Genomic DNA, 57,671 nt, shown 5'->3' with positions numbered 1-57,671 from the left:
GCTAGCTTGAGTCAATAATTTATCGAGCTTTTGAGATTCAACACGGATGGTGTCAATCTGGTAATCGCTCAAGACAGTAAGAGCCTCTGCTGTGGGTTCCCCTAGTTCACTATCCTGGACTGCCTCATCAAACACCAAAGGTTGCTCCGCAATCGACTGAGTAGAAGCATCAACATTGGATTGGGCAACCGTTTCCTGAACTTCCGGCAATGCCTCGTCTGAGTCAGCCCCCATGAGTTGAGCTAAGACATGAAAGACGCTTACTCCTGCCGCTTGTCCCGTGACAGCTTCCTGAGCAATTTTACGAACAGCATCCAGTCCCTGATAGAGACAGTTCATCACTTGGGCGGTTAGAACTCGCTCACTCCGCTTAACCGCCCCTAGAATGTCTTCCATTTGGTGGGTAAGGGTTTCCGCATCTTTGACACCCAACATCCGGGAATCACCTTTGAGCGAGTGCATTTCTCGCAGTAATTGCTCCAGTTTGGCTTGATCTAGAGGATTTTTTTCTAGATAAAGTAATCCAGCTTCAATTTTCTGGATATGGTCGGCACTGGCTTCTTTATAAAGATTGCGTAGTTCTTCGTCTTCTATCATCATGACTTTCAGGAAGTAGTTGTTAGTTGTTGGTTGTTGGTTGTTAGGAGCGGCTTTTTTAACAACTAACGACACTAAGTTTCAGGCTCCGATAATTGAGTATGAAAAAAAGAAAACATCAAAGTGGAGAGAGACGCGAACGTTCCTAATAAGTAGAGCATTCTTATTTCAAACCCGTAGTAACCTAGAGCAATACATCATTAGCATCTGTAGGGTTTCTAACAACAAACAACTTTGCTTACAACTTCGATTGTTTAAACCACAGCCTCAAGATTCTCAGCCGCTTGGTTGAGGTCGTTGGTCGCGTCTTTCACTTGGATGATGCCAACGGCTGTTTCTTTTGCTCCTAAGTTAGTGACATTCATGGCGGCTACAACTTGCTGCACAGCAACAGCCTGATGTTTAGCCGTCTGAGCAATCTGTTGAGTGTTGAGGAACACCTGGTTAACGGCATCGGCGATACTTGCGAACATATCACCTGTTTCTTCAGCCAGCTCAATACCCGCCGTTGCTTTCTTCGTGCCTTCATCAGTTACCATAACCGTTGAGTTAATCGCCGCTTGCACTTTATTAACCAGAGAGTTGATCTGATCGGCTGATTTCTTACTTTGGTCTGCCAGTTTGCGAATTTCGCCAGCTACCACCGCAAAGCCTTTTCCTTGTTCGCCCGCACGGGCAGCTTCTACCCCAGCGTTGAGAGCTAGCATATTGGTTTGGTTCGCTAAATCTGCCACTAGGTCGGAAACTGTGGAGATTTTATCGGTTTGTTCGCTAAGGCGGATAATTTGGTTAGCGATCGCTGTTACTTGGTCTTTCAGATTAACGATTCCCTCTATCGTGTAACCAACTGTTCTAGTTCCTTCCTCAGCAAAGGTTAAGGCTTTCTGCGCTCCCTCAGCCGCCGCTTCAGCTTGGTTTGCTGATTGCAATGAGGAAGCTCCTAATTCTTCTATTGTTATCGTGGTTTCATGGACTGAAGTCGCCTGTTCGCTAACTGCGCTTGCCTGCTGTGCAACTGATACGGCGATTTGATTTGATGTGGTACCAATAGTGCCAACAAAGCTTTGCAAGGTTGATGTAATATTGCGAACGAGCAGCCAGACGGCGACCAGAATCAGCACGTTTATAACAAAAATAGCGATTTGTGTTGTTCTTAAGCTTTGCGTTTTTTCCTTCGTAATTCCTTCAGCTATTGCTACTGCATCATCAGTAGTTTTGAAAAAATCTTCACTTTGTGTAAAAAGTTCATTCTGCGATTTTGGTTCTTGTCTAACTTCCTCAATTGTGCCTTTAAGAGCTACCCATTTAGTTTCAACCTGCTTCATTTGCTCAAGAAACTCTTTATTAGTTGCTTTGGGTAAGTCTAAGTCTTTGTCGCCATTAATCAATCCCTTGATTACTTTATCGATCCTTTGGATTAATTCATCACTTTCTTTACCTCTAAGTTCTAACTTCACCAGCCTTTGAGAAGCACCTCTAACAATACCTGTCTGGTTAACTACGGTGCCTTCTTTACCTGTAGTCGTGAAAAAAGCAGTGGCAACACTGCCAACACCTAGAATTAAGATTCCAACAACAGTAGCCTGTAATTGTGTAGTAATTTTCATTGCAACTTCTCCTATGTTCTTTGTCTGTTTGAATAATGATTCTCTTTGGCATCTACTTTCAGAAGCCTGCTCTTAGACTTCTTCATCCACTATTAACTCCCCCTTTGTAAAAATTTTGGGTAAGTCTAAAACCCTTAGCAGTTTTTCCTGAAAAAAAGCAGTACCTTGGAGATACTGCTCACCAACATCGGAGATAGCTGTGGGTAATGGTGTGATGTCAGCAGAGTTCAGCTCAACCATCTCCAAAACTCGATCTACAGGCAATCCGGTAACAATATCGTCAACCTGAACTACCACTGCCGGAGAACCAATACCGACTGGAGGGGTAGGAAGATTCAAAATATTGCGAATATCCACTAAAGTGACAATTTCTCCTCGCAAATTCATGTTGCCGACTATATAGTTCGGACAACAGGGAATAGGTATCAAGTTGTCAATATCAATAAACTCCCGGACTAATTCTAAATTCAGTCCAAAGTATTCGTTATCAAAGCCAATTACTGCTAAATGTATTAGCTCATTTATTACCTGTAAGCTTTCAACAGACTGCTTGAGTTTATCAGACCGTTGCCGGAAAATCGCTTTTTCTTCAGGAGTTACTTCAAAGCAGTATAGGTCATAGAAGCTAGTAAAATTCTCATGAGTTTGGAGTTCTTCATTCTGCTGTAATACATCCTGTTCTAGCTGCTGTTTAACATCACTATTTGAAGATGATGTGGTTGCATCTAGTTGCATTTGTGCATCCCAAATTAAAGGAAGTATATCATCGAGTTGATTGGTTAATGTTTTAGGGTCAAGCAGTACAATGTTGCCCACATCCAACTTAGCAACCTCAGCAATGAATTCAGCGTCACTATCACGAATTAATTCATAAAAAGGCTCAGTTTCTATTGCCTCTATGTTCACGTCTAGCACTTCATTGACCTGGTGAACTACCATGCCAAACTGTAAGCCTTCCCACTCCATAACGATAATATAATCACTAAGATGACAACTTTTGGCTGAATACTGCCGGAGTAAATCTAGATGCAGGATTGGGACAATTTGCCCTCGCAAATTCAGAATTCCGATAATATTAGTGACAGCTTTGTCAATGAGTGTCAGTTCCGGAAGTGGGAAGATTTCCTGAACTAGCGCCGCCTCAATTCCATATTGCAGATTGTGCAAGCGAAATGTTAGGTATTGCTTATTTTTCATGGTGCGTTTTTGAAGTGTTCAGGAAGTGAGTAAATGTTAAAAATAAATTGCAGTTTGAAATGAATAGCTTATAAATAGTATATTTATTGGTTGAACTAGAAGACATAAAGATAGGGCTTTGACAAATGAAGATATGCTCAAGATATTCTAAATTTAAGTGCAAACAGTAATGTTTTTGTTCCCAACACATTCATCTACAATTTTGATTAATTGATTAGGTTCAACTGGCTTGGTTAAATAGTGAGTTGCACCAGCAATTTGACCTCGGAGTTTATCAGAGAATTTATCTCGTGCCGTGAGCATAATAATGGGCAGATTCTGGAATTTTGGAATGCTGCGTACCGTGCGACAGAATTCCAAGCCATCAATATCTGGCATCGTGACATCCAACAATAGCAACGCGATCGCATTAGTATTAATTACCTTCAGGGCATCTACAGCTTTACTTGCCAACAACACCTGATAGCGATCGCTTAAAGTCCGCTTGATCATGGTTTGCACGATAAGAGAGTCATCAACACTCAGAACAATCGGACGTTGCTTTTGGGTTATAGCAATTTCTTGGGTTACAGGTGCATCTTCCCCAAAGGCGACCCAGCCTGATACTGCCCACGCCATATAAGACCGCGCCAACTCCAGAGGGTCTTCGCCTAATTTCTCGGCAATATCAATTAGCGATCGCACCCCGTTCACCCACTGCTGTAAATGCTGCTGTACCTTGTTGTCTGTAACTACAAAAAGACCGCGTGGTGAAAGTCGAGGAACAGCATCCATTGAGGGGACAACAGGAGCAAGTGCAGCCCATTCCTGTTGACGAGACGTGACATCTTGCATGACTCTAGACCAGTCCAAACCATGACCGTCTTTGCCATAGCTAAGGTCAAACTCTACCGTAAAATCTAACCGTAACTGTCCAGGATGAGGCAATAATTGCTCTAGCACTTGCACAACTTGAGCATGGACAACGGTTTCAATGTCCTCCCATTTGAATACTCGTATCCGCACAATTCGGTCTAAAAGTTCTCGAAAGGATGAGGGATTTACTAACTTTTGCGCGGTATATTTAATAGCAGTGTCAGCCCAGCTATAACTGGACTTTACCCCAATCATTCGGACAAATTCTTGATTACTATCAGGAATCCTTAAGCCTCCATAAACAATCTCACCATTTTTCAAAACTAGAACACGAGACCTTGGTTTTTGATCGGGATTGGCGGTTGTATCTATATAAATGAGGCTACTAGCACGCTCATGTTGTAAATCCCGGAGCAAATTCTCTAATTGCCCAGCTTGATACTGTGATGCTGTTAGCATTCTTAGAACTCTCTACGTGGTGTGCGTGGGAAGACTTTTGCTGACAGGACTACTACCTAGATAAAAAAGAGCGAATTTACTTCCAAGTTAGATTTGGATATAACTTTATAGCTGTGCTTCCCTAATAGACACAAGAATGTGTCTATCAGTTTTTGTTAGCTTCTGCAAAAGGGGGTAGTAGATCTGCTTTGGCATAAAAAGCTTATCAGTTAAGCAAAACACCGCTTTAGACTTCTTTTCTCATTAATGAAAATTTAGAGAAGAATTAAGCGAATAGATAACTGATGAAATTGAAGCTAAAAAAAGAGATAACCCTGGTGTATGCAACCCGTAGGACGGCTGAATCAAGAAGACTGTGGTTGTCAGCCTACTCCTTTCATCCTGCGATACCTTTCAATTTGCCATACACTGTATGACACGTATTACACCTGATATAGATGTTATTTCAATCGGCGGAAATCAGCAACAAGTTTAAGCAACTTTCATCAAGTATTTATAGTTTGAACGTAGAAAAATAGGCTGTTTAGGTGATTGTTCAGAAGCGATTGTGAATAGTAAGAGTTGACCGCCACCTTCTCCACTGCTCTGTATCAGGAGGCAATTAAGCCAAAGCCGATGCGTTTTTCCACGAGAGCGGTTTGATACCCCAATAGCATCTACACTATATTTTTATTCCAGAAACTCAACTGTTCTCATATAAGCCATGGGTGCAGAGCAAGGTTAATCGACCTTGAGGGTACGATGAAACTTATCATTTGCCGTCGTCTTTTTTTCTCCTGTTGTATAAAATAACGAGTTCAAGAGTATCGTCAGTAGTACACAAACATCTTTGGGATGTTTGATCGGCTCGACGAAGTGCGGCAAACTAACCTAGTCAGAATCTTCTTGAGAAGCACTGTCACGATTAAAAATCATGGAGTAGTTCGCGATGAGCGATCAGTATAACGGTCGTAGATTGCAAGAGCCAGCGATTTGCCGTATTTTAGATGCCAATTTAGACCGAGCCAGAGAAGGGTTACGAATTGTCGAAGAATGGTGTCGTTTTGGTCTAAACAGCGCCTCAATGGCGGCTGAGTGTAAGCAAATGCGCCAGGAACTAGCTAGCTGGCATAGTCAAGAACTTCGAGCCTCGCGGGATACCCCAGGCGACCCAGGCACTGAGTTGACTCATCCTAGGGAAGAACAACGTTCTAGTATTCAGGACCTATTACAGGCAAATCTTTGCCGTGTTGAAGAGGCACTACGGGTTTTGGAAGAATATGGCAAGCTTTATGACCCGAATATGGGTACGGCTTTTAAGCAAATGCGCTATCAGGTTTATATCCTGGAGAGCAATTTACTTGCCTACCGCCGTCATCAGTTATTAGAGCGATCGCGTCTTTATCTAGTCACTTCGGCTTCAGACCAATTGTTTTTCACTGTAGAAGCGGCTCTCCAAGGGGGACTAACGCTGGTACAGTACCGCGAAAAAGTGGCAGATGACTCGATAAAACTCTCTCATGCCCAAAAACTGCGCCAAATGTGCCACCACTACGGGGCGTTGTTTATCATGAACGATCGCGTCGATTTAGCCATAGCAGTTGATGCAGATGGCGTTCATTTAGGACAACAGGATGTCCCTGTTGCATTAGCACGGCAGCTACTCGGACCCCAGCGTATTATCGGTCGCTCTACGACTAACCCAGATGAAATGCAACGCGCGATCGCAGAAGGGGCAGATTACATTGGTGTTGGTCCCGTGTACGAGACACCCACAAAAGCTGGTAAAGCGGCAGCGGGTTTGGAGTACATACAGTATGCCGCGAAGCACGCTTCCGTTCCCTGGTTTGCGATTGGGGGAATTGACCCCAGTAATATTAATGATGTCTTAGGGGCGGGTGCTCAGCGCGTGGCAATTGTCCGGGCAATTATGCAGGCAGAACAGCCTACTCTCGTAACCCAGTACTTTCTCTCCCAACTCACTCGCGTACAAACTCTCCGTAGTCTTGAAGCCCGCGTTTCTCAATCTCATGTCGAATAACACTACTCAAATTACCCTTCAAGTCAACGGGGAATCCCGTACCTGCCCACAACAAACTCACTTACCCCAACTGCTAGAACAGCTTGGCTTGAATCCACGCTTGATTGCTGTAGAATACAACGGTGAGATTCTGCATCGGCAGTTTTGGTCGCAAACTCAGATGCAGGAAGGCGACAATCTTGAAATTGTCACGATTGTTGGGGGCGGCTAGTGCATCAAGGCGAGAAAGTCCAATTCCCAAGTCCCAATTCCCACGCCTAAGTACGGCAATCTTCGGAAATCTCTCCAGTCTGTGACGTTGAGCGGATAAGGGGTAGCGCTAAATTAAAGAAGGAGAGGTTAAGACTCTTACTACCCTCCCTTGAATCGGCTTCCTTCCTTAAGACTTGTCGGTCGAAAGATGTTTTAAGGGATCAGAGCCGCTAAAGTATAACTCAGCTTGGACAGGAACAATTTTCTTATGAGTAAAAAACTTTTTTCAGCCTTTAAACCACTTTTGAAATCCCTGTTGGTCTTTGGGCTTATATTTACCCTAGTACTAGGCAACGCTAGTAATGCCCTCGCGGCTCGTACTGGGGGTCGGATGGGTGGCGGTTCCTTCCGGGCACCTAGCAGTCGTACCTACTCGCCTCCTGGTGGTGGCTACCGCGCACCCGGTGGCGGATATGGTGGTGGATATGGTGGTGGATATGGTGGTGGATATGGTGGTGGAATTGGATTTCCCTTTCTGTTGCCCTTGTTTGGCATTGGAGGCGGATTCGGTGGTTTGTTTGGTATCCTAATTTTCTTTGCGCTTGCCAATTTCCTGGTGCAGACTTTCCGTCGCGTGGGTCAGGGTGGTGACAATGACGTTCCCGGTTACAGCAACCCTAAGATTTCGGTAGCGCGTCTGCAAGTGGGTTTACTCGCCAATGCTCGTGGTCTTCAAAAAGAACTCAATGAGATAGGTCTTGGTGCCGATACAGGTTCTGCGGTAGGTAGAGCGCAACTTCTCCAAGAATCTACTCTAGCTTTACTACGTCACCCTGAATACTGGGTCTACGGTGCGGCTCAATCCCAACAAACAGCACTGGAAGCCGCTGAAGCAAAGTTTAATCAACTAGCACTGGCTGAGCGTAGCAAGTTCACTGAAGAAACCCTCTCGAACGTGAACAATCAGCTTAGAGAAGGCACTTCCAAAGCCGCTTTACCAGGTAGTGGTGGGCAGCTAGTGGCAACAGACGCACCTGGTGAGTACATCATCGTTACGATTTTGGTGGGTACTGAAGGCAAGCTAGAACTCCCAACCATCAACAGTTCCGATGAGCTACGTCAAGCGATTCGTCAGATGGGTAGCATTTCTAGCGATCGCTTATTGGCTGTAGAAATTCTCTGGACTCCACAAGCTGAAGGTGACACTCTAACTACTGATGACATCTTGGCTGCGTATCCAGACCTGAAACTGGTCTAACGGTTTGACAACATCACAATACTCGTAAGGGTAGGTCTTGTACCTGCCCTTTTTTGTCGTCTAGTCTATGTTTCCTGATTTTCTCCCATCATCTGTTACCCAACTCAAAGACTCTACCTGTATTACAGTTGCCCAAAGTCTCCTTCGTCAGAGTATTGCAACACCTATTCTTGGGCAACCCGTTGCTACAAGCTATATCCAGCAAGGTAGCGGGGGAACACCAATTCTTTTACTCCACGGCTTTGATAGCTCTCTTTTGGAGTTCTTTCGCCTGATACCACTGCTTGCCGCTCATAACGAGATGTGGGCAGTTGATTTATTAGGCTTCGGCTTTACAGAACGGGTGACGGGAACCCCATTTAGTCCTCTGGCAATCAAGAAGCACCTCAACAGCTTCTGGAAAACGTTGATTAATCAGCCAGTAATTCTGGTAGGGGCATCAATGGGAGGAGCAACCGCAATCGACTTTACCCTGACTTACCCAAACTGTGTCAAGCAACTGGTTCTGATTAATAGCGTTGGCTTCAGTGGGAGCTTTCCAATTGGTCAATTTTTGTTTCCTCCCTTTGACACTTTGGCAATGGAATGGTGGCGCTTCCTAAAACTTCAGACGTTGGCAAATGCGAAAGTAGAGCGTAACCGAGATGCTGCCTATGTGGATGGCGTACTGTGTACCACGTTGCCTCTAGAAATGCCAGGTTGGTATGAATCGATTCTCACATTTACAAAAACGGGAGGTTATAGCTTAACTGAGTCACAGATTGCCCAAATTGACAAGCCAACGCTGATTTTGTGGGGAGAGTTGGATAACTTCTTGGGTAAAGGTGATGGGGAGAGATTTAATAAAGCGATCGCTAACTCCATTCTGCATAAACTCAAAGGTTGCGGACACGCTCCTCAATTTGAGCAACCAGAGATAATTGCCAAGTATATTCTCGCCTTTGGGTGTTCTACTGAGTCATCCCACTCACCATAGGGAGATAAGCCAGACAACTCACTCATTATCCTGTATCTTGAAAGCCCTTGAACCTGGAGACTATACCGTGACTAGCTTTCAGAGTCTACCCCCTCAATCCGATCCACCTCTTTCACCTCGGCTGACCTTACCAACCATGTACGATCTCAAGAGCGAAGATCCAGAGGAGCCTGGTTTGCCTGACGAGTATCACGGATACCAACCACTGCTATTGCGGCACACGTTCAAGCCTACTAATTGTGACCCAGATGAGGTGTTCATCGGAGCTGATCTCAATCTTTACTATGATCTTCGCCATCTCAATTGGTACAAACGCCCAGATTGGTTTGCCGTGGTGGGAGTTTCCCGGCTTTATGAAGGTAGCGAGCTGCGTAATAGTTATGTAATGTGGCAAGAGTTGGTTAGTCCGTTTGTGGTGGTTGAGTTATTATCACCAGGTACAGAAGATGAGGATTTGGGACGGACTGTTCGTCAACTGGGGAAACCTCCAACTAAATGGCAAGTTTACGAGCAGATTTTGCGGGTTCCTTACTATTTTGTTTTCAGTCGCTATACCAATGAACTCCAAGCATTTCGCTTAGTTGGGGGTGCATACGAGTCTTTAGATGTGGGAGATGAGGGATTGCTAATTACCCAGTTAGGATTACGCTTAGGCTTGTGGCAAGGTCGTTATGAAAATATTGAGCGTTTGTGGTTAAGGTGGTTTACGGCTTCAGGAGAGTTGATTCTAACTCCTAGCGAGGAAGCGGCCACTGCTCAAGCTAGAGTCGCACAAGCTGAGCAACGAGCTGAACGGCTTGCGGCAAAACTGCGTGAGTTAAATATTGACCCGGATGAGCTAGAGTAGGGTGCGATTCAAGAGTAGGGTGCGATCGCTCTTATCGCTGCTGAAGAAGGAAGTGCGATCGCATTCAGGCAAATCCCACTGTTGAGATTCCCGGCAAAGTTGGGAAAACGCCTCACCAGCCAGTTGTTGTAGTTTTAATCTGATGATGGGGATATGCGATCAACTATAGTGCTATTCTTCCCAATCCTCTTCATTTAGGCGCTTATCCTTTGCCAAAACCTTTGGGCTTCTTTTTGGAACCACCTTTCTCTGCTTTCTGTTTAAAATTGGGCAAGTCTCTTGCTGTGGAGTTGAGGACACCACGAACCATTGCAAGACCTTTTTGACACTCAATAGTGTAAGGATGACCTGACCCTAAACGTCTTTCAAAAATTTCTAAAGCCTGTATCCACAAGAATTCAGCTTCACTATAGAACTCTTGTAAGTAGTAGAGACCAGCCAAATTATTCAGAGTAGTTGCTACCTTGGAATGGTCTTCTCCCAATAAACGTTTCCTCATTGCTAAAGCTTGCCAATACAAGGGTTCAGCTTTACTAAACAGCCCTTGAGATTCGTACAATAATCCTAGATTATTCAGGGTAATTGCAACACTGGGATGCTCTTCTCCCCACAAACTTTTGCTCAATTTCAAAGCTTGCACTAATAGAGGTTCGGCTTTACCGTGGTGGTCTTGGCAACGATAAAGTTCTGCTAGATTATTCAAGCTGGCTATTACACGGGGATGAACTTCTCCTAGCAAACGCTGATTCAGTTCCAAGACTTGCACCAACAGAGGTTCAGCTTGACTGTAGAGTTCCTGAGAATAGTACAGAGAACCTAAATTACCTAGAGTGAGTACCGTATCCGGATGATCATCTCCCAGCAAACGCTGGTTCAGTTCCAAGGCTTGCAGATACAAGGGTTCGGCTTCAACGTAGCGTCCTTGAGACTCGTAGAGTCCTGCCAGATTGTTGAGGCTGTTTGCTAGCCTAGGATTCTCCTCGCCCAACAGGTTTTTCAAGAGTTCCAAGGTTTTTAAGTAGAGAGGTTCAGCTTCACTGTAATGGCTTTGAGAAGCGTAAAGACCAGCCAAATTATTCAGGCTGTTTGCCAGAGCAATATGCTTGTCTCCTAGCAAGCGGTTGTAGAGATCTAAAGCTTGTAAATACATTGATTCAGCTTTACTGTAGCAGCCTGTGTAATGGTAGAGAAGTGCTAGATTGTTCAGGCTGGTTGCTACATCCGGATGCTCTGAGCCATAACGGACTTGAGTTACAGATAAGCACTGCTCAAGCCAATATGCTGCTTGCTTGTAGAATCCTTGACCTTGGTAGAACCTACCTAAACCTGCAAAAGGTTCGATTAAATCTTCATCGTGCAGTAAGTTCCATAAACTTTTGTCTTTGGCTACCTCTGCTACATGGAGTACAGCAGGAGCAAATTTCTGAATTTGCTGACGAGTTGGGGGGTCAGAAATTTGTGTTGCTACTTCCACCATTGCCGCTACAAACCCTTGTTTGAGGTCATTCTCCTGCGCTGACTGTGTTCGCTTCTCCCGCAAAAACTCTCGAATTAGCTGATGCAGTCGGTAGGTTCCCTCTCCTGTGCGTTGTAGCAGGTTGAAACGCACTAAATCAGCTCTTGCTTCTTCCAGAATGTCTAGCTCAATCTCCTCATCTTCCGAAGAAGGCATATTGCTGTATGTCAGTTTCACCAAATCCCAAAGAATGTCAGCAGAGGCAAACAAACTCAGTAGACAGCGCAATTCATGGGCGTTTTTATCTAATCGCTCCCAACTCAACTCAAAGGCATCAGCAACCCCTAGTCGGGCAGTCATAGTCGAGTCAGCTTCGAGAACCGATCTGTGTCTGAGCCGCTTTTTCTCCAGTAGTGAGAGCATTGCCTTGAGCGACAAATCTGGGTCACGCTCCAGATACCGCCCCACTAACTCCAACCCCAAGGGCAAATAGTCGAGCAACTGACGACAGAGTTGTTCAGCAATCTCTAATTCCTGTTGAATTCGTTGAACACCAACCAAAGACGTTAATAAATCCAGTGCTGCTTTTGGTTGCAATTTATAGAGCGGTAAGTGTTCCACTGGTCGCCCCAACTCTTCCCGCGTTGTGAGCAACACCTTAAACTGGGATGATTCTGGCGGCTTATAAGGATTTACCTGCTGCCTGTAGTTGGTGACATCATCGATAACTATCAGCCAGTTTCCCGGTTGCCAATTTCGCCAGCAGTACTTCAACTGAGTTGGTAAATCCCAATCTTCTGGCGGGTTCAGGTTCAAGAGACTACGCGCAAAATTAACCAGTTGAATTCCAACATCGCTATCTCTGCCATCTACCCAGCAAACACCACCTGCACCATCACCCAAACCCTGTAAATGCTGCCACGCATATCGCATCGCCAGTTCCGTTTTGCCAACGCCGCCCATGCCTACAATTGCCGCAATCCTCAGCTTATTCTGTTGTTCTCCCTCCTTGGTAAGGTGGGCAGAGGGATTCAACAACTGATGCAGTCTTTCAAGTTCCTGTTCGCGCCCGAATAACTGCACTGCACCACTGGGAGGAATATTCTCGCAATAATTACCCCTGCGATCATCAACAGCACTATTTCCTGCGAAGAGAAAATTCAGCGCAGCATATCGTTGCGGTAACTCTTCCAACTTCACCCGATTTACGGGTTCCTCAACCTGAAGCGTAGTGTCGTAAATCCAGAATTCATCGAAGTTGCAGAGGACAACATATCGAGGCTTGGGTTCAAGCTCATCCCAGTATTCCCTAGCTTGTTGAATGTGTTCCTCAAGATTCTCACCACGACTCTTCATTTCTAGAAGAAGCCTTGGACGCCACACTAAATCTGGAAACTTTGTGTGCTTCCCTTTCGACTTCAGCCGATATTCAAGCTTTGCTCCTGCCTCAACGCATCCCCGATGACCAAACGCTTGGAAAAGGCGATCGCAAAACACCTGTGCCTCACCCTTTTCATAGCCTTTGAGGGAACGAGCATAGTTAACGAATTCTTTGATTTTGCCCAGCGTATCCGTCATTACACTACTTGAGGCTTGCTCTTATCGCTGCTGAAGAGGGAGGGTGCGATCGCATTTTTGCCCCGCATAAGTTAAAATCTTTTCTTTGCGTTTCCAGCTAACTGATGAATTTTGGTAGGGAAAGTTTCTGATAACAGTAAGTCTAATGGACAGATGAGGTATCAAACAGACAAGACTTGTAAACCGATTTCTAACAAGTCTTACTACTATCAATAGAGAGTCTTAACGTTCATGCGATTGAGGAGATGCACCCGAACATAGACATAGCTATTTGCGATTGTTAGAGGTATCGTCAACTTGACTTTCAAATTTAAGTAGAACCGCCTCAATCTGGTTAGTAATCATTTGTATTCTTTGCTTAACCTTCTTTGGATCAATGCCTGACCACATAAAGGCGTTACCAAAGTTTGCCTCTTGTTTATTCCACACAACAAGCCTCTTATGTCAAGATGTTATTCTTGAATTTTTACCGTCTCTAGAGTTCTCCACCTCTTTCTTGAGAGAGACGAATCAATGTCTTTATCTTCTCAACAGATTTTGTGCAATGCCCTAAATTTTGGGCGTTAGAGATTTTGTACCAACCCTATTGGTAGAGGCAAAAGTCATCAGCTTGCATCTGCCCTCTATATCATGAGAGAGCTTTACACTATTTAATAGTTCCAAGTGATAATGGTGGTATGAAAGCACTAGAGGTGGATAACCTCAAAAAAACTTACCGATACGGGGGCAAGCTTGTTGAAGCTGTGCGTTCCGTCTCCCTAACCCTAGCGGCTGGTGAAGTGCTGGCGTTTTTGGGTCCCAATGGCGCAGGCAAGACAACCACAATTAAAATGATTGCGGGATTGATTCGACCGGATGCTGGTCGAGTGCGAATTGCTGGACTTGACCCTCACGGGAACCCGCAAACCTTACGTCTCGTGGGTGCTGTCCTAGAAGGTAATCGTAACCTCTACTGGCGGCTGTCACCAGAGGAGAACTTGGAATATTTTGGAGTGTTAAAAGGGCTGAATCGCGCTGAAGTTCGTCGGCGTGGCAGGGTACTTTTAGAGCGATTTGACCTCTTAGCCAAGCGTCGGACGAGGGTTCAAGCGCTTTCGCGAGGAATGCAGCAAAAGCTTGCGATCGCAGTGGCATTAATCCATCAACCCAAACTGCTACTCTTAGATGAGCCAACCTTGGGGCTGGATGTGGAAGCGACTCAGAACGTCAAAGCCTTAGTAAAAGCGATCGCACAAGAAGGTTGCGCTATCCTCCTGACTACCCACCAACTCAACATTGCAGAGGAGCTTTCAGATCGAGTAGCGATTATCCAAAAAGGTGAAATCATTGCCTCTTCACCCACTCGTGACCTGATCCGACAGTTTTCTGGCACAGCCTACACAATTGAGGTAGAAGGTGAACTCAACGCCTCACGAGTCCAAGCCCTCAGCGAAGTGGGCGCAACAGTCCAAGCCGGGAAAGTTATTTACACAGGTAGCCCCGAAGGGCTGTATCTAGTGCTGGATGTCCTCAATCCCTTACCACTGGTACAGGTGAAAAAGGACACGCCTGACCTCACAGAAATCTTTTTGAAATTAGTGCGAGAAGAAAGTAATGCTTGAACTGTTCCTCGCTGAGTTGCGGCGTAGCTGGATTCAGTTTATTCGCTACCCAACGGAGGCGATTGGGGGAGTCGTAATTACCACGTCTATTTTCTATGGATTATTCTTAAGCGCCCGTTATATTGCTGGACCCTCATTGCAGTTTGGCGATCGCCTAGATGCGATCGTTGTTGGGTATGTGCTTTGGAGTCTGGTGCTGTTTATTATGACCGATATTGCTGGGGGCTTACAATATGAAGCTCAGACTGGCACCTTAGAGCAGCTATTTCTCTCACCGTTTGGTGCGCCAAAAGTCTTTGTCATGCGAACATTCGCTAGCTTAATGCTGCAATTGACAATTATCGTATGCATTGTGCTGATTATTATGGCGCTTACCGGAAGCCGCTTGGAATTTCCGCCAACATTGTTGCTTCCTCTATTTACAGTATTACTAGGAGCATATGGTCTAGCGTTTATCATGGGTTCTTTAGCGCTACTGCTCAAGCGGGTTCAGCAGCTAATCGGAATCATCCAGTTTGGACTGTTGTTTTTGATTGCAACTCCTACAGAAACTTGGGCAGGTTCATTGCAGGTATTTAGATGGCTGCTACCGATGACAGCAGGTGCGGGGTTACTACGAGATTTAATGGCACGAGGTGAGGCGTTGAACCTTGCTCAGTTTGGATTGGCTTTGCTTAATGGGATTGGGTATTTTACTGTAGGGTTACTAGTTTTCCGTTTCGCAGAGCGGCAGGCAAAACGGCGAGGAATGCTTGGGGGATATTAAACTAAGCAACAACTAGTACCGCTTTGCGGAAGTCAAAACTCAAAAGTCAAAAATCCTTTGAGTGAGAGGTCAGGACTTACGCAGACACACGATATGTAGTCGTAAAGAGCTAAAGCTCCCTAAGCGAAAAAGACAAACAATTGTGCTACTCTCAAGCCGAGGTAGAGATTGAACGTCAGGTGTCATTTACTCTCGCTAGATTACTGCCAAGTATAATCACCGACTGAAGGGGTAGTTATATAGAAAGTTTCCGCATAATAAACACTTAGGCTGCTTCAGGTTACTGCTCTCGACATTACTTGGAGGCTATTAGGTGAGGTGATTGATCCCTAACTGCTCACGTATCATCACGATTTATATAACTCCGATTGTGTCGTCTTCCGCGCCAAGCTGAGAAATGCTCTTATTACTGGAGAGGAATCATACTGCCGCCAAGTAAGATAAAGTCCGGTTTTAGGTGTCTGCTCTTGTAAGGGTCTGTAAATGACTCCGCTTCTGTGGAAGTTTTGCAAGGAGGCGGGAACGAAAGCGATGCCCAGTCCTGCTGCAACCAAGCCGATGATAGTTTGCATCTGAACTGCCTCTTGAGCGACTTTCGGATGAAATCCTGCTTGTTGACAAATGTTGATAATCTGCTCGTAAAAGATGGGTCCCATTTTGGCAGGAAATAGGATAAATAATTCCGAAGCCAAAGTGGAGAGAGACACTTTGGTCTGGGTAGAGAGCGGATGGGTTTCTGGCAATGCTAATACCAATGATTCTTGCAAAATGCATTCCACACTCAAACCTGGCTCGATGATGGCAGAACGAACAATGCCGACATCAACCTGTTTGTGATGCAGGGCTTGAATTTGCTCTTGCGTCGTCAGTTCATGCAATCGCAGTTCTACAGCAGGAAACTGTTCTCGAAAGACACTTAAAATATCTGGCAGTACGGTATACGTTGCAGATCCGACAAAGGCGATCGCCAACTGTCCAACCTCACCCCGCCCTATCCGTTGTGTCACTGCGATCGCCTGTTCGAGTTGCGCTAACACCAGATAGGAGCGCTCTAAAAACACTTTGCCTGCTTCAGTTAGATGCACTTGCCGCTTCGTTCGTTCAAACAGCTTGACTCCTAGTTCATCTTCCAAACCGCGAATCTGTTGACTGAGCGGGGGTTGGGAAATGTGCAACCGCTGTGCTGCTCGACTAAAGTGTAGTTCCTCAGCCACCGCGATGAAGTAGTGCAGATGCCGTAGTTCTATCACACTTATATGTCTAACCTATTAATCTTAGTCAAATATATATTGGACAGTCACATAGCTGTCTCCTATCGTAAGAAATATGAGGCGCGTCTCATTGTTTTTGGAAGTGCATACACCTACTAAGAAGCAGAATTTAAGTCAGGAGAAAGTTAAGTGATTCGTCTCGACGATCAAGTAGCGATTATTACTGGAAGCGGGCGAGGTTTGGGGGCAGCCTATGCCGGTCTGCTGGCGGAAAGGGGAGCGCGTGTCGTTGTGCATGACGCAGGCGTTAACAAAGATGGAACCGGATTCGATCCGAACGTGGCGACTGATGCCGCAAGGAGAATTCAAGAAGCAGGCGGAATTGCGTTCCCGAACAACGTAATCCTTGATAGTAGAGATAACTGCCAAAGTCTAGTGGAAACTACGCTCTTGAAGTTTGGTCGCCTCGACATCTTGATCCACAATGCGGGATGGGTCGCCTATCAGTCAGTGCAAGAACTGACTCCTGATTTTCTACAGCGCGCCATCAGCATTAATTTAGAGGCACCAACATGGCTGGCTCAAGCTGCCTTTCCGATTATGAAACAGCAAAACTACGGACGGATTGTGCTTACGACTTCGGATAGAGCTATTTATCAGCAATATGCACTCAGTGGTCTCGCGCCTTATGCTATGGGAAAAATGGCACAGATCGGTTTGATGAATGTGCTCGCGGTTGAAGGCAAAGAGCATGGAATTCTCGTTAATGCGATTTCGCCGGTAGCCAAAACGCGGATGTGGAACATCCAAGATGAGCCAGAGGAGTTGCGACCCGATCAAGTAGCCCCCGGAGTGTTATATCTCGCTTCTCCAGAATGCCGAGAGTCCGGATTTATATTGAGGGCAAGCAATGGTCAATTCACAGCCGCGCGCTGGATCGAACGAGACAATGTGGACTATCCGTTAAACCTTGCCGCTGTTGAGGTTTCTACTGCGGAGGATTTGGCTACTCGCTGGCAGGAGATTGCTGTGGATGTTGCGTTTTAAGGACTGGGCTTGTACTTCGAGATGGTCTGTAGGGAAATCGAGATTATTGGTGGGAGAGTAGTTGAAAGAATGTGGGTAAGGGGCGATCGCACTCTACACCAATTTGGGACTCTCATTCACGAATCTGACGACTGAGCGGTTGCTGAGCCATGTGAAGTCGTTGTGCTGCCCAACTGAAATGAAGTTCCTCAGCTACAGCGACAAAGTAACGGAGATGTCGCAATTCCATTTGAACTTTTAGGGTGTTAATTGTTGATCAATTGTGTGTTGGACATTCACAAAGCTTCTTTTTAGCATAATAAGTCAGTTGCCAACTGCTGAGAGTTCGATTCAATAACTAAAGCAATTGGCGTTAGCTGAATTACCAAAGTTTAAGAGCCAATTGATTTGATTAACAGGAGCTGGTAGATGCCTAGCTTCACTGGTTTCCTATTGCTGATTAACAAACTGCCAAGAGATTAGGAGAGGCTAAATGAAATTACCAAAACGTTCCCAAAATTTTTTACAGTTATCCAGGTTGCTCAGTCTGGTGCTGCTGGGTGGACTCGCTTACGGCATGGTAGAAATGATGCCACAAGCTATAACGGCTCAGGATTCTACGACAAAAACGGCAAATTCTCAGGCTGGATTGACAACATTAATGCCGTCTCAGATTTTACGAGAAGATTTTTTTGTGACCAGCGATCCTGGTATCCAGATCTTTGTTCGAGAAGTTCGAGCAACTAGTAGCCCAACCAATACTCGTGTGCCTATCCTACTGCTTCATGGTGGAGGTGGGGCTGGTCTTGCTTCGTTTGATGTTAATGTACCTGGCTATTCTGTTGCTGAGGACTTGGCAAGGGATGGACACCCGATCTATATCATGGATATTCGAGGGTTTGAGCGCTCAACATGGATAGCACAATTGGATGCACCTCCAGAAGCAAACCCACCACTCGTGACTTCAGAGGAAGCGCTTCGAGATATTGATGCCGTTGTGGATTGGATTCGTACTCGAAATCAGAGTCAACGTGTTGCGCTTGTTGGCTGGGCAACTGGAGGACATTGGGCAGGGATGTACACCAGCCGCAATAATGACAAGGTAAGCCATTTGGTGATGCTCAATAGTCTGTATGGGGTCAATGCTGCTTGGGACTATCGCCAAAACTTTGAGAATCCTGAACGACCGGGTGAATTTGATCGCACTGCTGCGGCATACCGAGAGGCGACGGCAGATGGACTGATTGCAAATTGGACACGAGCAATTCCGACAGATGACAAAAGCCAGTGGCGCGACCCTGCCGTAGCGCAAGCCTATCAACAAATTACTCTGGATAATGATCCAACCAGTGGCACTCGCCAGCCGCCGAGTGTCCGACTTCCAGGAGCATTTCGACTGGAAGCCTACAACCTCTCACGAGGGCAAAAGTACTGGGATGCATCAGATATCCGTGTCCCAACGCTATACATTCGAGGCGAACTCGATCACTGGTCAAGACCAGAAGACCTGAAGGGGTGACAAACAAGCTAAAAGCTTGATAAATCAAGCTTTCTACCCCCTCGACCGGCGAGAAGATATCAGCTTATTGACAGGCTTATTGAGAATGAGCTGTTGAACCCCCTCTTCTTGATAATGATAATCATTCGGTAGAGAAGGGAGGGCGAGGTATACCTCGCCCTCCCAGATTGAGTTTTTTCCTCTTCACGCAACCGGGGAATTAGAAAGCTGTTTGGATCACAGCCATAGCCCTCAAGCCTCTTTGAAAGAATTTTCGCTTACTCGGTCGAATAATCATTAAATTCTTGACCCAATCGCTACAGGTTTCTAGGGCGGCAATCCACATCTGTCCGTACAAACCTACCCAGAAATTGCTGTGCCGTCGAGTTATCCTGTTCAATTCTTTCAAGCGACCTATATATTTTTGCTGCCCAGAGGACTTAATCAATTGACCCTGCAACCCAGCACAAGTATAAGCGATTGCTATTAAAAGCACTAAGTTGGTCAACCGCTCAACGCCAGCTTTTGACTCTTCCAAGTTGTAACCCCCACTCTTACAATCTTTGAACATGGCCTCAATGCCACTCCGGGCTTTATAAACATTTATTGCTGCCTCTAAACTCTTCAAGTTAGTCAGGATATACCATCCCTCATCTGGACATTTACCTCGATACTTGCGCTTCCAGTAAGCTGCCAGAGAAAACTGACCAAATCCCTTCTTTTTGGTGAACTTGACCAAGCGTGAAAAACAATTTCATACCTGGAGCTAAACCCAATTCGCTCAATTTTTGGTAATTTTTCCCCCTGAGCTTGATATAACTCCCCTGCTTCTGGCGTAGAGCGAAGTATACCTTCTTCTGCTTGAGCCAATAGGCTAGCTCCACGCTACGAAATTCTCGGTCTCCGATAACTACAATTTCATAAGACTTTAGCAAGCGTAAGACCGGACGGAGTAGGGCTTGTTGTTGAGTTAAGTTGCTACTCCCAGAATGTTCCATAAACTGCCAATAAATTGGCCAAGCTCGCTTATCCCAAATCACACTGACTACGAACAAATTGTTTTGCTTCCATTGGGTTCTATCTAAGGGAACAATCACCTGAGTTCCGGGTTGGATTTGAGTGAGAAGAATCCTTTTAATTAGAGGAAACCATAACAAAGGAATACTCAGTTGCGGTAAAATCAGGAACCTTTGTATATGGCGGCGACGACTCTCATACAGGATGGGCAAAGGTAAACAGGCGGCTAATCTTTCAATTCGTATCTGTTTATGAAATTGCAACAGCCACACCAGCATTTCTAAGGTCAGTAATTGAGATGCATTTAGTTGAGGCTCCAGACAGTTGAGATACAATTCGGGAAGCATTTTTAGAAGGGCGGTTTTGTTGAGAACAACGAACCGCTCTTTTTTATCATGAAAGTTTGAGCGGGATTCTAAAAAACTCTGGAGGGAGGGCAAGGTGTACCTTGCCCCCTCCCCCTTAGATATGATTATCATTCTCACCTTCTCTGTTGGCGAGACATCTATTCTCAACAAGCCTGTCAATAAGCTGATATCTTTGTGTCGGTCAATGGAGGAGAAACCTTGATGAATCAAGCTTTCAGCTTACTCGTCACCCCTTCAGCCAGAAGACTTAAGAACACTAGAAGCTGAGTTGGTGAATGCCCCTAATGTCAGGACTGTAACGATTCCAGAGGGTACGCACTTCCTACTCCTGGATCGACCGGAGCGAGGACGCGATCGCTTTATTGCAGAAGTACTGTCATTCACTGACTAGAGATGGTTGGACATTGTAAAGTTTGTTTGAAACGTTAATCGAAACGGGGTACATACATTTATCCTTCTCCCTCATCTAACAATGATTGGAATACGAATAGTGTTTTCTTCTAGCGGAAAGAAGTAAAAAAAGCTGCATAACTTCCACCCTAACTGGAGATAACTACTTATAGAAGACACAGGAGCTAAACAGTTATGAGTACAGTTCTAGTGGTGGAAGATAGCCTTACGCAACGGGAGCTAATTTCAGACTTACTCAAGAACAGTGGACTAAGTGTCGTTTTTGCGCGTGATGGTGTCGAAGCTTTAGAGCAAGTTGAATCATCCTGCCCCAATTTAGTTGTTCTCGACATCATCCTGCCTCGGATGAATGGCTACGAAGTCTGTCGTCGGCTCAAATCTGATGAAAAAACCCACAACCTCGCTGTGGTTATGTGCTCTAGTAAGGCAGAACGATTCGATCTGTATTGGGGAATCAAGCAAGGTGCCGATGCTTACATCTCTAAGCCTTTCCAAGCACAGGAGTTAGTTGGTACTGTTCAGTATCTGTTACGAGAATAAAACGCCGATTCAGTTTTTATTCTGTTTTTCCAAAAAGGTTTTGTAGCTTTCAGGTGTATTAAGATCAGCAAGAACATCTGGAGTATCAAATTCTACTTTCTGAATCACAGAATAAAACTCTTGTACAACTTGGCGAAGTCCTGCGGTTTCTTCTCGAATGTTTTCCAGATAAGGCAGTAGCTTATTCGAGAAGAATAATGGATGCCCCAAGCGACCCTTATATGAGGGTGCAGTAATCATTGCAGCATAGTCTCTATATTCTTTAAGTAATTTCTGATAAACCTCAGTTGACCGAGGTTGGTCAACAGCGGAGACTGCTACAACTTCAAAATCTTGAGGAAGTAATCTTAATCCTTTCAAAATTGAACTCGTTTTCCCTTGATTAGGAAAAGAATTAATCACAACTCGGCTACCCTGTGGACAATCATTTTGGTGATGAGCATTGTGAGAACCAAGCACTACAATTGGTGTAATACCAGCTATCAACCATTTCTCTACTTGATAGGAGAGTAACGTTTTCCCTTCAAGCCATGCTAGAGAGGCTTTACAAGTACCCATACGAGTTGAGGCACCTGCTGCTAGGATAATCGCAAAGTTTTTTTCTATGGATGTCATGGAAGCGTCTGGATGTAAGGCGATTCTCTCAAGTTATTACCAAGTAATTGCCTTCTCTGAGACAGGGAGTTACCCGTTCCACCACGACGAACTTTAATTAATTCAGCACAAATACTAATTGCAATTTCTTCTGGAGTTAAAGCACCAATATCTAGACCAATTGGAGCATGAATGGACTGTAGGATATTTGGTAAAATTCCTTCTTGTTGTAGTTTTTGATATACAGTACGAACACGCTTTTCACTGCCAATCATGCCGATGTATTGGGTTGGTTGCTGCAACAGAATCCGCAACGCTTCTAAATCCTGCTGAATTCCCCGTGTGACTAATGCAATATAAAGCTGGTGTGCTGGAGGTAAAGTATCTAGGGCAGAGGTTATCGGTAGGGCAAGGAGCAATGCTGCTTCAGGAAATCGCTCTTTTGAAGCAAACTCTGGTCTATCATCCTGCACAACGACTCGAAAGCCAGCTTGTTTAGCAATTTTTGCTAATGGTACAGCAATATGTCCTGCACCAATAATTAACAGTGTTGGTAGAGGAAGGAGGGGTTCAACCAGTGCGGTGGGATGTAAAGATGTTGCGTATAACATCTCTATAGTTGTTTCCAAGCTTTGTGTTAGCCTTCCATCTGAGTAAGAAAGTCGTACATAGGGAAACCCAACTGCATCAAATGGTGTAACGAGTACCCCAGCTTGCCCAGAATTCAGGATATCAAGAATTTGATGAACGAGTGCGATCGCATCTTTCCCTGCCCAACGTTCCAGCCAAACCTGCATCCTCCCTCCACAAACCCCTTGCGTCTCACGAGTCTGTGTGCCTGATAGGTCAATTTCAATAAATTGCTTTTCGCCAGTCTCCCATACTTTCAGCGCTTGAGTGATAACCTTTGCCTCCCCAGCACCACCCCCTATCGTGCCGCCAATACAACCATCCGAGCAAACAAACATTTTCGCTCCCACTTCTCTGGGTACTGACCCTTTGATATGGGTTACAGTGGCAAGCACCACAGGACTTTTTACCATTGCTTGCGCCAACTGCTGATAAAACTCAAGCATCGTGGTTAGTTGTTGGTTATAAGTTGAATAGATCATAAGTTAAGGCATACTGCCAGACGGGAGGCGAGAGCGCTGCCCTCCCTTCTGATTGCGATTATCATTCTAGTCAGGAGCAAGTGCCGAGTCTTTTTACTTAGCAATTCCGGGAATTATTTACTGCCACTAGCTAATGCCGTCTGTGTGACAGTCGAAGGTGCGGAACGAGGGTTCAAAGATATTAGTTTTGGGTTTTAGGGGAAAGATGAAAGTAGAATCCTCAAACACCTTCTTCTTTTCGTGGCTAACCTTACACAACAACCTGCAACTTGCTATCAAATCAGCGTGAAGACACAGTTAGACTCGTACTCCTTCTTTATGTAAAGTTTCGCAACAACTTGCATAATTCTTCTGCTAGTGCCTGACCAGTTGATAGGGGTGCAAGACTTTCGGCATAGAACAACTTTTCAGTAATCAGTCTTGTGCTCACACTGACAAGCATCAAACTGAAGCACTGAATCTTTGTCACTCAAGGCTTCAACTAGATGTGAAAATCAATTCCACACGCATTGGAGCCTAACCTGTTACTTCATCCACCTAGGAGTAAGCATAATGTTAGGTCAATCACAACAATTCCTAAGAAGTTCAAACCCAGTTGAGACTGATGCGGGTTTTGCCATACCCGCGACACCCATCAGTAACAATCAAACGCTTTACGGTACATTAACTACAACTGACCCGAATAACCCCAACCGTGATGGTAGCTACTCCGATGGCTACCTATTGACAGGAGCCGATGTTGGTGAAGTCGTGCAGGTCAGCCTCGACTCCTCTGCCTTCGATACCTACTTGCAAGTAGTGAATGCTGACACCGGAGATATTATCACCTTCAACGATGACTTTGATGGCTTAAATGCCCAAGTGAGCTTCACAGTAGAAGAGGGAATTGACTATGTCATCCAAGCTACCAGTTATGGTGCAGGGGCTACTGGTGAGTACACGCTAACTACTAGTAGCACTGACGACAGCTTATGGGTACCAATTAGCGATAACCAGACCCTCAATGGCACACTAAGCGTTACTGACCCGAATAACCCCAACCGTGATGGTAGCTACTCCGATGGCTACCTATTGACAGGAGCCGATGTTGGTGAAGTCGTGCAGGTCAGCCTCGACTCCTCTGCCTTCGATACCTACTTGCAAGTAGTGAATGCTGACACCGGAGATATTATCACCTTCAACGATGACTTTGATGGCTTAAATGCCCAAGTGAGCTTCACAGTAGAAGAGGGAATTGACTATGTCATCCAAGCTACCAGTTATGGTGCGGGGGCTACTGGCAATTACACCATTACAACTAGTTCTTTCACACTTCCTGACGGTTATAACATCAACTATGGCTATGGTTTGGTTGATGCCGCCGCAGCAGTAGCCAGTGCCCTTGGAGAGAACAATCCTTTCCCTAATGTCCCGAATCTTGGTGGAGATAATTGGGGATTAGACATGATTAATGCTCCAGAAGTCTGGGAGGAAGGATTTACTGGTGAAGGAATAGTGGTAGCTGTAATTGATAGTGGCGTTGACTACAATCACAGTGACTTAGATGACAATATCTGGGTCAATAGCGGTGAAATTGCTGGCAATGGACTGGATGATGACAACAATGGTTATGTAGATGATTTTCAGGGCTGGGACTTTGTAGATGGAGATAATGACCCCATGGATTTGGACAGTCATGGAACCCATGTCGCAGGTACCATCGCCGCTGAAAATAATGGCTTCGGTGTTACGGGCGTTGCCTACGATGCTCTAATCATGCCTGTGAGGGTACTTGATGCAGATGGATTTGGCTCGTGGTCGGATATTGCCAATGGAATTACTTATGCGGCTGATAATGGAGCTGATGTAATTAACTTAAGTTTGGGTGGTGGAACTTCGATAGTTGATGAGGTGGCAGTAGCTATTGAATACGCAGCCGGACTGGGATCTGTTGTTGTAATGGCATCCGGCAATGAGTACGCAGGTCAGCCTGGTTTTCCAGGTAACTTTGCTAATGAGTGGGGTATCGCAGTTGGAGCAGTAAATAGCACTAAGACGCTTGCTGATTTCTCTAACGATGCGGGTTCAATACCTTTAGATTATGTTGTTGCTCCAGGAGTTAATATCTTGTCTACAACTCCGGGTGATACCTACGAATACTTCAGTGGTACATCCATGGCTACTCCCCATGTGGCAGGTGTTGCAGCTCTCATCTTCAGCGCTAATCCTAACCTAACGGCTAATGAAGTAGAAAGTATCCTCACTGCAACAGCCGATTCGACAGGCATTATTGTTTAATAGGAGTTAACAAGAGCTAGGGAGGAGAAGTGATTTTTCCTCCCTGCTAAAACACTGGATGAAATTCTGATAGGGACTTTAGGGACGAGGTTTATGTCCACTTCCCGTTTTAAACCTGTATTAATTGGCATTTTTATCTGTCTTGTTCTGGGGAGTCTCATGGCAATGAGTCTTCCTGTATCTCAATCATTTAAAGGAATGCCGCCATCCAATCAAGAGCAAGGAGTCAGTGGGCTGGTAACACGTTTACAGGGCAATCAAATGCCGATGGTAGGCAGAAGTAGCCCAAGAACGGCTCCGAGTCCCATTTCAACCCAAGTTTGGATTTTCTCAGGGCGAATCAAAAGTCAAGGCACCCGTTGGTCGATCACTGAGGCTGAAAAACACCCTAATTTAGTTGACCGGATTCGTACTGATGCTGAGGGAAAATTCTTCGTGAGCTTACCTCCTGGAGAATATACTCTATTTGCCCAGGATGGCTCTGATTTATACCTAAATTCATTTTTGGGCGATGGGAGTTATGCCACTGTACAGGTGAATGAGGGCAAAATTACCGAGACTCGCCTAGTCAATACTGAAGGTGCGACTTTTTAATTAAGTTCAGCAAACACTCCTCTTCTGTGTTCAACTCACTAACGCAAGTGATGACACGAAGCGAAGATAAGCTCCTAGCGTTGCCATATTGGTATTAGCTCTAATACTGTGTCGCTATCATTGGTTGGTAGCAGACGGAGGACAAGCCTAGGGGCGATCGCAAGTCTGCCTCCGGGCTAGCAAGTTGCCTTTTCCAGTTGCTAACGCCGTTTTGCCGGATTCTCAAGCACGTTTGAATCTACTAACTAAAGACTAACCACTGTTAACCGCTCTCCAAACTCGTTCAGGTGTCATCGGTAACTGAGTCAACCTGACACCAGTTGCGTGGGCAACAGCATTTGCGATCGCAGGTGCTGTACAGTTAGTGCCAATCTCCCCAATCCCTTTCGCACCAAACGGCCCATAGGCATCGTCTTTTTCTACCAAAATGATTTCCATCGGCGGTGCATCCTTTGCTGTAGGAATCCGATAAGTACGCAAGGTAGGATTGAGTATTCGTCCTTGCTCATCGATTCGCAGTTCTTCCGATAATGCATAGCCTAATCCCATCACAATCCCACCCGTTGCTTGCCCGTGGCAAATTCTCGGATTAATCGCTTTCCCAATATCAATAGCTTGGATGCATCGCAATACCTTAATATTTCCTGTCTCAGTATCAACTTCAACTTCAACTCCCTGAACAGCAAAAGTTAGGGATGATTCATCGGCAGCGTGTTCAACTTCTACAGTTAGAGATTCTTGCTGAGTTTGAGCATAGGCAGCTAGTTCTTGCAAGGAAATCTCTTGCTCATTTGCCTTCACGGTTTTACCAGCAAACGTGATGAGTTCGGGTTGAGTTTGCAAACGTTTTGTGGCTAGTTTGAGAAGATGCGATCGCATTTCTCTTGCCGCTTTATTCACAGCTTGACCAGATATATACGTTGTAGCTGAGGCATAAGAACCTGAATCATAAGGAGTTTGGTGCGTATCACCTGTAATAATTTCAATATCAGCAACAGTAACGCCCAAGACCTCAGCCGCAATTTGTCGCAAAGATGTATCCGAACCCGTACCAACATCAACAGAACCACTTCTTAGTTCATAGTGACCATCAGTTTTTAAAGATAGTTTGACACCCGCTTTATGGATTTTTGCTAAACCACTACCTTGCATCGAAACGGCAAACCCTAACCCACGTCGAAGATAGCCATCTACCACAGGTGGCGTACCAGGAACATAATCTAACGCTTCAATGACTTTCTCAAAACATTCTCGTAAGGCGTAGCTACCAATTAAGTGAAAATGATCATGCGCTTCTTCACGTCCGAGCTTGATTACATCTTCGGGATGAATAATATTTTTCAAGCGCAGTTCTAAAGGATCTATCCCTAATTTTTGGGCAATTTCATCCATCTGCGATTCAACAGCAAACGTTCCTTGCGTTGCACCATAGCCGCGAAATGCTCCGGCTGGCATGGTATTGGTATAGATTCCCCAACCATAAAAGCGCTGATGAGGGCAACGGTATAAACCAAGAGGAAAACAACCTGTCAGGAATACCACGGTTCCGGCATGATTTCCGTAGGCACCTGTGTTAGAAATCGCTTCCATCGCTTGAGCAACGAGTGTGCCATCTGCTTTTACCCCCGTTTTGAGGTGAATCTGCATCGCATGGCGGCTATTAGTTGCTGTGAATTCTTCTTCCCTAGTAAATTCCCACTGCACGGGTTTGCCTGTTTTCAGTGTTGCTAAAGCACACAAATCTTCTGTAAGAATTTCTTGTTTGTTACCAAATCCTCCACCAATTTGAGCTTTATAAACTCGAACTTTCTCTAGTGGTAAGTTAAGGATTTGAGCAACTATTCGTTGGGCATGAAATGGGACTTGGGTACTTGAACGAATCACCAATGTTTCCTCTTCGTCCAACCAACTGACGCTGACATGAGGTTCTAAGTGAACGTGTTGAACGGCGGGAAGATAATAGGTGTTTTCAACAATTAAATCAGCGGTAGCAAATCCTTGTTCAATGTCGCCATGTTCTAGAACAACTTTTCCAGCAATATTGTGTTGAGCATCGGGAATTTGGTACGACTCTGGCTCATCATGAATAACAACATTCCCCTGCATTGCTTGAACGGGGTCAATTACATGGGGCAGAATTTCGTAATCAACTTCGATTAACTGACACGCGAGGGTAGCCATATCAGGAGATTCTGCAACAACAGCCGCAACGCGATCGCCTACAAAACGGACTTTATTATCTAGCAGGTAATGGTCAAGTGGATCGGGAACGGGTTCGGCATGACCTGCTGTAGTATAGGGGATTCGTAGAACATCTTCATGGGTGAAAACAGCCTGCACACCAGGAAGCGCTTTTGCTTTATCCGTATAGATTTTACGGATACGAGCGTGAGGATAAGGCGATCCCAAAACCTTAAGATGCAGTAATCCCGATGGACTCCAATCAGCGGTATAAGACGGTTTTCCTGTAACTAGCGCTGGGCCATCTTGCTTAGGAATACTCTGCCCAACTTGGGGAGAGTTAGATGTAAGGGCGTACTGATGTGCCCCCCTACTTACTTCTGATTCCTTACACAGCAGAATACTTTCAACAATTGCCTGATAACCTGTGCAACGACAGAAATTTCCTTTCAATGCTTCTCGAAGTTCGGCTTCCGACTCATAGCTTATCTTCTCGGCACTCATAATCATGCCGGGAGTGCAGAACCCACACTGAAACCCTTGTCCCTCCAGAAATGCTTGTTGCATTGGGGAAAGTTGACCATCCTGAGCCAGTCCTTCTATGGTGGTAACGGTATGACCATCCACTCGCATAGCAGGGCAAATGCAACTATGAATTGCTTTGTCATCCAGCCAAACAGTACAGCTACCACAATCCCCCGACTCACAAACACGATGTACCCCAACCCAGCCAAGGCTGCGTAACAAACTCAACAAGCTAGTGCCAGGAGAACAGGTAGCCGTATGAGGTTTACCATTAACTTGGAAGTTTAGGGATGACATAACTCGAAAAGCGATCGCTCCATTAATACTTGCGTTATCTGTCTGCGATAACTGGCACTTCCCCGGTCATCTTCCACAAAATCATGCAGGGGAAGTTGTTCATCAAGAACATCAGCAATGTCTCCGGCTGTGGGAATAGAGGTAAACTCCACTAAGCGAGGAGTAGATACACAAGCGCCTAGCCCAAATCGCACTTGGTTTGACTGAGAATTGAACGCCGCTACCACAGTAGACAACGCATAACCATCACTAGCCATACAAATTCGCTGAAAGCTTGTCTGCCATTCCAAGTTAGAGGCAGGAATCCAGATTTTTCTCAATACTTCCCCAGGTTGCAGAATAGTTTGCTGAACACCTGTTTGGAATTCCAAAGCTCGAACCCGATAGGCAAAACCTCCATGCCAAATTTCATAGGTTGCCCCCAACGCTATCATCACTGGGGCAAAGGTACTAACAGGCAAAGCTAAACAGATGTTACCGCCCACTGTTGCGATATGGGACACCTTGAAGGAACCCAGATGTGAAACCGCACTCTCTAGTGCTTTTGTCCCCTGCCAATTCTCTGGCCAAGAGAACTCCAATAGTTGATTTTGAATACAAGCCGCACCAATCGCTAAACCATCGGGTGTAACTTCAATCTCCGACCAACCAAACTTCTCTAGATCGACCAACGTTGTGATGTTCGGTTGCGCTTGGGAAAACAACCACGTTCCTCCGCTTAACCATGCCCATCCTTGCTGCCAGTCTTTTACTGACTCTAGATCAGCAGGTCGCAGGTAGGTTTGTACATTGGGCAAATCCATTAATTTAGTGAGCGTCTAGGATTTGAAGCTTCCTCTGTAGAACATCTCAGTGTATTGAGAAGCTCTGAAGGCTTTTGTATCAAACCGAACAGTTACTTCCTAATCGGATTTGGGGTTATGACTATGAACCGGGTTCCAATATCATTGATGTTTATGTCGGTCAGTTGCGAAAGAAATTAGGTAGCGATCGCATAGAAACAGTTAGGGGTGTGGGCTATCGACTACGAAACTAAACCTGACCCTCGTAGCGGAGGATTCACTGCTGCTATAAAGGAAGTTGAGCTAGATCTTAACTTAGATTTAGCTCGATTTTAATGGCTGGATTGATGCCACTTTTCACAAGAGGGTAAGGAATTTCTGCGCCATGCAACCTCAAGAGCTAACGGCTTCTGACAGAAACACAAAGATTAACAAGCTTTGCCCCGCTCAGCCCTCAAACGAATTCCCAACCTCAGAATTAACATCACGTTGGAAACCTAAAGCCGGTTCCTGGCGTATCCACCAAAAAATTGGCTACGGGTATTTCCTCGCAATTGGCATTGGATTTATCGGCTCACTTACTGGACTGATTATCGCGGACTATTACCAAGGACAAGGCGTTGAGCAACTGAATGATGCCCATGTGCAAGCACAGCTATTGGGAAATTTCAAAGATGCGGTTATTGGAGCGCAGTTGCATAGCGCACACCTCGCTTCTGTAGTAGAGAATTCAGGACACTTGCAATCAGAAAAAGCTCAATTCCTTGGAAATGTTGCTCGAAGTAAGAAGCTACGACTTCAAATTGAACGATTTATAGAAAGTGATCCTGCCTGGTTAGCAACAGACTCCACCACTTTAAAGGCTTTGTTGCAAGCTTATGTGGCGAGCTTAAACTCCTACGTTCAAATCATAGAGTCGAGTTTACAACCCATCTACCAACAACCAACAAAGCCAGAGGAGGTTGAGTCTGTACAGAAGCAGCTATTGCTGATTATCCATGGGGAAGAGGCGATGAACCTGGAACGCCTCTGTACAGAATTGACCACTATCCTCAATACAGCTCAAGCACAAGAGCGGCAAGGGGGGAATGTGATGGAGGAGGCACAAGGGCTTGAGAAACTGATTATTATCCTCAGTATGCTGGTATCGGTTGCGATCGCATCTGTTGTAGCATTTCGTACCAGTCGTGCGATCTCTCAGCCAGTTGTTACGGTTACTCAAGTTGCTCAGGAGGTAGCCAGGGAGTCTAATTTTAGTCTCAGAGCGCCTATTACCACTAACGATGAAATTGGATCACTCGCGACTTCTCTTAATCAACTCATTGAGCGGGTAGCTGAGCGTACTCAAGAACTGCAACAGGCGAAAGAAGTTGCTGAAGCTGCAAGTCATGCCAAAAGCCGATTTCTTGCGAATATGAGCCACGAACTGCGTACCCCTTTAAATGCAATTATTGGTTACAGTCAACTTCTCCAACTAGATGTCCAGGATTTAGAGATAAATGACCAAGAGTTTATCAGTGATCTGCAATCAATCAACGAGGCTGGTAAACATTTGTTGGAACTGATCAACGACATCCTCGACTTATCGAAGATTGAAGCCGGAAAAATGGCACTTTGCCTAGAGACGTTTGAACTAAAGACGCTAATTAATAACGTTGTCACCACAGTCAAGCCATTGATGGAGAACAATGGCAATGCCTTAGAGATTCATTGTGATGAGCAGCTTGGTACGATGTACAGCGACCCAACGAAATTACGGCAGGTGTTGTTTAATCTCTTGAGCAATGCGGCTAAGTTTACCAAACAGGGCAAAATAACGCTGACAATTACCCATGAGCCAAATGATTTTGTAAGTTCTACAAGTCAAGAATTAAAAAGTGTTGTAGCTGACAAAGATTGCAGTCTTTCACAATCCCACTCTTCATCAACAATAGGACAGGAGCAAAGCCAAAATCTAGAATCCCTAGCCTGGATTGACTTTAGTGTACAAGACACAGGTATTGGTATATCAGATGAGCAGCAACAGCGTTTATTTCAAGCCTTTACCCAAGGAGATGCCTCGACAACCCGCCAGTATGGTGGTACTGGCTTGGGGTTAGCAATAACACACCATTTCTGCCAGATGATGGGTGGTGATATTGTTGTCAAAAGTCAGGTTGGCGAGGGGTCTACCTTTACAGTTCGCTTACCCGTTGCCGTTACGATTTAGCGATCGCTAATTTGTATTAAATTGTATCTGGATCAATATTTAATTCTCTCAGTACTGAGATTAATGGAGAGGCTCAAGTTGCACAGAGAGTGAGATGCGATCGCCTGGAGCGAACCAGCAATGCTGCTCACTTTATGTACTCGGTGTAGAGTGGTTAACTAATTAGCGAGGTTACTTGTTGATAGGTGAAGCTGTTTCTTGCTTACAGACAGAGATTAAGCGTTCCTCATCAGCACTAATCGATTTAATTTGATGCAGGTTTGACAGATTGATTTTTGTTGCCGCAATTTGGGGTTCACCAACTCCCACCGACTTAACATCTAACGTGTTATTTTTTTCGGAACCTGTAAAGCACTCAAACTCGGAACTAGGGAAGTACGTGGCTCCTACCACTTTTCCCTGTTCACGTTGAAATACCACATACCCTTTACCTGTTTGCTTAGGCTGAGGAGCTTCGCCATATAAAAATAAACCATCCGCTTTTGGCTCTGCTACTTTCGGCTGTGCTGAAGTTGACTGATTTTGTTTGCCGAGAACCGCTGACTGAGGCAGATCAAAGCTAACGAAAGCGATCACACCCAGTACAAATGGCGCAGTCATTAGCAATTTCTTCATAGTTGCAGGTGGATTCACTCTATTCTTCTCCTTGCGCCCCTATTGTATTAACCTTAAAACTATTGCTGCAATGGAACGTGTCCCCTAAGAAGTAATTCACGGTTTCATTTTTCCGTCTTTTGGCACACATAGAAACCAAAACTGATGGGATTTCGCCGCGAAGTTTAGGGCTGCACCGTCTTTGCCGACTGATTGAATAACAACGAGCGCGACTGTTCGATATCGAGTGCTTGATTTTTAAATGCCTCTGCCTTCTCGTAAGCACGAACCGTCGCCGGACGTGCCTGAATCGTCTCAAACCAGCGCTTCAGATTTGGAAAATCCTCTAGTTTCTGCCCTTGGCGTTCATAAGGCACAATCCAAGGATAGGCAGCAATATCAGCGATGGAATAGTTGCCAGCCACAAATTCTCTATCTGCCAGTCGCTTATCCAGGACAGCATACAAGCGTCCTGTCTCATTCACATAGCGGTCAATTGCATAGGGGAGTTTTTCTGGAGCGTATTGGCTGAAGTGATGATTCTGTCCCGCCATTGGACCAAGTCCCCCCATCTGCCAAAATAACCACTGGAGAATTTCAACGCGATCGCGTAAATCAGAAGGAATCAGCTTCCCGGTTTTTTCTGCCAAGTACAGCAGGATTGCACCTGATTCAAAGAGCGAAATCGGCTCACCACCATCAGCAGGTTCGCGATCAATAATCGCCGGGATACGATTATTGGGAGCAATTTTGAGAAAGTCGGGCTTAAACTGATCGCCAGTACCAATATTGATGGGAATGATGGTGTAGGGCAATTCAGCTTCCTCAAGAAACATCGTAATCTTGTGACCGTTTGGTGTTGTCCAGTAGTAAAGCTCAATCATGAGTTTTTTCTCCTAATTTGGTAATTTGAATTTTGAAGTGCTTACTTGAGTCCTGCATCTTCAGATACACCCAGCGCTAGTCCTGTCCAATCAATCTCTCCCCGTCCTTTAGCAACTGCTGCTATCAAACGGTCGTGAACTAAACTGGCGAGGGGCATTGGCATCTGGCTTTCCTGGGCAGTCTGCAAAACTAAGTCAACATCCTTCAACCCCAGAGACAGTTTGAAACCTGCTGGCTCATATTGCTCTTGAGCGATCGCACGTCCATAATTTTGATAAATAGGACAGGCAAAGAGGGTTTGACCAAATAGCTCAGCCACCTGAGTTCGCTCAATTCCATTCTTCTCAGCAAGAGTAAAGGCTTCTGCCATCGCTTCGAGGGCTGAGACGATGAGGAAGTTGCCTGTAAGCTTGACAACATTTGCCGCACCAACCTGCTCTCCAAAATCGAATACTTTTTGCCCTAATCCATTCAAAAGCGGTAGCACTCGTTCTTTAGCCGCTTCATTTCCTGAGAGGCAAATCCACAACTTCCGTGCTGCTGCTGCCTCAGGTCGCCCAAATACAGGTGTTGCTAGGTAATATGAGCCTTGTTGTTCGTGCTGTTGGGCTAAACGCTGAGCTGTAGCGGGTGCAACGGTACTCATTGAGATATGAACGCCACCAGAACCAAGCTTTTCCAGGATGCCACCTTCGCTCAAAACAACCTCTTCGAGAGCCTGATCGTTTGCCAGCATTGAGATTACAACCCCACCCGGTTCCACCACATCAGCCGGACTATTTGCTAATTCGGCACCCTTATTTACAAGCGATTGGGCTTTCTCAGGTGTTCGGTTATAGACTCGGAGCTTATAGCCATCAACAAGATTCGTGGCGATTGGCAAACCCATGCTGCCTAAACCGATAAAACCAACAACGTTGTTCACTCGTCTTCCTCCTGATTGTTTTATTTCCGTCATGGTATCGAGTCATCTTAATTGCGATCGCCTTACGCCAAGCGACTCGATTAGCCTCTCATTCTTACCAAGGAATGACCTTTCGATCGCGCAAAATTTACCCGTTAAGTCGAAGGGCGCTTCCGTCGCTAGCCACGTTACAGTGTCAGCCCCTTGTTCAACGGAGCGCGAAGCACTGGAGCCACCCATGTCAGTACGAACCCAACCCGGACAAATCGAGTTCACAACGATGTGTTTATCCTTAAGTGCTGATGCCATCATGCCTGTCACGGCATTTAAGGCGGTTTTCGATAGGGAATAAGCAGGTGCCCAATCACCCATGTCTGTTAGTTGACCACCACCACTGGAGACATTAACTACTTTTCCGGCATCGCTTTTGGTAAGGAGGGGGACAAGTTTCTGGATTAAGCGAAGTGGTCCCATTGTGTTTGTTTGCAGGGTTTCTAGAATTGTTGCTGGTTCCACGTCAAGGATTGAGGCATTTGATTCATCTAGAAGGATACCTGCGTTGTTGACAAGCACATCTAGATGGTCAATCTGCGATGCGAGTTCCTTTGCTAGTTGATCGATACTCGTTTCATCTGCCACATTGAGTTGCAGGAATGCGACGTTGAATCCATCCTGTTGCAATTTTTGCCTCGCCTCCTCTCCACGTTGGCGATCGCGTGCTGTCAAAAATACCTGAAATCCTGCTTGTGCAAGTTGTCGGACGATCTCGAATCCAATCCCTTTGTTAGCGCCAGTTACTAGAGCAATTTTTTCGGTTGTCATACTTCAGTCACCTAAAAGTCTGGATGCGGCTGAGCGTTTGGTTTACCCAATGGAAGCTTTAGCAGCAAGGTTATGTTGGATTCGGATGGAAGCCGCAAATTTTTCGCTTCTTTTAGGATTCAGAGGTAACGGTAAGTGTGTCCCTTGATTTAGCTTGAAAGGCAGATGGGTTGACTTTGCTACGATAAACTGAATAGACCATCTGATAAAGCTATGGAAGTCAGTAACTCGCAGGTAGAAGAGATTACTCGCCATCATTTTTACACGCTTGACGAGTTAGAGTCTCTATTGCAGAGTCTGCGGATGGAACTTGAAGTTGCTCCGACTGACCACAAAGCGCATCGGGATTTGTTTAGCCGCATTATCAGGGAGGCCCAACGCGGTCTTAGGCTACCCGATCCTAACGATTATGTAGACGTAGATGACCCAACTTTTGGGATTACTATCGTAGAAGATGAGCAAGAGTTTGACCCGGAAATTGAAGCTTTGAGGCAACAGGGTTGGAAAATTATGACGGTGAGTCAGGCTGCACAAAATGTCGAGCAACTGGCTGCTGGAAAGTCTGATACTCCTTCAAGTTAACTTAGGTCTGGAGGCAAATTGGCTATTAGATCTAAGTATCTTTTCCAGACTCACGCCTTGGTAATAAGTGAAGATTTACCAGCATTGCCACCGGAACTCAGAACAAATTTTCTCAATGAATACCGTCCTATTCTATCTGCCGATCCTTACGGTTGTAGTGGGTTGCCTAATCATGCTTTGACAGGACGGCTGAGGGATTATCGTACCTTGGACATAGATTGGGAAGGTGTTTCTTTTCGGTTGGTGTATCGTGTCTACGAAACCCCATCACCTAAACGGGTTTATGTGGTTAGCTTTGATGAGCATGACCCTGCTTATGAAAAAGCTAAAGAACGAACGGGTAGAAAACGGTAAGGTGTTGTGGGTAGTTGTGCGATCGCTCCCGTTGACTCCAGGCGATCGCAAAAGAGACAAACACTTTGCTGCTATCTTCTTGTACTGATACCAGATGTGTTGCTTTTACCAATGCCTCGCCAATCCCGTCAGCTTCAACCCGGATATTGTTACCACATCACGACTCGTTGCAATAATCGGGAGTTTCGCCTAACCCACTTGGAGTGCCGACAGGTATTTCTTTATGCGATTAAGAAAGCACAAGACAAGTAGCGGTTTAAACTCTATGCTCTCTGCATCATGAGCAACCACGTCCATTATTTGATGGAACCGACTCGAAGCGAAGATTTACCCAAAATCATGCATTTGCTGAATTGGTACACTGCCATGTGCTTCAATCGAATGCTCAATCGGACGGGGCATTTTTGGGAAAAGCGCTATCACAGTACAGGGTTTGCCAATACTGATAAGCGAAGGGCATTAAATACGCTGCGATACATCCATGCCAACCCAAAAGCGGCTGGAATGCAACAAGGATTTTTCTATGATTTCAGCAACTACGGGATATACGACCGATTGAGCGATGAGGGTTTAACCCAGTGGCATCCAGCATTTTTGGCGTTGGGAAAGACACTGGAGGAAGGTGCTGCCAAGTATCGAGGATTTTGTAAAAAATATAGAACCCAGCCGAAGCCTGAGTCAAAAAATCATTGGGGGAGTCAGTTATTAGCTAGATTAGTGGTTAAGGGAAAGCCGAAAAAGTCTTCTCCGGGACAGATGGCTTTACCTTGGGCGCAGTGGAAAGCACCCGATTCGGAGGTGCAAGCCGTTGCAGAAAAGTTTGTCTTTGCTAATTGTTATAACCAGCCTGCGGCAGGAGTCATGCTTTCGCAGCGGTTGCGGTGCCAGGTAACGGAAAGCTAGAAAGGGCGTTGCTTCGTGGAATTTGTCTTAGTAGCAAATCTTTATAAAAAACTGAAACCCTTAAATGCTACACTTTACAAGTCTCGACGCGAGAGAAGAGAATCTTCCTTCCCACACCAAACCCCAGCAGCACAAAAGGGAGGTGTCCCGAATGGGCAACGAAAAGGGAAAAAGAAATATGGGAGTAGGTTAACCATTCTCCTTTCAAGCGCCACCCCACGCGATCGCAAAACTTTTTGTAGATTTCCTCATCGTACTTGCCCGGTTTTCCCCCTACGCTCTCCCAGATGCGCTTCTGTACGCTAAAACCGAAGCGCCCATCGCTGTATTTTACCCAAAGACGGTCAATCGTGCGGAGGTCTGTACAAGGAAACGTTTCAATAGACTCGATATTTAGCCAACCTTCTTTTTCTCGTCCTGTTGCCTTAAGCATTACAGCGAGAGTTTCCTGATCTGCTTCTTTCCACTTCCCATCTGCTAGTAAATTCCGCAGTCGTGTGTAGTCTACATTCTTTTCAGAACTAAGATCATCCGATTTGGGATTTGGGATTTGGGATTTTGGAGTGTCTTCATCAGAAAAAGCAGAGCTTTTAGATGTTTTTGGATGTGTTTTTACTTCTTCTGCTTCTTGCTCCGAAAGAATTGACTCTTCAATTCCCGCTACATCTTCATCAGTCAGACCCAAAACTTGCTGAAAATATTTCAACTCCTCGCGAGTCACTTCACTCAGAGGAGATTCCTGCTCTAGTGCTTCAATCAATACCTCTTCGTATTCCTTGAGATTTGCCTTGTGTTCCTCGTAGGGTGCTAGAACTTCCGCTTCAATCCTTTTGGTAACTTCCGGCGATACCTTCAACCTTGTTGCTAACTTGTTTAAAGCTGTGCGACCAATACGAGAAATTTCACCCTGACGCTTCTTAACCCATTTCTCAGCCTCTCGGCGATACTCCAATTCAGGGTCGTTTACAGGCGAACGAGTCAGGGTAATATTGAAGCCTTCTTTGTGCGAGTAAATTTCTGGCTTCATCGCGGGTTTAGCCGCCTGCACCTTCTCCTTGGCATAGTCGTGCAACTCCAAGATGGAAATTGTACCCGTTCCATCTGTGTCTGCTGCTCCTGTCTCCAACCCTTCAACTAGGAAGCGAGTATAAATTCCCGACCCTTCATGCTCAAAGGATTTTTGCAAGGCAGTTGAAGAGGTGAGAATTGCTCGTCCTTCGCCCCCTAACTCCCGTTTAATATCAACAGCACCACCGCTTTTAGGCTGCCAGCCTGCCGCAAACGCACCACTGTAGCAACAGTCGAGAATAACGACCTGTCGCTTGCACCGACTGTCATTCATCACGTCATGTACGAAACTAGCGGGTACAGACGTTTCCTTGAATGCGGCTTCATCAGTGATACGAGTTGTCAGATAGAGTCTGCCATCATCATTAGTGATGCCATGACCCGAAAAGAAAAGTAATGCAAGGTCTTCCCTTTGACAACCTCTCAACAGCTTGCCAATGGCTATTTGCATGGTAACTGGGTCGGGGTCAATCAGGGTTTCCACCTCATCAAAACCACCGATGTTCAGGTCTTGCAACACACGCCGCATTGCTTCCACATCATTGGGAGCAGCCGGAAGTGCAGGCAAACCTGCCTCGTACTGACTGACCCCAATCAGCAGTGCTACTTTCTTAGGCATCGTCAGATTCTTGCATCTGTTCTAAAAGTTGACGAACAACTTGCTCGGCGTCTTCTAACTCCTTACGGCTTTTCGCTTCAATCTCGACTTCCTGTTCGCCCACTTTTACTTTAATAACGACGGGTTTATTCGGAATGCGATCGCCAATAAAGCCCAAAACCTTCTGAATGTTTTCTATACTAACTTCAGCCGTTAGAACTCCCACTATAGTTGCTAGGACTGACCTAGCTCCCGGTTCTAAGTCCGAGTCTTTGGCAAAGTCAGCATTTTCTACTTCATCGAGTTGGCGCAGTTCACGCAGAAGCTTTCGCGCTGTCTCTTGCCGTTCCTCATCGTCTAGTTCTGGGTCATTAACCGCAAATGTGAATTTAATCGTTGGTGTGTCTATCATCTTATTCTCAGAGTCCTGCCACAAGTCTTAGTGCTGATTATAATTACTAGATTTTCCATTCCACAGCAAGGTAAATAGAATATTAGACCTTGTGCACGAATCAAGAAACCTGACTTTGAATCCAAGTTCGGACAGCACGAATTACCGTATTTTCGTTTTGAGTTTGGCGTGAAAGCAAAAATTGGTTGAGTACCGCAGCAGACACCTTTGGAAAGGCGAGGCTAAATGCTGACTCGACATAGTTGCGATCGCACTCATCGATTTGCAGGTGATAGATTTTCAAACCCTGTTTTTTCGTGTAGCACCAAACTTCAGGGATACCTAACGCTTGGTAAACCTCAATTCTGCGGGTGGAAGGACTCGTAATATCGACTTCAATCACCAGATCGGGTGGCAAATTTTCAGGAATCTCAGGATCGAGTCCTTGGAGTTGGTTAGCATTTTGAATATAAAAACACGTATCTGGTTCTGCGCCTTGATCGAGTTCCTCTCGCTCTAGGGTTGTCGAACCCAAATTGATCACATCCAAATCCAGTTCTTCAGTTAAAGTAGTGACAATTCTTGCCAACAACTGATTAATAATTTCGTGAAGCTTGGATGGCAGCTTGATTTGGAGGACTCCCCGATTGTAGGTGAGACGGGTGGCACGATGGTCGCCCATGTCAGCTAGTAAGGCTTTGTAGGTCTGCCAACTTACATTAGGTAGCACAACATTTTGGGTAACCTTGCCTTGAAAGTCTTCCAGTTCAAGCTCACTCACTTGTGTAGAAATCATCACAATTTGTGCTGCTTCCCTACGAATTGGCTCTTGTGTTCCTGGTTAGCACTCTACATCTGTGCGTTTTTTTGTTGGTAAGTAACTCAACTCAAGAGAACGTTAAACGTTGACCTCTCCCCTAGCCCCTCTCCTGCTCTTGAGTGGGTAACCTGACTCCCCCTTCCCTGGTAGGGAAGGGGGTTGGGGGGTTAGGTCAATATGTTTGTTTTTTAAGTTAATCTACTTATCTCATCCCTATTATCGACTCCGATGTACAAACACGTCTGGGGTAGGGATTACACCTGTGCTGAGAAGCGTTCTGCTTGCAGCAGCGCTAGGCGATCGCCTTTTTCCATACAGTATTGTGAGAAGATACGATACCTTGGACTAGAACAGACTCTCTTCCAAAGACGGTACCCAGTCGCCTCGCGTCGCCATGACTCAAACCACTGACTTCCTCAGCCACCTCAATTCCTCCCAACGTCGCGCTGTCGAACATTACTGCGGACCTTTACTTGTAGTTGCTGGCGCAGGTTCCGGCAAGACGAGGGCGCTAACGTATCGAATCGCCAATCTAATTCTCAAGCACAAGGTCGCTCCGGAAAATATCCTCGCGGTAACCTTTACTAATAAAGCTGCACGGGAGATGAAAGAGCGGATTGAGAAAGTATTCGCTCAACAACTGGCGCTTTCAAAACACGGTCAACGCTTGGAACTACTGCCAGCCGAGGAGCAAGTCCAGTTGCGATCGCGTGTTTACAAAACCTACATCAAGCCGTTGTGGATTGGTACATTCCACAGCCTATTTTCGCGGATTCTGCGTTTCGATATCAATAAATATCAAGACGACAAAGGACATCAGTGGAAACGTAGTTTTTCTATCTTTGACGAATCAGATGCCCAGAGTCTCGTTAAAAATATTGTCACTAAACAGTTAAACCTGGACGATAAAAAATTTAACCCTCGTTCGATGCGCTACGCCATTAGTAACGCGAAAAACCAAGGTTTAACACCTAATGATATTGAGAAAAATCAGCCTGATTACAAAGGGCGAGTGCTTTCTCAAGTCTATAGTTCTTACCAAGACCAACTAGCGGCTAACAACGCTCTTGATTTTGATGACTTGATTTTGATACCCGTCCGGCTATTCCAACAGAATGAATCTGTCTTAGGGTATTGGCATCAACAATTTCAACACATTTTGGTCGATGAATATCAAGATACAAATCGAATTCAATATGATTTGATTCGCTTACTTGTTACCAATGGAGAAACGAGAAAGAGTGAGTGGAATTGGCAAAATCGCTCAATCTTTGTAGTGGGAGATGCTGACCAATCCATCTATTCGTTTAGGATGGCAGACTACACCATCTTATTAGAATTTCAAGAAGACTTTGGTGATGGCTTGCCGGATGATGATACTCGAACAATGGTGAAATTGGAGGAAAACTATCGTTCTAGAGAAAACATTCTCCAAGCCGCTAACTACTTGATTGAGAACAACACCCAGCGTATTGATAAGGTACTGAAAGCAACACGCGGTATCGGAGAACAAATTTATTGTCACAAAGCAGACGATGAAGTTGCCGAGGCGCACTTTGTTGTGAACCAAATCCGTAAAATGGAAGAACAAAACCCGGAACTGGACTGGGGAAGTTTTGCCATCCTTTACCGTACTAATGCTCAATCTCGTCCCTTTGAGGATGCCTTGCGAGGTAAAGTTCCTTACATTATTGTTGGTGGGTTAAAGTTCTATGACCGGAAAGAAATTAAAGATGCGTTGGCTTACCTAAGAGCGATCGCAAATCCGGATGATACGGTTAGCCTTCTGCGAATTATTAACACCCCCCGACGCGGCATTGGTCAAGCGACGATTGATAACCTTGTTGGTGCTGCACAACAATTAGGTGTCCCCTTGTGGGAAATCCTCAGCGACAAAACCTCAGTGGCTACTCTAGCGGGACGTTCAGCCAAGGGTGTTAATAGCTTTGCTGATTTAATTACACGGTGGCAAGAGCAAGTTGAGAACTTCTCAGCCGCTGAAATTGTCAAAGGGATTATGGAAGAGTCAGGTTATGTTCAGGACTTGCAAAAACAAGGCACTGATGAAGCTGAGAACCGACTAGAAAACGTCTCCGAACTTTATAACGCTGTTCTCCAATTTCAGGAAGAGAACGAAGATACAAGCTTAGGAGGGTTTCTCGCCAACGCTTCCCTTGCCTCAGACTTGGATGACTTAAAAGATGGGCAAAAAGCCGTCTCTCTAATGACACTCCACTCAGCTAAAGGATTAGAATTTCCAGTAATCTTTTTGGTAGGGTTAGAGCAAGGGTTATTCCCTAACTTCCGCTCAATGGATGACCCTGCGGCATTGGAAGAAGAACGTCGTTTGTGTTATGTCGGCATTACCCGCGCTCAAGAACAACTGTATCTTTCCCATGCTCGTGAGCGTCGGCTTTATGGTAATCGTGAAGCGGCTGTACGTTCTCAGTTCCTTGGAGAAATACCGAAAGAACTCATCAGCAGCACACTAGTAAAAGTTAAAGCCAGTAGTGAACCTCTGACTTCAGCTACAGAACCCAGACAGCAAACGACTAAACGCTCAACAAAACAATCAGCAGACTGGAAAGTTGGTGAGTTGCTGATTCATGATTTCTTTGGTACTGGCGAAGTGACGCATGTTTTCGGTTCAGGAAGCAAGATTAGTATTGCTGTTAAGTTTCCCGGTGTTGGTCAAAAAATTCTTGACCCAAAACGAACGATATTGCAACGAGTGAAATAAATAGAATGGCACTGACTTAAGCTCTTAAGTCACGCTAAGGCAATACTACCTTGGGAGCAATAATGTACAAGACGGCTTAACTTAGACTACCTAAGCTGCAAGATGTAATCCACTTAACTTAACCTTTGCAGTCTCATGAAAGAACCAGTAGCCGCTGATTGGAGTGGTGTTATCGCTGGGATTAAGCGAAGTCTTCCCCTGGCGCTTTCTATCTTCACGTATGGTGTTTCATTCGGTGTGCTTGCGCGTCAGGCGGGACTAAGCTTAGTTGAAGCGTTCTTAATGAGTAGTTTGGTTTTTGCAGGTGCATCCCAGTTTATTGCGGTGGAGTTATGGCACTCACCACTACCGATTGCAACACTCCTTCTCACCACGTTGGTGATTAACTTGCGACACATCTTGATGAGTGCCTCCTTAAGCCCTTGGTTTTTGAAACTGCCTACCTGGAAAGCTTACGGTTGTTTCTTCTTCCTCAACGATGAAAGTTGGGCGCTAACGATGGCTGAGTTTGCCAAAGGAAAACCCAATGCTGGCTTTTTGCTAGGAACTGGCTTAATGACGTTTATCGCTTGGGTTAGTTCAACAGTTGTTGGGCAACTGCTTGGCAGTAAGATTACAGATCCAGCACAGTGGGGCTTAGATTTTGCCTTTACAGCCGTATTTATTGTGTTGCTAGTCTCGCTGTGGCGGGGTAAATCCAATTTTTTACCTTGGACTGTGGCGGCAATTGTTGCTGTGGCTACGGCTTACTGGTTACCAGGTAAGTGGTACATCCTGCTAGGGGGAATCGCTGGGAGTTCTGTGGGGGCGATACGTGATGCAGATTGATTCAACAACGCTTCTGGTAATTTTGGGAATGGCAGTAGTGACATATGCCACCCGTATTGCTGGGCTATGGCTGATGAACCGAGTCACTCTTTCCAATCGGATGAGGAGTTGGTTAAATCAGATTCCCGGTGCTGTTCTTATCTCTATCGTTGCACCAACCGTACTAACGCAGAGTCTAGCTGAGGTAGGTGCCGCACTAGCAACAGTTGTAGTAGCAATCAGAAGTGGCAACTTGATTTTGGCAATGCTAACTGGGATTGGTACGGTTTGGATTTTGCGATCGCTTCTTTTGGGAGTACCTTAGAAGATGCGATCGCGAGTTTAGACTGTGTAAATTTCTATGCTAAATTATGTCTCAAATCTGCTATAGCGTAGGTTTTTATGTCTAAATGAATCCAAGCTATTGTATAGCTCATTCAGGATTTTTAAAGGGGTGACTAAAGGTAAATCAACTCACGCTTCCAGGTTGCTTTAAGTAAGCTTTCTTTTAAACTTTTAGTCAACTAGGTAGCAGCAAGTGGTCAACCTGGCAAGCTAAGTTGAGTAGTCTTTATCTTCTTTCCTTTCATCAACTCAATACCTAGACTTGCAGCAAGAATAAACCGATGACCGATTCAGCATTCTCTATTGATCCAATTCAGGGCTTTACCGAAGATCTTCTTGGATACTATGTAACAAGTACGGCATCCATTAACGTCGAAGATGAACCTACCTATCCAAATACTTCAGTAGAAGAGTCACTTAGAGAAATGGCGCGGTATTTGGCAGAAAGTGACAACCCACAAATTGTGGTATCAATACATGGTTATGGGACTAAACGCTCTGATGCAAAAGAGCGTTTTAGAATTATTCACAAGTACGCTACCAGTATTTGTCAACCAAAAAGCTCAGTTTTTCTTGGGTACTGTTGGCCCTCTGAAAACCCGATGAAAGATGAGCCTGATCGTGAGCCTTCTAACCAAAAAGCTATTGCGTTTAAAGATAAACTAGGATACGCACTTAAGTCGCTACCGACTCTTTTAACAGGGATTTTCAGTAGTGCCTTAGTACTTGGCATCATTACAACCGTATTAATACTTGTACAACCTCGTACCTTTTCTGCTTTAGCCGTATTGTTATCGATTGGCATCTTTGCGATTTTTGCTACGCTAGTTCTCCTGAAATTAGGAGATGCTATTCCCTTACTGCCTCGATTGCCGCTTTGGGTACTATTCCTGGGACTATTAATAGGTGCAGTTGCAATTTATAGTCCAGTTATTCCCCAAACTTTACTAGTACTCCTTCTCATTCTATTTGTCGCTTCTTTGGCTATAGTTTTAGCTCTAATTGCCTTAAGACTGGCTACCTACTTGCGCGACAATTACCGAGCAACTAACTATGGTGTTCTAGATTTAGTTGAGTTACTGAGGCAACTCGACCAAGCCGTATTTGAAACTAAACTTTTTGATCTCATTGAAACCAAAAACCTAACAGAAGATTTACTCAATGAGATTGGAGAAACTAAGGAAGCATGGCAAGCTGCAGATAGAGCCAAAAGAATGGCACTCTGGAAGAAGGCAAACCAGAAAGCAGAAATAGAACAAGAAATCATCAACCAAATTCCTAAGATTAAATTAAATTTCATCGGTCATAGTATGGGATGCATGGTAGTTACAAACACGATACGCATCCTTTCTGACGTGTTTGATCCAAACTCAATTCAAAAGAATCCCTCTTCAGAGATTGGTCGTGTTTTTTCTCTGGGTAGGTTAATTCTAGTTGCGCCTGATATTCCCACAGAATCGATCATGCCTCGGAGAAGCAATTTTTTAAGGTCTTCTCTACGTCGATGTGAGGAAGCTTATGTCTTCAGTAATGAGGGAGATTTAGCATTACGTCTTGCCTCAACAGCCGCAAATTATTTCAGCTTTCCAGCAAGAACCCGCTTCAGTGGTTATAGACTAGGTAATTTAACAGCTAGGCGTTTTGAGAATAAAGATGACCGTCGAGTTCGGAAACTGGAAGAGCAAGACTATGGAATAGTCAATTTAAAAAATGGAGCGCTTACGAAGCCTTATCTAGAACTTGAAATTCGTGTTTCAAATCAGGAACATAGAAATTTAACTGAACTACGACCTCCAAATACAGTTGAAAAAGATAAGTCAAATTTAGTTGAAGATTTGCCAGTTGCAGATCTATTTACCTATTTTGACTGCACAGACTATACGGACTTCACACTTCAAGAAGGAAGCCAATCGGAGGGGATAGTTAGCTATGCGCTTAGAAAACCTGTTCTGAATTATTGGGATTACTTTCGGCTAATTAATGCTTATTTTTTCAAACGTGGCTCTGAAAACATAAATGTTCACGGTGGTTATTTTTATGGAAAGTTTAGCCATCAAGCAATCTGTGAACTAGCTTTTCTAGGATTTACAGGCTTTCTAAATAACTTGAGGTCTGGTGTTTCTCTAAATGAACAGCTTAGTGAACTGTCAACCCAGGCTAGGAAAAAGCATATTCAGGTAGTTCTTTCTCGGCGGGTTGAAAACCTTTTAAATTCTGGGAAATAGAACTACAGATTAAGCAACATAGCAGCCGTTAAGTTATGGCACAATCTTACGGTGTCTCGCTCACATCCGTTTGGCACAGGCAAAGGGGGGCGGTAATACAAGCTACTACCCCGGTTATTCAAGTATCGTGCAAAAGCGATCGCGTCGAAGTCTGAACTGAACTCGAAACCTATTCTGCTGCCAAGTTGGTGATTACTACAGGTAGTTGGACGCAATTGCTTCTGGCAAATCTAGGACTAAACTTACCCCTAAGCATTATGCCTTGTCAGTTAGCCTTTTTCAGGGCAGATAAACCAGAAGACTACGAACCCAGAACGCTACCTGTATTCATGGCGCACATGAATGACAACTATGGAGAAATCCCGTATGGTATTCCTTCTGTTGATGGCTCTGGAGTGAAAATCTCAACCTTTTATGGTTGGCAAACTGTTAATCACTCCAAACAAGTAGACTATGCGCCGAAGGATGAGTGGTAGTTCACACCACAGCTAATTGAACGGTACGAAGTAGCTGTTCTCGTGAGAAGGGTTTGGTCAAGTAGGCGGCTGCCCCTTGCTTCATACCCCAGAGGCGGTCAATTTCCTGATCTTTAGAAGAACAAATGATAACAGGAATATTAGCCGTAGCTGTATTGTTTTTGAGTTTACGACACAACTCAAATCCGCTCATTCCAGGCATCACAACATCTGTAACAATGAGATCAGGCTGTTGTTCTATTACTTTATTAAAAGCGCTCTTGGGATCAGATAGACGAATGACGATATGACCGCTCTCACGTAGGTAACTCTCCATCAACGCCATCTGAGAAGGGTTGTCTTCGACAAGCAATATTTTACTCATGTGTAGTTATCCTCAAAATCCTTGCACAATATAGACTGGGGCAAACTCTTAGGAAGTTGCGCCATTGAGAGTTGATTGCATCACCCTGCGGATGAGCATTGTTTGGATTAACTTGAAAGCTTAAGTCTGTTAGTCCATCATGAAGTGACTACCTTATGTCAGTGATAGTTCAAGCATTTCTAAAGGATTGCTAGACTGTGGTGCCTTAGTCACTACACTTCGATACATGACTAAGTTGCATTGAACACCCAAAATGTGTTCCCAAATTGCTGCTAAGTCAGTACTGACAGCGTACACCTTATCGGTGGCTTACAGTGTTTAGCCAATCATCTATATTGCTTTTTTTTACAGGCTAGTCAGGAGTGAATTCAGGCAGAAGTTAGGTTAAGCTGTGTTGTGGTAGAAGCGACAAACTCTATCTATCTTAGAGACTAGATTTCTGCCCAAATGGAGCAGTCAGTTTTAAGCGTTTTAAAGATGCACTCTAGGTAGGCTGCTGATTTTCACATTTACACCCATTATCAAGCTATCAAAAACACTCTCAAGTGTCCACATTCACACGATAATTTAATTCTCTTTTAGGCTTGGCTCCCTGTATCTACGGGGCTACACCGCCCGATGCCGTCTTCAGGACAACACTCTGAGGAGGTTCCATGTGTAGCTAGTGAACCTACCAAGACTTAGAGCTAGAGGATTTCCGCCCCCAATTCAAACTATTATGTAAAAATGCCTTCTGGCTCAGAATTATAAATATAGTCATAATCAAAAACCAAAAAATTGAGGTGATGAATAATTAAAAAACCTAAATTAGTTACCGTATAGGTCGTAAACGTATCTATTACTAAGCTATTTAATTTTTCACTTTTAATCCTTGGTTTTTTTATAAAGTAATCACGCTTAGCAAAAAACACATTTTCATGTCTAGGAACAATGATTTTATTGATTTTATGAGCATATTGAATCGGTTTAATATATGTCTTCAAAAAACTCTCTTGATGCTTCTGTAGTTGATACAATTGCTCATGCTGCAACCAACTCATTTGAAACATCATTTTTAAGATTTCGCAGCCTAAAATATAATAGAAGAACTTATTACGTTCTTCTGCATTGTGAACTAATTGAATAACCGAATCCAAATAAAAATAAGGCTGTTGGTTTAAATCACGGCTAGAATGAATATAAAATTGTTTAACATAATTTTTTAGAACATATTCATCCAACTCCTTATTAATATGGAACTTCTTTAAATATCGTTTTACTAGTCGTTCTGGTACTTGGTCTTGAAGGATTTTTACTACTAAGTTATCTGCTGTAAAATCATCTAGAATCTCAGCCTTGGTTTCTGGAGCATTTTCAGATATTAAATGAAATAATAGCGATAAAATATAGTGACGTTGATTTAAGGGGATGCTTGCCGCCCATGTCCTTACTTCAACAGGTATAGTTTCAAGTATGCTAATAGCTTGACTGGATGTAGTAGTTGATACTAATTCGTAGTTGAATTTACTCATAAATTGAAGCCATTGCACTCAGGTAGACAAAAACTATAGCGCGTCTAATTGAGTCGTACAACTCAGGTAAAGCAGAAAAAGCAAAGGTCAGAACTTAAGAGTTACAAGCCAAAAATTTTTCACAAACATCAAGTATTAGGTAATGAAGCCAGTTGGTTGTACAAATGATTTAGACGCGCTATATAGATTTAGCTTCAAATAACTTAAAGTTTTGCCTATTTAGACTCTGAAGTTTCTTGTATAGTTTAATACAGTTATTTTGTAAGATTGTTTCCAGAGTTTTGGCTCAGAGTAGATAAAAACAAAGCTCTAAGGCTTTTAGCTACTCTGAGCCAACTGAGCAAAAGAATCGAGTTCTACAAAGTTTGCCGCAGTCGATGCTCTAAGAAGACTTTGAAGAAAAAGAGTTAAGTTAGTTAATTTCGTCTGAGTTAAGTTGGCTTGATAACAGGTTTGCCTACTTACAGTAGCAAAGTTAATTACAATCGTTCTGAACCGAGGCTAGGGGATAATCTATAGCTAATGCTTGGCAACTGATAGGGTGATGGAACATTAACCATTATCGTGTAAAGCTTGAGGCTCATTTGGAAGTGAAAAAAAAACTACATACTTTACGAAGAGATTTATCTCAAAGCCCAGATGCCACTTTCTCTCGGCTGACTCACTAACCCTTGAGACAAGCTAGCTTTGCCACTTCGCCGCACTAAAGGGCGGTTTTCTAGAAGTGTAACGATGGAAACTGGTGCATCTAGGATTAATTATTGAATTGTTAAGAGCGATCGCAAATTTGGGTTAACAAGTGCTTGTGCGATCGCTTTTGAATATAGCTGTAGCCATAAAGGTTAGGACAGATTTAAGGACCCAAACAACCACGTACTTGTGATAAACATAAAAGCCGTCTGCCGTCTGCCGTCTGCCATAACTTAGGCTGACGAACTATCTAACAAGAGTTCATCGATCAGTGATTCCAAATCTTCCAGAGAGGAAATATCATCTGCTGAATCTGGCAAGCGCGGGACTTCTAGGGAGTTATCACTACGCGATTCTTTCACTAACCAATTGACGTGAGCCATGAGAGCCTCTCTAATCAACTCTATCTCTGACATAACTTGCTTAGCCTGAGCCTCCGTTAAGCGAGAGGGTTCCCTCAGTTGCTCGATCAATGAATTGAGGGTGTAAAACACTTGCATTAATAAATCTTCTAGCTTTTGATCAACCCTGAGTCGCCTCTCGTGCTGGAAAACCGTGAAACAGTCTACTAAACAAAAGCCAATTTTATGAATACTACTGATGTGAAGGCTATTGATAGGGAGTAAGTTTGCTGCGCCAACGATACCGCAACGAGTAGCACCCAATAGCTCACTCACTATTCCTGGGTCTTCAATGGTACTTGGCAGATTTAGCAAATGCGGCTCGATCACTTGGAGATATTTTTTAGCATCCTCAATGTAGTAGCCCATGATTTGCTGTAAGGGTTCTGGCTGCATAGCAAAAGTCTCTCTTCGATGCTCCATAGTTCTCAAAAACATCACTCAAGGTGTACTACATTTACTCCCGTCGATTCCCATCAACTAGCTCACTATCTACAAATGTCTTAATGGTGTATTGCACCGATACCGTTCTGTGTTCGCCACCAGGTAGTTGCACCCGCCAGCGATAACCACCCCGTATTGGTACACCCCGCTCCTCTTGTTCATACTTCTCCCACTCAGGTAAGACGCGATCGCTCTGAATATCCACTTTTGCATCTTCTCCAGAGATAGGGAGGCGTTCCCGTACTTCAATTCGAGCCTCTCTAGATAGACAGTTAGCCCTATCAATTTGAATCTGGTGGTGCAATTCATTGAAGGCAACAAGTGTTTCGCCGTACCGAGCTTCCTGATAGCTCATGTTCCGGGCAACTTTGATAGCTTGCTCAACCCCTAACCTTAACTCCATCTGTCCTTTGGTCGGCCCCGTAGCAATGTTGGTAGATAGTATATACTTGCCATCAACGTAGACATCCGCAAGACCAGCGAGTAATGGCACTTGCAACGGGTTCCCAATCTGGTCGAGTCGGTATATGTAGCTGGTAGAGGACAGTGATTTCATTGTCAGTCAATTAGAGCGATCGCATCCTCAAGACGTTGTACCTCAGCCTTAGGCATCTGATCATAAGGTACTGCCAGACTATCTAGGTTATTTACTGGTGTTTATATTTCTCACTCCAAGGGAGATATGCAAAAACTTCACACTGGCTTGAGCAAAGACGAAGCTGGCTAACTTAAGAACGAATCCAGTCAAGTAGCATTGCACTTCAGATCTTAAGCAACATGCCAACCAAGTTTCCCCTTCTCCCCTACTCCCTATTCAAGCAGCTAGAAAATCGGCATATTCAATGTAACAAAGCTTGATGTTTGAACTACAATGACCAGTGGTGTGAGTAAGCAGAAATAACTATAAAGAGCTAATGTCAACTCGTTCATCTGGTCTAATCGACTCGCCAAGTTCAATCGGTGACTCCCAAGCCATAAGAAATAGCTCGACAGTCGCAACTGACGACCCCCGCCTGATTAGATTAATGAAATCTCTCTATCAGGCTGACCAACAAGTTGAGTACTTGCATTTACAAGCAGAGGTTGAATCCCTATTGCGGCAGTTGCAAATACTCAAAAAGCAACGGCTGGACTCCGTTCAGCCTGATGTTAGTCTTCAGGGGCAGTAGAAGATTTTGTCGTCAGATGTACTACCCCTAACCCTGGAAACCCTGCTGGGTGTTTTTGCTCGTGATATTACTGACTCAACTATCAGGCAGATAATAAAACACTGCCTGCCAGAGTGTGTAACCTGGCAGGTTTTTTGTGTACCTACATACTCGTGATTTACTCAACTGAATGCTGGAGAAGTTAACCTTTTCATGACTATATCGGTAAATAGAGAAACAATCCCAAGCTCAGCCTCTACAGCTAATGCTGATCCCCTGCGCTTGAAAGACATTTTGCGGACTCTGCCGCGTGAGGTTTTTGAGAAAAACCGTCGCAAAGCTTGGACGTTGTTGATTGTGAATGTCTTAATGGTTTGCTTGGGTTACTGGGGTTTGGCATTAGCCCCCTGGTTTCTTTTACCCCCTTTGTGGATTTTCACTGGCACAGCACTGACTGGTTTTTTTGTGATTGGTCATGATTGTGGTCATCGCTCGTTTGCTAACCGACGTTGGGTTAATGACCTTGTGGGGCATTTGGCATTTTTGCCACTCATTTATCCCTTCCACAGTTGGCGAATTCTGCACAATCACCATCATGCTCATACCAACAAGCTAGATGAAGACAATGCATGGCAACCGGTTAAACCAGAGATTTTCGCAAACCAAGTTCCCTGGATGCAGTGGCTGTATCGCTTCGTTCTCAATGGTTGTTGGTGGGTAGGTTCAATCGTGCATTGGGCAGGATTGCACTTTAATTGGACTAAGTTTGAGGGTAAACAGCGCTCTCAGGTAAAGTTTTCGGTGTTGGTTGTGCTAGGTTGTGCTGCGATCGCATTTCCTCTACTCATTGCTACAACTGGCATTTGGGGATTCGTCAAATTCTGGCTATTACCCTGGATGGTTTACCACTTCTGGATGAGTACCTTTACAATCGTCCACCACACAGCACCTGACATTCCATTCATTCCGGCTGAAAATTGGAACGCTGCTCAATCTCAGCTATTTGGCACTGTCCATTGCGATTATCCGGGTTGGGTAGAATTCCTGTGCCATGACATCAATGTTCACATCCCTCATCACTTATCTACAGCGATTCCTTCCTATAACTTACGGTTAGCTCATCGCAGTCTCCAAGAAAAGTGGGGTGGTGAACTGCGGGAGTGTAGCTTCTCTTGGTCTCTCATGAGGCAGATTACTCAGCAATGTCATCTCTATTCTGCTGAGGAATGCTATCAGACTTTTGAAGACTATTACGCTAAGCGATAGTGTAAAAGATTCAACAAAGCACTCTGTAACTAATCTAAATGCACCCTTCATTTTTTTGTAAACTGGGGGGTGCTTAATTATTTTAAGAAGGGCGGCATTAATATTTGCTATTGAGGCAAGGCAGAAGGCAGAAGGGAAGAGGATTTTATTCTCTTAACATTTGTTGTCATACCTTCGTTTATACCTACAGAACTCGATAAAAACCCCACAGAGGCAAATGCCACGAAGCGAGGGCGAAATCCCTAAAGATGATTGAGATTCTTCCACTTATGACTAAGGAGAGTTCGTCCTACTCAAAACGCTGACGCTCAACTGACCAGCGCTTGAGGTTGTAGGCGTTTGAACTATTGAGAATTAAAGCCGCAGAACCACCATCCCCTAAATCTGCGAGCGCGGTTAGTGAGGTTTGTGCATCTTTGGAAAATTCGCTATAGATTAAGCTGCCTGTATCAGAAAAGATTAGTGTACGGGGCTTGTACAACTGGTTGTCGTTGATCGGTCGTGTAACATCTGGCTTTTGGGAGGCTCCAGAGAGGTCTTCGTAAAGCGTTAGCACCGCTTCTGGCTGCTTGTTCCCTGTTAAATCAATTGGTCGAACTGACCAATGCCCAATTTCGCTGAGCATTGCCGTTAAGCTGGGAAATTCTCCTGATTTGAGCTGACCACTCTTGAGTAACTCGCGCCAGAGTACTGGGAGGATTGCCGATACCCATTGAGGCTGTAGCTGGTTAAGATCCCAAAAACTAAGGGACACTGGCTCTAACCAACGAAGTGAGCTTTCTGTGTGAGCGAGGAGGCGAGTCTTGTTGGCAGTGCCTTGCGTTGTCGAAAGCAGTGGTTCACCGGATGCTAATAGCTGAAGGCTACCGTCTCGGTAAACAGCCGCTTTGATTGTTGCGATTGTTGATTCCTGAGTTCCCTCAACCGTCCAGGCTGTAATCTGGATGCGGGAGTTTGCGCCTAAGCCCAAATAATTCCATAACTGCGAACCATAGGCAACAGTTGGAACTGGCAAATCAGAAAACGGCGGCTGCTTCCAGCGTTGACCATCATTAAAAGCAGCTACCTGTACCTGATACCAAACTTGCTGTGGCTCTAGTTGCAAGGTTGGGGATTGGGACGAGATGTTTCTGATTGCGAGTCCGGTGTTTTTGTTTTCTGGTGGACGCCAATCCGTTTCATTGACTTTTTGAATAACTTGTGCAGTGCCGACAATTTGACTCGAATCACCACCGGAGGCAGTTGTAAAGGTGCCTTCTAGGTGGTCGAGGAGTTCGTAAAACTGGCTATTGATTGTAAATGTCTCGGCTGTTGATACGAAGGTATTGGAGAAGGTAATCTGCCTTAACCAGGCGATCGCTTTTGCACGGTTTTGCTGAGCTGCTAGAATCAAGGCTCCCCAAGCTTTTACGTTTTCATCATTGGGATTGACCTTAAGAGCGGCTTCAACACGCTCCCACAAACCGCCAGAATCGTTTTTGAGGAAAGTGGCAATCTCCTGTACCGGGCTACCTGGCGCAGACGACTGAAACACTAGTAAAGCATCTGCCCAACGACCATCAATGAGATTGGCAAGAATTTGTTGACTGGGGGTTGCCCAAGGTTGCTTAGACTGAGCCTCAGTGACCTGTGCGTGCAGTTGAACAAAATCCAATTGCGCTTGCGCGGTAGTTGACCACTTTTTGGACTTCTGAGACTTCAACAGTTGTTGAGCGGGTGACCACAATCCATGCCGAGCAAGCATCATGCCATTGCGATAGGTTGGAGTATCCAGTGCTGGTTGTGCCAGGGAAACTTCCTCCAGAAATATGGGGTCAGGCACAAACTTGCGGGGTTTAATCTGGTAAACCTTGAACTGGGGTTCCAAACCCACCATCCGATCAACAACTAGTTCAGCGGATGAACCGCCAGTTATTTCCTGCCAGTAGGGTTGGGACTCATTCGGACTAGTCCACTGCAACATGATACTCAGGTGCATCTGGTCAGGGTTGTAGTGAATGATTTGCCCATAAGTCATGGGTGTATCACCAGTAGACTGATGACCTGAAAGGTTGAACCAAAATCCCTTTCCTGGAGCTTTGCTGTCAAAGCGAGTCAGTTTTGTTAGAGGTAGTGAACGAGACACCCCTGCGTTATCCGCCTTGGCACTGACTGGGGTAGAGAGAACAAAATATTCTTCTGGCCCAACGATGGGAAGTTCTGCGACAAGCTGGTAGTAGGTTTCATTCCCGCCAGGTCCAATCGGTTGATAAACTCTCAGTTCAACAATCTGTTGACAATCAGTCTGGCAATCTGCCTTCGATGCCAAGATTGGCAACAGTAGCTCAGAATTGAGAGACTGCGGTTCTCCGGTAATTAATCCGCTTTGGCGAATCTTGTCTTGGATTGCCGCTAGAGTCTGTGGCGATGAACTGGCGGCAACGGGGATGCGAGTCCATGCTGGTAAAAATTGATTGAGCCAAAGAACAGTGTTTGGATCAATCATCAAACGGATGGCAAGCCAAGTGCCACCGACAACCAGACCACCGGAAGCGAATATAATCGCGATCGCACCTAATTTTACCAAGCCGCCATTTAACCGCGACTTTGGCTTGGATGGTTGCTTTTTGAGCGGTACCCTCGTCTTGCCATTTGCCCTTATGGGTTTTCCAGAGGGTTTCTTTCCCCGCTGGCTAGCTTTAACGGGTGGCAGGTGTTTCTGTGAATCTTGAGGAGTTTTCCTTGCCATGGGTTGCAGTACACTCGCTTCTATTTGCTCTGGAAAACCAATCCCAATTTACACTCTTCCCCACATTCTTGATATCGTTCTCCCTGTTTTCCTTGGAACGTGGAGCAACTCCTTTACAAAATTCAAAACTTGGGAAGACTCAGAACCTAGTCCAGAGGAACCAACACGACTAAGAAGGTTAACACTGAGGGACTTACCGCAGAACTGGTTGATAATAGCTAGAGTTAGAGAATAAGTGGAAGTATCGAGTGGTCGTAAACCGATATCTCTGTAGATAGAAGCAAGACCTCAGGCTCTATTGAGGCTAACTTATCAATTGCTATGCCATCTAAAACCTTAAAGTATGCTTACTTTCCTGGCTGCGTTGCCCAAGGGGCTTGCCGGGAACTTTACCAGTCTACCGCCGCACTCACTCAGGCATTAGGTATTGAATTAATTGAGCTGAAAAAAGCTGCCTGTTGTGGTTCTGGTACCTTTAAAGAAGATTCCCAACTGCTGGAAGACACTGTTAATGCTCGCAACATTGCCCTAGCAGAGCAACTGAATCTGCCACTTCTAACCCATTGCAGTACCTGTCAGGGTGTGATTGGTCATGTGGATGAGCGGTTAAAGGAATTGCAACACACGGATACCGCCTACGTTGAGCAGGTTAATGGATTGCTCAAAAAAGAGGGCTGTTCACCGTATCAAGGAAGCACCGAGGTCAAGCATTTACTGTGGGCGTTGGTGACTGATTATGGAATGGAGGCTTTACAGGAACGAGTAACCCGTAAGCTGAGTGGACTCAAATGTGCGGCGTTCTATGGTTGCTATCTGCTAAGGGCGCAGAAGTCCATACCCTTTGACGACCCTTTTAATCCAGAGTCGATGGAGACTGTGTTTAAGACAGTTGGAGCGACACCTGTTTATTACCGAGGGCGGACTCAGTGCTGTGGTTGGCCAATTTCTAGCTATGCGCCAACGCAGTCGTTCAAGATGGCAGGGGCACATATTCAGGAAGCTCTTGATGCGGGTGCTGATTGTCTGGTAACACCTTGCCCCTTATGTCACCTTAATTTAGATTCCCGCCAACCAGAGGTAGAGAAGGTGATTGGCAGTTCCTTGGGTTTACCCGTATTGCACTTACCTCAATTAGTTGCCCTTGCCCTAGGGATTAGCCCTAAGCAGTTAGGTTTAGATCGACACATCGTCTCGACTCAACCTGTGCTGGAAAAACTGGGGCTTTAAGCGATCGCTTTCTTTAAGGGTTCAAAAAGAACTCTACGCTCTTAGAAGTTATCGCTCGTTATCATTGGTCACTCCTCCTGGATGAGTTGTGACCAATGACGATAACTCGGTAGAGCGACTCTCCGCGTATTCCTAAAGGAAGATTGTAGAAATTTTTCGGGTGTGATATATTATATTCTTCGATTAAGAACAGGGTGCATCTACCAACTATTAATTGGGTTTTACAGGGTACAAGAACAGCCCAATAAAAGTGAACAGTGGTACAGGGGCATTATCCAAGAGGTAGTGAGCAGTTTAGAGCTAAAGCTCAACCCGCGTATTTGGTGGCGCGAACACGATGATCTTTCACCAGTACAACGATTGGGAGAGTTTATAGAAAACGTGCTGCTGGTCGAGATCAGCCAAAAAATTGTTATCTTCGTGGATGAAATTGACAGTGTTCTCAGCCTGAATTTTTCGTCTGATGTTTTTTTTGCTCTGCTCAGGTCTTGCTGCGATAAACGTTCTGACAAAGCAGAATACAGACGACTCACTTTTGCACTGTTGGGAGTGGCGACACCATCGTACTTGATTCGAGATAAAAATCGCACACCGTTTAATATCGGTGATGCAATTCATCTGAATGGATTTGAATTGCAAGAAGCCGAACCGTTAGCAAGAGGATTAGAGAGAAAAGTTAGCAACCCTTATGCAGTTCTAGAACAGGTATTGTCCTGGACAGGGGGACAACCCTTTCTTACCCAAAAACTTTGCCAACTTGTTATCACTTCTGAATCTTCAATTCCAGATGGAGATGAAACGACGGTAATTGAGAACCTAGTAAAGTCAAGGATAATAACGAATTGGGAATCCCAAGATGAGTCAGAGCATTTGAGAACGATTCGTGATCGCATTCTAAGAGATAAACAGGGAGCTGGGCGGCTGCTGGAGCTATATAAGCAAATTCTGGATTCACAAAGCAACAAGGCAGCACCAGTACAAGCTGATGATAGTTCTCAACAAAGAGCATTACTTCTATCAGGTTTAGTAAGCAATAAACATCATAATTTAATAGTTTCCAACCGTATTTATAAATCTATATTTAATGGTCATTGGGTTAGTAGAGAGAAAAAAAATTAGGAAACTTGCCATTCTATGCTGAAAATATGACAGCCTGGTTAGCTTCTGGCTGCCTGGATGAATCATCATTACTGCGCGGCAAAGAATTACAAGATGCTTTGGTACAAGCAGAAAGCAAAAGTTCGAGCAACCAGTATTACCAGTTTTTAGTGGCTAGACCAGCTCGGCAGAAGTAACCCACCAGCCTAGACAGGGGTGAAAATTGAGG

52 protein-coding genes and 1 pseudogene (1 of these 53 running past the window's edge) are annotated in these 57,671 nt (G+C 44.9%); 28 read left to right on the top strand and 25 right to left on the bottom strand.

Annotated features, from left to right (window positions below; translation table 11 throughout):
- From AC5JL3_RS08470 to AC5JL3_RS08455, 4 genes are all read right to left on the bottom strand, one after another.
- On the bottom strand, nucleotides 1-672 hold the start of the coding sequence (locus tag AC5JL3_RS08470) for a hybrid sensor histidine kinase/response regulator (protein WP_496074069.1). Its footprint begins 1,761 nt before the window's first position; 672 of the gene's 2,433 nt are visible here — the first part of the coding sequence; its start codon is at nucleotides 670-672; its stop codon lies off the left edge, out of view.
- A 179-nt stretch (nucleotides 673-851) separates the two neighbouring features.
- On the bottom strand, nucleotides 852-2,204 hold the full coding sequence (locus AC5JL3_RS08465) for a methyl-accepting chemotaxis protein (RefSeq protein ID WP_496074068.1): 1,353 nt from the start codon (nucleotides 2,202-2,204) through the stop codon (nucleotides 852-854).
- 72 nt (nucleotides 2,205-2,276) lie between these two features.
- A complete protein-coding gene (locus tag AC5JL3_RS08460; protein WP_496074067.1) occupies nucleotides 2,277-3,401 on the bottom strand; it encodes a chemotaxis protein CheW in 1,125 nt (374 codons plus the stop codon).
- Between the two features lie 153 nt (nucleotides 3,402-3,554).
- On the bottom strand, nucleotides 3,555-4,715 hold the full coding sequence (locus AC5JL3_RS08455) for a response regulator (protein WP_496074066.1): 1,161 nt from the start codon (nucleotides 4,713-4,715) through the stop codon (nucleotides 3,555-3,557).
- A gap of 928 nt (nucleotides 4,716-5,643) precedes the next feature.
- Between AC5JL3_RS08455 and AC5JL3_RS08450 the strand changes: the two genes are divergently transcribed.
- The 5 genes from AC5JL3_RS08450 to AC5JL3_RS08430 all read left to right on the top strand — a co-directional run bounded on the left by AC5JL3_RS08450 (nucleotide 5,644) and on the right by AC5JL3_RS08430 (nucleotide 10,008).
- Nucleotides 5,644-6,735, top strand: coding sequence for a thiamine phosphate synthase (locus AC5JL3_RS08450; RefSeq protein WP_496074065.1), 1,092 nt, complete (start codon nucleotides 5,644-5,646; stop codon nucleotides 6,733-6,735).
- A complete protein-coding gene (gene thiS / locus AC5JL3_RS08445) occupies nucleotides 6,725-6,946 on the top strand; it encodes a sulfur carrier protein ThiS (protein WP_192220791.1) in 222 nt (73 codons plus the stop codon). Before AC5JL3_RS08450 ends, thiS begins: the two co-directional genes overlap by 11 nt.
- 249 nt (nucleotides 6,947-7,195) lie before the next feature.
- Nucleotides 7,196-8,185, top strand: coding sequence for a DUF1517 domain-containing protein (locus tag AC5JL3_RS08440; protein ID WP_496074064.1), 990 nt, complete (start codon nucleotides 7,196-7,198; stop codon nucleotides 8,183-8,185).
- 67 nt (nucleotides 8,186-8,252) lie between these two features.
- Nucleotides 8,253-9,161: an alpha/beta fold hydrolase gene (locus AC5JL3_RS08435; protein ID WP_496074063.1), complete on the top strand. Its 909-nt coding sequence runs from the start codon at nucleotides 8,253-8,255 to the stop codon at nucleotides 9,159-9,161.
- Between the two features lie 67 nt (nucleotides 9,162-9,228).
- Entirely contained in the window at nucleotides 9,229-10,008 is a 780-nt protein-coding gene (locus AC5JL3_RS08430) for a Uma2 family endonuclease (RefSeq protein WP_496074062.1), read from the top strand.
- Nucleotides 10,009-10,210: 202 nt separating this feature from the next.
- Here AC5JL3_RS08430 and AC5JL3_RS08425 read toward each other — a convergent pair whose 3' ends face one another.
- On the bottom strand, nucleotides 10,211-13,042 hold the full coding sequence (locus AC5JL3_RS08425) for a tetratricopeptide repeat protein (RefSeq protein WP_496074061.1): 2,832 nt from the start codon (nucleotides 13,040-13,042) through the stop codon (nucleotides 10,211-10,213).
- A gap of 677 nt (nucleotides 13,043-13,719) precedes the next feature.
- On the opposite strand from AC5JL3_RS08425, the gene AC5JL3_RS08420 reads away from it, so the two are divergent.
- Both AC5JL3_RS08420 and AC5JL3_RS08415 read left to right on the top strand, forming a co-directional pair.
- Nucleotides 13,720-14,643, top strand: coding sequence for an ATP-binding cassette domain-containing protein (locus AC5JL3_RS08420; RefSeq protein ID WP_496074060.1), 924 nt, complete (start codon nucleotides 13,720-13,722; stop codon nucleotides 14,641-14,643).
- Nucleotides 14,636-15,409, top strand: a complete 774-nt coding sequence (locus tag AC5JL3_RS08415; protein ID WP_496074059.1) for an ABC transporter permease — start codon at nucleotides 14,636-14,638, stop codon at nucleotides 15,407-15,409. Before AC5JL3_RS08420 ends, AC5JL3_RS08415 begins: the two co-directional genes overlap by 8 nt.
- A gap of 347 nt (nucleotides 15,410-15,756) precedes the next feature.
- Here AC5JL3_RS08415 and AC5JL3_RS08410 read toward each other — a convergent pair whose 3' ends face one another.
- A complete protein-coding gene (locus AC5JL3_RS08410) occupies nucleotides 15,757-16,659 on the bottom strand; it encodes a LysR substrate-binding domain-containing protein (RefSeq protein WP_496074058.1) in 903 nt (300 codons plus the stop codon).
- Nucleotides 16,660-16,809: 150 nt separating this feature from the next.
- Between AC5JL3_RS08410 and AC5JL3_RS08405 the strand changes: the two genes are divergently transcribed.
- Nucleotides 16,810-17,667, top strand: coding sequence for an SDR family NAD(P)-dependent oxidoreductase (locus AC5JL3_RS08405; protein ID WP_496074057.1), 858 nt, complete (start codon nucleotides 16,810-16,812; stop codon nucleotides 17,665-17,667).
- 112 nt (nucleotides 17,668-17,779) lie between these two features.
- Here the strand turns inward: AC5JL3_RS08405 and AC5JL3_RS08400 are convergent, their stop codons facing one another.
- Nucleotides 17,780-17,896: a LysR family transcriptional regulator gene (locus AC5JL3_RS08400; RefSeq protein ID WP_496074056.1), complete on the bottom strand. Its 117-nt coding sequence runs from the start codon at nucleotides 17,894-17,896 to the stop codon at nucleotides 17,780-17,782.
- 243 nt (nucleotides 17,897-18,139) lie between these two features.
- Here AC5JL3_RS08400 and AC5JL3_RS08395 point away from each other — a divergent pair, with 243 nt between their 5' ends.
- The gene (locus tag AC5JL3_RS08395; RefSeq protein WP_496074055.1) at nucleotides 18,140-19,165 is read left to right on the top strand and encodes an alpha/beta fold hydrolase; all 1,026 of its coding nucleotides are present in this window, start codon (nucleotides 18,140-18,142) and stop codon (nucleotides 19,163-19,165) included.
- 199 nt (nucleotides 19,166-19,364) lie between these two features.
- Here AC5JL3_RS08395 and AC5JL3_RS08390 read toward each other — a convergent pair whose 3' ends face one another.
- Together AC5JL3_RS08390 and AC5JL3_RS08385 are read right to left on the bottom strand one after the other, a co-directional pair.
- Nucleotides 19,365-19,715, bottom strand: coding sequence for a hypothetical protein (locus tag AC5JL3_RS08390; RefSeq protein WP_496074054.1), 351 nt, complete (start codon nucleotides 19,713-19,715; stop codon nucleotides 19,365-19,367).
- 91 nt (nucleotides 19,716-19,806) lie between these two features.
- Entirely contained in the window at nucleotides 19,807-20,640 is an 834-nt protein-coding gene (locus tag AC5JL3_RS08385; RefSeq protein ID WP_496074053.1) for a transposase family protein, read from the bottom strand.
- A gap of 474 nt (nucleotides 20,641-21,114) precedes the next feature.
- Between AC5JL3_RS08385 and AC5JL3_RS08380 the strand changes: the two genes are divergently transcribed.
- Nucleotides 21,115-21,480, top strand: coding sequence for a response regulator (locus tag AC5JL3_RS08380; protein ID WP_496074052.1), 366 nt, complete (start codon nucleotides 21,115-21,117; stop codon nucleotides 21,478-21,480).
- Between the two features lie 9 nt (nucleotides 21,481-21,489).
- Here the strand turns inward: AC5JL3_RS08380 and AC5JL3_RS08375 are convergent, their stop codons facing one another.
- A complete protein-coding gene (locus tag AC5JL3_RS08375) occupies nucleotides 21,490-22,095 on the bottom strand; it encodes a nucleotidyltransferase family protein (RefSeq protein WP_496074051.1) in 606 nt (201 codons plus the stop codon).
- Complete coding sequence (locus AC5JL3_RS08370) at nucleotides 22,092-23,150, bottom strand: XdhC family protein (protein WP_496074050.1); 1,059 nt, start codon at nucleotides 23,148-23,150, stop codon at nucleotides 22,092-22,094. Before AC5JL3_RS08370 ends, AC5JL3_RS08375 begins: the two co-directional genes overlap by 4 nt.
- Before the next feature lie 588 nt (nucleotides 23,151-23,738).
- Between AC5JL3_RS08370 and AC5JL3_RS08365 the strand changes: the two genes are divergently transcribed.
- Entirely contained in the window at nucleotides 23,739-25,463 is a 1,725-nt protein-coding gene (locus tag AC5JL3_RS08365) for a S8 family serine peptidase (RefSeq protein WP_496074049.1), read from the top strand.
- Nucleotides 25,464-25,556: 93 nt separating this feature from the next.
- Complete coding sequence (locus AC5JL3_RS08360) at nucleotides 25,557-26,057, top strand: hypothetical protein (RefSeq protein WP_496074048.1); 501 nt, start codon at nucleotides 25,557-25,559, stop codon at nucleotides 26,055-26,057.
- 252 nt (nucleotides 26,058-26,309) lie between these two features.
- Here the strand turns inward: AC5JL3_RS08360 and AC5JL3_RS08355 are convergent, their stop codons facing one another.
- Both AC5JL3_RS08355 and AC5JL3_RS08350 read right to left on the bottom strand, forming a co-directional pair.
- The gene (locus tag AC5JL3_RS08355; protein WP_496074047.1) at nucleotides 26,310-29,060 is read right to left on the bottom strand and encodes a molybdopterin-dependent oxidoreductase; all 2,751 of its coding nucleotides are present in this window, start codon (nucleotides 29,058-29,060) and stop codon (nucleotides 26,310-26,312) included.
- Nucleotides 29,048-29,863: an FAD binding domain-containing protein gene (locus AC5JL3_RS08350; RefSeq protein WP_496074046.1), complete on the bottom strand. Its 816-nt coding sequence runs from the start codon at nucleotides 29,861-29,863 to the stop codon at nucleotides 29,048-29,050. Before AC5JL3_RS08350 ends, AC5JL3_RS08355 begins: the two co-directional genes overlap by 13 nt.
- Nucleotides 29,864-29,937: 74 nt before the next feature.
- Between AC5JL3_RS08350 and AC5JL3_RS08345 the strand changes: the two genes are divergently transcribed.
- Nucleotides 29,938-30,096 (top strand): winged helix-turn-helix domain-containing protein, encoded by a 159-nt coding sequence (locus AC5JL3_RS08345; protein ID WP_496074045.1) that lies wholly within the window; start codon nucleotides 29,938-29,940, stop codon nucleotides 30,094-30,096.
- A gap of 131 nt (nucleotides 30,097-30,227) precedes the next feature.
- Nucleotides 30,228-32,051 (top strand): sensor histidine kinase, encoded by a 1,824-nt coding sequence (locus AC5JL3_RS08340; protein ID WP_496074044.1) that lies wholly within the window; start codon nucleotides 30,228-30,230, stop codon nucleotides 32,049-32,051.
- Nucleotides 32,052-32,222: 171 nt separating this feature from the next.
- Here the strand turns inward: AC5JL3_RS08340 and AC5JL3_RS08335 are convergent, their stop codons facing one another.
- From AC5JL3_RS08335 to AC5JL3_RS08320, 4 genes are all read right to left on the bottom strand, one after another.
- Nucleotides 32,223-32,651 carry a hypothetical protein gene (locus tag AC5JL3_RS08335; protein WP_496074043.1) on the bottom strand — a complete coding sequence of 143 codons (429 nt, stop codon included), beginning with the start codon at nucleotides 32,649-32,651 and terminating at the stop codon, nucleotides 32,223-32,225.
- Between the two features lie 179 nt (nucleotides 32,652-32,830).
- Nucleotides 32,831-33,529 (bottom strand): glutathione binding-like protein, encoded by a 699-nt coding sequence (locus tag AC5JL3_RS08330; RefSeq protein ID WP_496074042.1) that lies wholly within the window; start codon nucleotides 33,527-33,529, stop codon nucleotides 32,831-32,833.
- A gap of 41 nt (nucleotides 33,530-33,570) precedes the next feature.
- The gene (locus AC5JL3_RS08325) at nucleotides 33,571-34,455 is read right to left on the bottom strand and encodes an NAD(P)-dependent oxidoreductase (protein ID WP_496074041.1); all 885 of its coding nucleotides are present in this window, start codon (nucleotides 34,453-34,455) and stop codon (nucleotides 33,571-33,573) included.
- A 42-nt stretch (nucleotides 34,456-34,497) separates the two neighbouring features.
- Nucleotides 34,498-35,256, bottom strand: a complete 759-nt coding sequence (locus AC5JL3_RS08320; RefSeq protein WP_496074040.1) for an SDR family oxidoreductase — start codon at nucleotides 35,254-35,256, stop codon at nucleotides 34,498-34,500.
- A gap of 213 nt (nucleotides 35,257-35,469) precedes the next feature.
- On the opposite strand from AC5JL3_RS08320, the gene AC5JL3_RS08315 reads away from it, so the two are divergent.
- The 4 genes and pseudogenes from AC5JL3_RS08315 to AC5JL3_RS08300 form a co-directional block, all read left to right on the top strand.
- Nucleotides 35,470-35,838: a hypothetical protein gene (locus AC5JL3_RS08315; RefSeq protein ID WP_496074039.1), complete on the top strand. Its 369-nt coding sequence runs from the start codon at nucleotides 35,470-35,472 to the stop codon at nucleotides 35,836-35,838.
- 18 nt (nucleotides 35,839-35,856) lie between these two features.
- On the top strand, nucleotides 35,857-36,192 hold the full coding sequence (locus AC5JL3_RS08310) for a hypothetical protein (protein WP_496074038.1): 336 nt from the start codon (nucleotides 35,857-35,859) through the stop codon (nucleotides 36,190-36,192).
- A gap of 6 nt (nucleotides 36,193-36,198) precedes the next feature.
- Nucleotides 36,199-36,444, top strand: coding sequence for a hypothetical protein (locus tag AC5JL3_RS08305; protein ID WP_496074037.1), 246 nt, complete (start codon nucleotides 36,199-36,201; stop codon nucleotides 36,442-36,444).
- Nucleotides 36,445-36,459: 15 nt separating this feature from the next.
- Nucleotides 36,460-37,095, top strand: a pseudogene (locus tag AC5JL3_RS08300) (transposase); the annotation flags it as partial.
- 67 nt (nucleotides 37,096-37,162) lie between these two features.
- Here the strand turns inward: AC5JL3_RS08300 and AC5JL3_RS08295 are convergent.
- From AC5JL3_RS08295 to AC5JL3_RS08285, 3 genes are all read right to left on the bottom strand, one after another.
- Nucleotides 37,163-38,782 carry a caspase, EACC1-associated type gene (locus AC5JL3_RS08295; protein WP_496074036.1) on the bottom strand — a complete coding sequence of 540 codons (1,620 nt, stop codon included), beginning with the start codon at nucleotides 38,780-38,782 and terminating at the stop codon, nucleotides 37,163-37,165.
- Nucleotides 38,775-39,173 carry an effector-associated constant component EACC1 gene (locus tag AC5JL3_RS08290; RefSeq protein WP_496074035.1) on the bottom strand — a complete coding sequence of 133 codons (399 nt, stop codon included), beginning with the start codon at nucleotides 39,171-39,173 and terminating at the stop codon, nucleotides 38,775-38,777. The genes AC5JL3_RS08295 and AC5JL3_RS08290 overlap by 8 nt, the downstream gene beginning before the upstream one ends.
- A gap of 100 nt (nucleotides 39,174-39,273) precedes the next feature.
- On the bottom strand, nucleotides 39,274-39,948 hold the full coding sequence (locus AC5JL3_RS08285; RefSeq protein WP_496074034.1) for a Uma2 family endonuclease: 675 nt from the start codon (nucleotides 39,946-39,948) through the stop codon (nucleotides 39,274-39,276).
- Between the two features lie 418 nt (nucleotides 39,949-40,366).
- Here AC5JL3_RS08285 and pcrA point away from each other — a divergent pair, with 418 nt between their 5' ends.
- From pcrA to AC5JL3_RS08260, 5 genes are all read left to right on the top strand, one after another.
- On the top strand, nucleotides 40,367-42,712 hold the full coding sequence (pcrA, locus tag AC5JL3_RS08280) for a DNA helicase PcrA (protein ID WP_496074033.1): 2,346 nt from the start codon (nucleotides 40,367-40,369) through the stop codon (nucleotides 42,710-42,712).
- Nucleotides 42,713-42,847: 135 nt separating this feature from the next.
- The gene (locus AC5JL3_RS08275) at nucleotides 42,848-43,540 is read left to right on the top strand and encodes an AzlC family ABC transporter permease (protein ID WP_496074032.1); all 693 of its coding nucleotides are present in this window, start codon (nucleotides 42,848-42,850) and stop codon (nucleotides 43,538-43,540) included.
- Entirely contained in the window at nucleotides 43,530-43,844 is a 315-nt protein-coding gene (locus AC5JL3_RS08270; protein ID WP_496074031.1) for an AzlD family protein, read from the top strand. Before AC5JL3_RS08275 ends, AC5JL3_RS08270 begins: the two co-directional genes overlap by 11 nt.
- A 301-nt stretch (nucleotides 43,845-44,145) precedes the next feature.
- On the top strand, nucleotides 44,146-46,089 hold the full coding sequence (locus AC5JL3_RS08265; protein WP_496074030.1) for an alpha/beta hydrolase: 1,944 nt from the start codon (nucleotides 44,146-44,148) through the stop codon (nucleotides 46,087-46,089).
- A gap of 257 nt (nucleotides 46,090-46,346) precedes the next feature.
- Nucleotides 46,347-46,565: a hypothetical protein gene (locus AC5JL3_RS08260; RefSeq protein ID WP_496074029.1), complete on the top strand. Its 219-nt coding sequence runs from the start codon at nucleotides 46,347-46,349 to the stop codon at nucleotides 46,563-46,565.
- Between the two features lies 1 nt (nucleotide 46,566).
- On the opposite strand, the gene AC5JL3_RS08255 is transcribed toward AC5JL3_RS08260, so the two are convergent.
- From AC5JL3_RS08255 to AC5JL3_RS08240, 4 genes are all read right to left on the bottom strand, one after another.
- Nucleotides 46,567-46,929, bottom strand: a complete 363-nt coding sequence (locus AC5JL3_RS08255; RefSeq protein ID WP_192218829.1) for a response regulator — start codon at nucleotides 46,927-46,929, stop codon at nucleotides 46,567-46,569.
- A 716-nt stretch (nucleotides 46,930-47,645) separates the two neighbouring features.
- Nucleotides 47,646-48,440, bottom strand: a complete 795-nt coding sequence (locus AC5JL3_RS08250; protein WP_496074028.1) for a cobyrinic acid a,c-diamide synthase — start codon at nucleotides 48,438-48,440, stop codon at nucleotides 47,646-47,648.
- 923 nt (nucleotides 48,441-49,363) lie between these two features.
- The gene (locus tag AC5JL3_RS08245; RefSeq protein ID WP_192218831.1) at nucleotides 49,364-49,927 is read right to left on the bottom strand and encodes a hypothetical protein; all 564 of its coding nucleotides are present in this window, start codon (nucleotides 49,925-49,927) and stop codon (nucleotides 49,364-49,366) included.
- Between the two features lie 61 nt (nucleotides 49,928-49,988).
- Nucleotides 49,989-50,531 (bottom strand): hypothetical protein, encoded by a 543-nt coding sequence (locus tag AC5JL3_RS08240; RefSeq protein ID WP_496074027.1) that lies wholly within the window; start codon nucleotides 50,529-50,531, stop codon nucleotides 49,989-49,991.
- Between the two features lie 358 nt (nucleotides 50,532-50,889).
- On the opposite strand from AC5JL3_RS08240, the gene AC5JL3_RS08235 reads away from it, so the two are divergent.
- Together AC5JL3_RS08235 and AC5JL3_RS08230 are read left to right on the top strand one after the other, a co-directional pair.
- Entirely contained in the window at nucleotides 50,890-51,144 is a 255-nt protein-coding gene (locus AC5JL3_RS08235) for a hypothetical protein (protein ID WP_496074026.1), read from the top strand.
- Nucleotides 51,145-51,336: 192 nt separating this feature from the next.
- On the top strand, nucleotides 51,337-52,389 hold the full coding sequence (locus tag AC5JL3_RS08230; protein ID WP_496074025.1) for a fatty acid desaturase: 1,053 nt from the start codon (nucleotides 51,337-51,339) through the stop codon (nucleotides 52,387-52,389).
- Nucleotides 52,390-52,678: 289 nt separating this feature from the next.
- On the opposite strand, the gene AC5JL3_RS08225 is transcribed toward AC5JL3_RS08230, so the two are convergent.
- Entirely contained in the window at nucleotides 52,679-55,117 is a 2,439-nt protein-coding gene (locus tag AC5JL3_RS08225) for a hypothetical protein (protein ID WP_496074024.1), read from the bottom strand.
- A gap of 321 nt (nucleotides 55,118-55,438) precedes the next feature.
- Between AC5JL3_RS08225 and AC5JL3_RS08220 the strand changes: the two genes are divergently transcribed.
- The 3 genes from AC5JL3_RS08220 (at nucleotide 55,439) to AC5JL3_RS08210 (ending at nucleotide 57,639) form a co-directional block, all read left to right on the top strand.
- Nucleotides 55,439-56,344, top strand: a complete 906-nt coding sequence (locus tag AC5JL3_RS08220; protein ID WP_192218836.1) for a CoB--CoM heterodisulfide reductase iron-sulfur subunit B family protein — start codon at nucleotides 55,439-55,441, stop codon at nucleotides 56,342-56,344.
- A gap of 162 nt (nucleotides 56,345-56,506) precedes the next feature.
- On the top strand, nucleotides 56,507-57,463 hold the full coding sequence (locus AC5JL3_RS08215) for an AAA-like domain-containing protein (protein WP_496074023.1): 957 nt from the start codon (nucleotides 56,507-56,509) through the stop codon (nucleotides 57,461-57,463).
- A gap of 26 nt (nucleotides 57,464-57,489) precedes the next feature.
- Nucleotides 57,490-57,639, top strand: a complete 150-nt coding sequence (locus tag AC5JL3_RS08210; RefSeq protein ID WP_496074022.1) for a hypothetical protein — start codon at nucleotides 57,490-57,492, stop codon at nucleotides 57,637-57,639.
- Nucleotides 57,640-57,671: the final 32 nt, after the last annotated feature.

The organism is Symplocastrum torsivum (assembly GCF_059505465.1).
Note: the sequence above shows the minus strand (reverse complement) of the source record. Positions and strands in the feature narration are given on the sequence as shown.

Coding starts and splice junctions, on each gene's coding strand:
- AC5JL3_RS08465 (WP_496074068.1), bottom strand. CDS start 2,204: ATGAAAATTACTACACAATTACAGGCTACTGTTGTTGGAATCTTAATT.
- AC5JL3_RS08460 (WP_496074067.1), bottom strand. CDS start 3,401: ATGAAAAATAAGCAATACCTAACATTTCGCTTGCACAATCTGCAATAT.
- AC5JL3_RS08455 (WP_496074066.1), bottom strand. CDS start 4,715: ATGCTAACAGCATCACAGTATCAAGCTGGGCAATTAGAGAATTTGCTC.
- AC5JL3_RS08450 (WP_496074065.1), top strand. CDS start 5,644: ATGAGCGATCAGTATAACGGTCGTAGATTGCAAGAGCCAGCGATTTGC.
- thiS (WP_192220791.1), top strand. CDS start 6,725: ATGTCGAATAACACTACTCAAATTACCCTTCAAGTCAACGGGGAATCC.
- AC5JL3_RS08440 (WP_496074064.1), top strand. CDS start 7,196: ATGAGTAAAAAACTTTTTTCAGCCTTTAAACCACTTTTGAAATCCCTG.
- AC5JL3_RS08435 (WP_496074063.1), top strand. CDS start 8,253: ATGTTTCCTGATTTTCTCCCATCATCTGTTACCCAACTCAAAGACTCT.
- AC5JL3_RS08425 (WP_496074061.1), bottom strand. CDS start 13,042: ATGACGGATACGCTGGGCAAAATCAAAGAATTCGTTAACTATGCTCGT.
- AC5JL3_RS08420 (WP_496074060.1), top strand. CDS start 13,720: ATGAAAGCACTAGAGGTGGATAACCTCAAAAAAACTTACCGATACGGG.
- AC5JL3_RS08415 (WP_496074059.1), top strand. CDS start 14,636: ATGCTTGAACTGTTCCTCGCTGAGTTGCGGCGTAGCTGGATTCAGTTT.
- AC5JL3_RS08400 (WP_496074056.1), bottom strand. CDS start 17,896: ATGGAATTGCGACATCTCCGTTACTTTGTCGCTGTAGCTGAGGAACTT.
- AC5JL3_RS08395 (WP_496074055.1), top strand. CDS start 18,140: ATGAAATTACCAAAACGTTCCCAAAATTTTTTACAGTTATCCAGGTTG.
- AC5JL3_RS08390 (WP_496074054.1), bottom strand. CDS start 19,715: ATGTTCAAAGATTGTAAGAGTGGGGGTTACAACTTGGAAGAGTCAAAA.
- AC5JL3_RS08385 (WP_496074053.1), bottom strand. CDS start 20,640: ATGATAATCATATCTAAGGGGGAGGGGGCAAGGTACACCTTGCCCTCC.
- AC5JL3_RS08380 (WP_496074052.1), top strand. CDS start 21,115: ATGAGTACAGTTCTAGTGGTGGAAGATAGCCTTACGCAACGGGAGCTA.
- AC5JL3_RS08375 (WP_496074051.1), bottom strand. CDS start 22,095: ATGACATCCATAGAAAAAAACTTTGCGATTATCCTAGCAGCAGGTGCC.
- AC5JL3_RS08370 (WP_496074050.1), bottom strand. CDS start 23,150: ATGCTTGAGTTTTATCAGCAGTTGGCGCAAGCAATGGTAAAAAGTCCT.
- AC5JL3_RS08365 (WP_496074049.1), top strand. CDS start 23,739: ATGTTAGGTCAATCACAACAATTCCTAAGAAGTTCAAACCCAGTTGAG.
- AC5JL3_RS08360 (WP_496074048.1), top strand. CDS start 25,557: ATGTCCACTTCCCGTTTTAAACCTGTATTAATTGGCATTTTTATCTGT.
- AC5JL3_RS08355 (WP_496074047.1), bottom strand. CDS start 29,060: ATGTCATCCCTAAACTTCCAAGTTAATGGTAAACCTCATACGGCTACC.
- AC5JL3_RS08350 (WP_496074046.1), bottom strand. CDS start 29,863: ATGGATTTGCCCAATGTACAAACCTACCTGCGACCTGCTGATCTAGAG.
- AC5JL3_RS08340 (WP_496074044.1), top strand. CDS start 30,228: ATGCAACCTCAAGAGCTAACGGCTTCTGACAGAAACACAAAGATTAAC.
- AC5JL3_RS08335 (WP_496074043.1), bottom strand. CDS start 32,651: ATGACTGCGCCATTTGTACTGGGTGTGATCGCTTTCGTTAGCTTTGAT.
- AC5JL3_RS08330 (WP_496074042.1), bottom strand. CDS start 33,529: ATGATTGAGCTTTACTACTGGACAACACCAAACGGTCACAAGATTACG.
- AC5JL3_RS08320 (WP_496074040.1), bottom strand. CDS start 35,256: ATGACAACCGAAAAAATTGCTCTAGTAACTGGCGCTAACAAAGGGATT.
- AC5JL3_RS08315 (WP_496074039.1), top strand. CDS start 35,470: ATGGAAGTCAGTAACTCGCAGGTAGAAGAGATTACTCGCCATCATTTT.
- AC5JL3_RS08295 (WP_496074036.1), bottom strand. CDS start 38,782: ATGCCTAAGAAAGTAGCACTGCTGATTGGGGTCAGTCAGTACGAGGCA.
- AC5JL3_RS08290 (WP_496074035.1), bottom strand. CDS start 39,173: ATGATAGACACACCAACGATTAAATTCACATTTGCGGTTAATGACCCA.
- AC5JL3_RS08285 (WP_496074034.1), bottom strand. CDS start 39,948: ATGATTTCTACACAAGTGAGTGAGCTTGAACTGGAAGACTTTCAAGGC.
- pcrA (WP_496074033.1), top strand. CDS start 40,367: ATGACTCAAACCACTGACTTCCTCAGCCACCTCAATTCCTCCCAACGT.
- AC5JL3_RS08275 (WP_496074032.1), top strand. CDS start 42,848: ATGAAAGAACCAGTAGCCGCTGATTGGAGTGGTGTTATCGCTGGGATT.
- AC5JL3_RS08270 (WP_496074031.1), top strand. CDS start 43,530: ATGCAGATTGATTCAACAACGCTTCTGGTAATTTTGGGAATGGCAGTA.
- AC5JL3_RS08265 (WP_496074030.1), top strand. CDS start 44,146: ATGACCGATTCAGCATTCTCTATTGATCCAATTCAGGGCTTTACCGAA.
- AC5JL3_RS08260 (WP_496074029.1), top strand. CDS start 46,347: ATGCCTTGTCAGTTAGCCTTTTTCAGGGCAGATAAACCAGAAGACTAC.
- AC5JL3_RS08255 (WP_192218829.1), bottom strand. CDS start 46,929: ATGAGTAAAATATTGCTTGTCGAAGACAACCCTTCTCAGATGGCGTTG.
- AC5JL3_RS08250 (WP_496074028.1), bottom strand. CDS start 48,440: ATGAGTAAATTCAACTACGAATTAGTATCAACTACTACATCCAGTCAA.
- AC5JL3_RS08245 (WP_192218831.1), bottom strand. CDS start 49,927: ATGCAGCCAGAACCCTTACAGCAAATCATGGGCTACTACATTGAGGAT.
- AC5JL3_RS08240 (WP_496074027.1), bottom strand. CDS start 50,531: ATGAAATCACTGTCCTCTACCAGCTACATATACCGACTCGACCAGATT.
- AC5JL3_RS08235 (WP_496074026.1), top strand. CDS start 50,890: ATGTCAACTCGTTCATCTGGTCTAATCGACTCGCCAAGTTCAATCGGT.
- AC5JL3_RS08230 (WP_496074025.1), top strand. CDS start 51,337: ATGACTATATCGGTAAATAGAGAAACAATCCCAAGCTCAGCCTCTACA.
- AC5JL3_RS08225 (WP_496074024.1), bottom strand. CDS start 55,117: ATGGCAAGGAAAACTCCTCAAGATTCACAGAAACACCTGCCACCCGTT.
- AC5JL3_RS08220 (WP_192218836.1), top strand. CDS start 55,439: ATGCCATCTAAAACCTTAAAGTATGCTTACTTTCCTGGCTGCGTTGCC.
- AC5JL3_RS08210 (WP_496074022.1), top strand. CDS start 57,490: ATGACAGCCTGGTTAGCTTCTGGCTGCCTGGATGAATCATCATTACTG.